The following is a 53,046-nucleotide window of genomic DNA, read 5'->3' as shown; positions in this document are numbered from 1 at the left end:
GGTGTACCAGTTCGCCGTTCCACGGGCCGGCGACACCGCGATCTACCAGGCGGGCGACCTGGAGCCCGCGCCCGCCCCCGCCAACCGCAAGCTGTTCGTCCAGCTGGGTGCGGCCGTGGGGATCATCGCGGTCGTGACCGTCGTCATGGTGGTGTGGGCGTCGGGGTCGGGGGAGCGCTCGGTGGCCGAGCCCACGCCTTCCCCTCAGCCCAGCACCGCGATCGAGGCGCCCACCGAGACGCCGTTCGACCTGCCGTCCAGCAACCCCACTCCCGGCGTCGTGACCACGCTCGACACCGAACCCACCTCGCTGCTCGAGACGTCGCAGCCCAAGGCCACGCTGGGGGAGTCCGTCCCTCCGGGCGGATGGCGAGGGTGGCTGGGGGCGTTCGACGACGCGCTGAACTCCCAGCAGGCCATGGGCGGGATCGATCCCGAGGTCGCGGCCAAGGCCCGCGAGAAGATCAGGAAGGCGGGCAGGAAGTTCGACGAGGGCCACATCGAGCCCGCGATCAACCACGTCGCCGGCGTCTACCGCGACCTGCTTCGCGCGCAGGAGAAGGGCCGCATGGCTCCAGGAGGACCGCTGGCCGCGTTCATGGGTGACTGGCGCCTCCCGGGCCGCTGACCGCCGCGACAGGGCGGGTGATCGTGATATGAGGGGCGAAACGCCGTACATTGGCCCAATGACCTTCGACCACGCCGCCCGCCGGGAGCGGCTCGCCGGGCTGCTGCCCGCCCACGAGGTCCAGGCCCTGCTCGTCACCGCGCCCGAGAACGTCCGCTACCTGACCGGGCTGGCCAGCTCCAACGCGGCCGTGCTCGTCAGGGCCGACGGGTCGGCGCTGCTGGCCACCGACAACCGCTACATCGACGTGGCGCGCGGACTCGACGTGCCGGCGGTCGAGGCGTCCGACGTGGCGGGAGCGCTGGCGGCGCCGGGGACCGGCATCGAGGCGGCGAGCATGAGCGTGGCCACCTACCGCCGGCTGGGCGAGGGGCTGGTCCCGCTCGGGCCGGTGGTGGAGGTGTTGCGCACGGTCAAGGACGACGCCGAGCTGGCGTTGCTGCGTACCGCATGCGAGCTCACCGACCAGGCCTTCGCCGACGTGGCGGAGCGGATCGCCCCCGGGATGACCGAGCGTGACCTGGCGCGCCTGCTCGACCACCGCATGACCGAGCTGGGCGCCGACAAGCCCGCGTTCGACACGATCGTGGCCGCCGGCGAGAACGGCGCGATCCCGCACCACGCCCCCACCAGCCGGGAGCTGCGCGCCGGTGACCTGGTCACCATGGATTTCGGCGCCCGCTACCGCGGCTACCACGCCGACATGACGCGCACGGTCAGCCTGGGCCCGCCCGCCGGCTGGCAGCGCGAGCTGTACGACCTGGTCGCCGAGGCGCAGCGGGCGGGCCGGCACGCCGTCGCCCCCGGAACGCCGGCGGGCGACGTGGACGCCGCCGCCCGGTCCGTGATCGCCGGCGCGGGGCACGCGGAGCACTTCAGACACGGTCTTGGCCACGGAGTCGGGCTCCGGATCCACGAGGAGCCGTTCCTGGGTCCCTCTCGGACCGGTAGACTAGAGGATCGAGTTCCGATCACCGTCGAGCCGGGGGTCTACCTTCCGGGCCGGGGCGGCGTTCGCATTGAGGACACGCTTGTGACACGCGAGGGCGGGCCGGAACTTTTCACCAGGACCACCAAGGAGCTGCTCGTCCTTTAGAGCGGCCACACGCGGGAGAAAACGAGTGGCGACGACCAACGACCTGAAGAACGGCATGGTGCTGAGGCTCGACGGCGGGGAGCTCTGGGCCGTTGTGGAATTCCAGCACGTCAAGCCGGGCAAGGGCGGCGCGTTCGTGCGCACCAAGCTCAAGAACGTCCTGTCGGGCAAGGTCCTCGACAAGACCTTCAACGCCGGCGTCAAGGTCGAGGTGGCCAACGTCGACAAGCGCGAGATGCAGTTCTCCTACAAGGACGGCGACGAGTTCGTGTTCATGGACACCGAGACCTACGACATGGTCAATGTGCCCAACGCGACGGTCGGCACCGCGGCCAACTACATGCTGGAGAACACCCTGGCCACGGTGGCCTTCAACGAGGGCTCCGCGCTCTACGTCGATCTGCCCGCCGCCGTCGAGCTGACCATCTCGGAGACCGAGCCCGGCCTGCAGGGCGACCGCTCCACCGGCGGCACCAAGCCCGCCACGCTGGAGACCGGCGCCGAGATCAAGGTTCCGCTGTTCATCACCACCGGGGAGAAGGTCAAGGTCGACACCCGCAGCGGCGAATACCTCGGCCGGGCCTGAGGTGTCGGCACGCGGCAAAGCACGCAGGCGGGCACTCGACATCCTTTTCGAGGCCGAGCTGCGCGACGAGGATCCGCTGAGGATCCTCGCCGAGCGGGTGGATCGGCAGGAGCCTCCGGTCAACGAATACACCTCCGCCCTCGTCGAGGGCGTCGCCCGGCACAACGAGCGCATCGACGAGCTGATCACCACCTACGCCGAGGGGTGGACCCTCGACCGCATGCCGGTCGTCGACCGCAATCTGCTGCGCGGCGGCACGTACGAACTGCTGTGGATGCCCGACGTGCCCGAGGGCGTGGTCATCAGCGAGTGGGTGCACCTGGCGGGGGAGCTCTCGACCGACGAATCGCCCCAGTTCGTCAACGGCCTGCTGGCCCGCTTCAAGCAACTCAAGCCAAGCCTCACCCTTTAGACACCCTTTTTCCCGCCGTCATGGCCGCGAGTTCGGGGTACGTTCCAACCACGGCGGCCTCCGTACACGAGGTGCGGGTCCGTCCGGCATGCGGGACAAGGGCGCGTCACCAGCCGCGACGCGCCCTTCTTCCTGCCGTCCGGCTAAGGTGCGCAGCATGGTGACGGAAGAGGACGTGCGCGGGCTCGCGCTGGCGCTGCCCGCGACGACGGAGAAGACCATGTACGGCACGCCCGCCTTCTACGTGCGCGGCAAATGGTTCGCCCGGATCAGGGAAGAGGGCGACGTGCTGGTGCTCCCGGTGTCGGCCGAGGAGGAGAAGGCCGGGCTCATCGCGGCCGAGCCGGCCACGTTCTTCACCACCCCGCACTACGACGGGCACGCGATCGTGCTCGTGCGGTTCGGGGCGGTGGACGCCGGGGAGATGCGCGAGCTGCTGACCGAGGCGTGGCGGTTGCGGGCGCCGAGGCGGCTGGCGGCCGACCTCGACGACCGCGCCTGACCCGCCCGGAGGAAGCCACGGACACCGGCCGTGACGGGCGCGCGGGCACCCGGGGGCGGCGGGGATTTTCACGGGTCGCATCGCGGGGGAGCGGGCGATCGCGCGCACCGCGTAGGCTGGGCCCATCCGCGGAGAAGCCGTTCGCGAAGTGCGCGTTCGCCAGGGCGCCGGTCGCGAGGGAAAGGGAGGCGAGCCGACGTTGCGTGCTGAAGGCGTCACGAGGACCCCGGCGGTGCGGACCGCCGTCGTCTGGGACGCGTTGTCTTCCGTGCTGGCGGAGCGGGCCGCCTCCACCGGGCGCGAGCGGCTCGCCATCGTCGACGCGGGCGGCGGCACCGGCGGGTTCGCCGTGCCCCTGGCGGCGCTCGGCCATGACGTCACCGTGGTCGACCCGAGCCCCGACTCGCTGGCCGCGCTCGAACGCCGGGCCAAGGAGCAGGGCGTGGGCGTGCGCGCCCTGCAGGGGGACGCCGCCGACCTGGCCGAGTTGCTCAGCCGCGACAGCGCCGACCTGGTGCTCTGCCACAGCGTGCTGGAATACGTCGAAGACCCGATCAGCGCGCTGACCGCCGTCGCCGGTCTGCTGCGCAGGGGCGGCGCCGTGAGCGTGCTGGCCGCCAACCCGGTCGCCAGCGCGATCCACCGGGCGCTCGCCGGCCAGTTCGAGGAGGCCAGGTCGGTGCTCGACGACCCGATGGGGAGCTGGGGCGAGCGCGATCCCACGCCCCGGCGCTTCGCCGCCGCCACGCTGGTCGAACTGCTGGGCGCCACCGGGTTCTCCATCGGCGCCGTCCACGGTGTGCGGGTCTTCGCCGACCTGGTGCCGAGCAGGCTCATCGACGGCGAGCCCGGCGCGGCGGACGCGCTCGTCGCGCTCGAACAGGCGGCCTCGACCCATCCGGTGCTGAGAGACATCGCCACCCAGCTGCACGTGCTCGGCCACAGGACCTAGACCCGCCGACCGGCACCGGCGCGGCGGAGATCGCGCTCACCAGCGTCAGGAAGGAAAAGATCGATGACAGCCCCCCTCGGTGTAGAACCCCTGTTCGGATAGACTTGGCGCGTGTCTCGCAAGCAGATCACCGGCATCGGCCCCGCTCCGCGGACCGGGGTCGATGACAGCGGCTGCCCGATCCTCCACGTCGACATGGACGCCTTCTATGCCAGCGTCGAGCTGCTCGAGCGGCCCGAGCTCCGCGGCCGGCCGGTGATCGTCGGCTCGCCCGCGGGGCGCGGCGTCGTGCTCAGCGCCACCTACGAGGCCAGGGCCTACGGGGTGCACTCCGCGATGCCGATGAGCAGGGCCCGCCGGCTGTGCCCCCGGGCCACGGTCATCCCGCCCAGCCACGGCAAATACTCCGAGGTCTCCAAGGGCGTCATGGAGATCTTCCACACGATCACCCCGCTGGTCGAGCCGATCGCCTCGGACGAGGCGTTCCTCGACGTCGGGGGAGCCAGGCGCAGGCTCGGCCCGCCCGCGGCCGTCGCCGCCCTGATCAGGGAGCAGGTCCTCGACCGCTACGGCATCACCTGCTCCGTCGGTGTGGCCGCGAGTAAATTTGTGGCAAAGCTCGCCTCCAAGCAGTGCAAGCCCGACGGGCTGCTGGTGGTTCCCGCCGGCGAGGTGGTCGAGTTCCTGCATCCGCTGCCCGTGTCGGCGCTCTGGGGGGTGGGTGAGCGCACCGAGCAGGGGCTGGTACGCCTCGGCATCCGCACGGTCGGAGACCTGGCCAGGGTGCCCTCCAGCACCCTGCAGCGGGAGCTGGGGCAGGCCGTGGGCGGCCATCTCGCGGCACTGGCCTGGGGGCGCGACGAACGCCCGGTGACCGCCCACGTGCCCGACAAGAGCATCGGCAATGAGGAGACGTTCGCGGCCGACGTGGACGACCCCGAGGTGATCAAGCGGGAGTTGCTGGGCCTGTCGGAGCGCGTGGCCGCCCGGATGCGTAAGGGCGGTCACGTGGGCAGAACGGTAAGTGTGAAGCTCCGCCGCGCCGATTTCACCACGATCAACCGCTCGCGCACTCTTCGTGAGCCCACCGATGTGGCGCAGGTCATCTACGCCACCGCGTGCGAGCTGTTCGACGCGGCCGGCCTCGAACGTGTGAGGTTGCGCCTGGTGGGCGTGCGGATGGAGAGCCTGCGTCCGGCCGGCGAAGCGGTGCGCCAGCTCACGCTGGGTGAGCGGGAGACCGGCTGGCGTGAGGCCGAACAGGCCATGGACAAGGCGATCCAGAGATTCGGTCCCGACGCGGTACTCCCAGCGTCGCTCGTACGTGGCAAGCTTGATGAAATAGAGACATGACGTTCAATGTCCAGATTTAGGGGGACGTCAGTGTCCCAGTTTTGGGGGAAGGAGGACGAGATGGGTCACAATGGAGCCATGACGTCACCTCCGGTTTGGTCTGCGTTGGACGTTTGCTTTCGCCTGCGTCTACAGCCTCGTATCCTGGGGATGACCGACCGCGAGGTTCGGACACCCCGTGTCGTCCGTTGCCGTCTTCCCCGTCCTGGGGCCGTCCTTGGGAGGCGCCGTGCCGCTCTCTGAGCACGAGCAGCGCTTGCTCGACCAGATCGAGCAGGCCCTCTACGCCGAGGACCCGAAGTGGGCCAACACCGTAAGGATCAGTGACCCGCGCAGCCATTACAAGCGTCGCCTGGTCAAAGCCTCCATCGGCTTTGCGCTCGGCGTCGTCATCATGATGGTCGGCGTGGTCGTCAGTGGCAGTGCCCTGATCCCGCTCGGCGTCGGCGGTTTCGTGGTCATGCTCGCCGCGTGTTTGTGGGGCTTGTCCAGCTGGAAACGTATGAATGGGTTCGGAGACTCGCCCCCGGCCGCCCCCGGTGGCGGCACGGCCGCACCTCGGGGCAAGCAGCCCCGCAAGGGCAACCGTGGCACCTTCATGGAGCGTATGGAAGAGCGCTGGCGCCGTCGCCACGACGATCGCTGACGCACCCCAAAGCGTGCGGCCGCTCCCCTGACCAGGGGAGCGGCCGCACGTTCGCTCATGTGGTCATGACCTCCTGGGCGCCGCCGTCCGCCGCAGCCTGATGTTCTCCAGCAGGTCGAACCCGTCGAGCAGGCCCTCACCCATGCGCCGCAGCCGGCGCAGCGTCGACGGGGGCAGCAGCACCGCCCTGATCCGCCTGCCGCGTGGCACCGTGGCCGCCAGGGCCTGCCGCACCTGGCGCAGGTCCTTGGTCATGGGCGCGATCCGGCCGGGGTCCCTGGCGTACATCACGCGCTCGATCGCCGAGGCGATGGCCGAGACGGCCGCCGCGGAGTCCGCGTCGAACTCGTACTGCTGGGTCAGCCGCCGGGCCAGTGCCCGTGGCGTCTCGCTGCCCTCGCGGGCCATCCCGTAGTCGTACAGCACGTCGTCCAGCTCCGCCCAGACGGCCGCCACCCAGGGGACGGCGTGCCCGCCGCCCTCGCGCGGCGCCTTCCCCGGCGTCCCCGGCGTCGCTGACGGCGGCGGCGCCTTCTCCCTCAGGGTGCGTACGCGCCTGTTACGCGCGAGCAGCCGCACGCCCGCGGGGACCAGCAGGAGCATCAGCAGCGCACCCGCGCCGATGCCGACCTGGCCGATCAGCGGCATCGAGTCGTCCGGGGGCAGACCGCCCGTCGCGGCCTGGGCCTCGCGGTCCAGTTGCCGCTCGTTGCGCCGGGCCTGCGGGTCCTGCGCCTCGTCGGCGGGGGAGGAGCTCTCGCCCGGCGACGGCGTCGACTCGTCGCCCGCGGTGGTGCTCGGCCTGGGCAGCGAGTACGGCGGCACACGCGCGCTGCCCTGCCCGACCGATCCCGACGGGGTCGGCTCGAACGGCAGCCAGCCCACGCCCTCGAAGTACAGCTCGGGCCAGGAGTGGGAGTCGTTGGTGCCGACCGTCCACCGGTCACCGATCTTCATGCCGCCCGTGTAGCCGATCGCCACCCGGGACGGGATGCCCACGATCCTGGCCAGCACCGCCATGGACGCGGCGAACTGCTCGCAGTAGCCCGCCCGGTCACGCAGCAGGAAGTCCCGCAGCGCCGAGTTGCTGTGCCCCTGCGTGCGCAGGTTGTAGGTGAAGCCGCCCTCCGTGGTGAAGAAGCGCTGCAGCTTCACCGCCGCGTCGTAGGTGGTCGAGGCGTCACGGGTGATCCGCTCGGCCAGCGCGGCGATCTCGGGGGGCAGGTTGTCCGGCAGCGCGAGATAGCGGTCGTCGACCCTCGGCTGCTCGCCGTCCAGCGAGTCGAGCAGGTCCGGCGTCGGCTGCGGCTCGCTCGTCGCCACCTCGTACTCCAGGCCGGCGGCCTCTTCGCGGGTGGAGAAGACCATGAGCGTGTCGACGTCGGCCCGCCAGTCGCCGTCCACCCTGATCTGCCGGGCGGGGTACGGCAGCGGCAGGAACGACAGCCGGGCGATCTCATCGCTGATCTGGACGTTCGTGATCACGTTGGTGATCTTCGGCTTCCGGCTGAGCCCGGGCGGCTCGGGCAGCGGGCCGTTGTCCGTCCTGTTCTGCGGCGCGCCCTTCGGCTCGGTCATGCCGAACTGCTGGCCGTCGAACCTGTCGAGCGAGTAGATCCGCAGGTACCTGGCCTGGTCGTCGTTGTTGCTGTAGGTGAGGACCACCCGCCGCTCGGGCAGCTCCAGCTGGCCCTTCAGGTTGGCGATCGGGTTGGGGATGCTGATCGAGTTGCCCCGCCCCGACCCGTTGCCGCCCACGCCGAAGGTGAAGAACGACACCGGCTCCATCGCCGGCAGCGCGGCCGGCACCAGTACGGCCAGCGCGATCGCGGCGAACCCGATGCGCTTGCCGGACAGGCGCAGGCCACTCGTGTCGGCCGTGGAGGCGGCGCCGTCGTGCGGCTGCGTGGCGCGGGTGGTGCGTCGTACGAGCACGGCCCGGCCCCAGTGCCCCACCCGCTCGCGCCCGTCGGCGATGAGCAGGCTGATGAACCCCAGCGCGGCGACGATGAAGGCGGGCCAGCTGATCGGGTCGGCGAGGATCGTGGCCGGCACCGTGGCCAGCGCCAGCAGCGGCAGCCCGGCCAGGGCCGCCCGCCGCAGCCGCGCGGCCAGCAGATCCACGGTGATCGCGATGAGCGCCACGCCGCCCGTGGTCAGCAGCGTGATGCCGGCGGTCTCCGGCACGGGTGCGGCGAAGCGCTGGATGTCGGCCCAGCCGACGCCCAGCAGCCGGGCCAGCTCCGCGACCGAGCCCTTCGTCGGCACCACCAGCGCCCACGCCTCGTCCGACGCGAAGGTGAGGGTGAGGTAGATCCACGTCGCGGCCAGCGCCACGAGCGGGGCCGCCCACGCGGGCAGCGACAGGCGGCTGGTGAGCAGGCCCGCGGCCATCACCGCGAGCACGGCGCCGAGCGACGCCCAGAACCAGCCGCCGCCCTGGAAGAGCGGGTAGAGCAGGATCGCCGCGGTGAACGCGGCCACGCCCGAGGCGGCGGTGAGCCTCATGCCGCACCTCCCGCCAGGCCGGCCGGGTATCTGCCGCGGCCGGCGGCGCCCTGCCAGACGTTGGCGATCGAGGTGCCGGCGGGCAGCCGTACGATGCGCCAGCCGTATCCGGCGAGCACGGTCTGCACCGCCTCGAGGTCCTCGGCGGCCTGCCTGTCGCCGTCGTTCCAGGTCGCCACGTCGAGCAGCACCGCCACACCGGTGATGCCGCTGTGCCTCAGCCTGGCCAGTTCCCTCGCCTCCTCCGCGTCCATCGAGCCGAGCACGGCCACGATCAGCCCGTCGCCGCCGCCCTGGCGCAGGGCGGAGACGCCCATCTCCAGCGAGCGGGCGGGGCTGTGCCGTACCACGGCGAGGGTGTCGAGCAGTGACCAGCTCAGGCCCGTGTCGGTCAGGTGCTCGGCGCCCTGGTCGGTCACCAGCCGCAGGCCGAGCCCCTCACGGGCGAGGTGCACGCCGATCGAGGCCGCGGCCGAGACCGCCACCTCGAACGAGGAGCGCGGGCCCTCGCCGCGGTGCGCGTGCCTGCGGGTGTCGAGCAGGAGCGCGCCGCGGCTCTGCCACTGCTGCTCCTCGCGGCGCACCATCAGCTCGCCGCGGCGGGCGGTCGAGCGCCAGTGCACCCGCCGCAGGTCGTCGCCCTGCCGGTACTCGCGCGGAGCCACGTCGTCGTCGCCCGCCGCCGCCACGCTTCTCGTACGGCTGTCGCCGCCGCCCGTCCACTCGCCCGACAGCCGTACGTGCGGCAGCGCCGCGACGTGCGGCGTCACGACGAGCGTGTCGCTGATGGTGAACGAGCGGGCCAGCTCGACCAGCCCGAACGGGTCGGTGATGCGGATCGACAGCGGGCCGATCGTGAAGCGGCCGCGCAGGTCGGAGCGCACCCGGTAGTCGATCTCCCGTACGCCCCGCGACTCCACCCGGTCCAGCACGAACCGGGGCCGCACCCCGAGGGCGTAGGGAACGGTGTCCTCGATGAGCAGCAGGCCGGTCGGCAGCCTGGTGACGTTCTCCAGCCGCAGGGTGACGGTGGCCTCGCCGCCCACCTCGGCCCTCGCCGGGTCCAGCCGCCTGGCGCAGCTCAGCCGGTAGCGGGTGCGCGCGGCCACGAGCGCGGCCAGCAGCGGCAGCGCGGTCACCAGCACCCCGATCCTGAACAGGTCGTTCTCGCCCAGGAGCAGGGCCATCAGCAACGCCGCGATCCCCGAGGCGAGGAACGATCGTCCCCTGGAGGTCAGCGCCTGCAGTCCGGCTCTCACGATGCTCGGGACTCGGGCACCGGCACGCGCCTGAGCAGATCGGTCACCACCTGCTCGGGCAGGCGGCGCTGCCCTTGCGCCTCGATGCTGGGCAGCAGCCGGTGCGCGAGCACGGGAACGGCAAGGTCCTGCACGTCGTCGGGGATGACGTAGTCGCGGCCCGCCAGCGCCGCGTGTGCCCGCGCGGCCCGTACGAGCTGCAGCGTGGACCGGGGTGAGGCGCCCAGCCGCAGGTCGGGGGAGTGGCGGGTGGCCACGACGAGGTCGATGGCGTACTTCTTGACCGCCTGCGAGACATAGACACCGCGTACGGCCTCGATGAGCGCCCGAACCTCGGCCGTCGTCGCCACCGGCTCGAGCTTGTCGAGCGGCGAGGCGCTGCCGTGCACGTCGAGCATCTCCAGTTCGGCGGTCGGCTCCGGGTAGCCCATCGCGATCCGTACGGAGAAGCGGTCGCGCTGGGCCTCGGGCAGGGGATAGGTGCCCTCCATCTCGATGGGGTTCTGGGTCGCCATCACCATGAAGGGCGAGTCCAGCTTGTACGTCACCCCGTCCACCGTCACCTGGTGCTCCTCCATGCATTCCAACAGGGCGGACTGCGTCTTGGGGGAGGCACGGTTGATCTCGTCGCCCACCACGATGTTGGCGAACACCGGTCCGGGTTTGAACTCGAACTCTCGGGTCTGCTGGTTGTACGCGCTCACCCCGGTGATGTCGCTCGGCAGCAGGTCGGGGGTGAACTGCACACGCCGCACAGGGCAATCGATCGAGCGGGCGAGAGCCTTGGCCAGCATGGTCTTGCCGACCCCGGGCACGTCCTCGATGAGAAGGTGCCCCTCGGCGAGCAGGACGGTCAGCGTGAGGCGGACGGCGTCGCTCTTGCCCTCGATCACCGATTCGATGGCCTGCCGAATCCGGTGGGCGGTGGAGACCAGCTCGTCGAGCTGGGGAGGGACGTCATGGGTAACTGCCACCAGGCCTCCATGAGAGAAGTGCGACGGCTGTCCCGTTGGTGCCATTGCGGGAGCCATGCCATTCCTTTTCCATTGTGTGTACGACCCTACGACGCTGTGGGTTCGCGAGCGACATTTGTGGATATTCCAGCGAACCTCGGCGATGTTCCTGTTCTTGTGGCATAGCGATGCGATTCCAGTGACACGAGGGCCATGATCCGCACCACATTCCCCCACCCCGGCCTTCGTGTAGCGCCCGTCGCCTAATTCCACGGTCTTTACAACCCTCGACACGCCCATGAGGGTTGACCGGCCGCTCACCCCCCTCCACCGCGCCCCACCGCTCTGACCTGCGGTAACGCAACGGAAACTGATGATGAAGACGGTTCGAATCAGTTGACGGTGGGGAGAAGTGGAGTATGGTGGTGCGCAGTGGAGGGCCCGGTGCGCCAGCGCTGAGCGCTTCACGAGGCACGGGAGGTGGGGCCGATGTTCCTCGGCACCCATCAACCGCGTCTGGACGACAAGGGACGGCTGTTCCTGCCGGCTAAGTACCGTGAGGAGCTGGCGGAGGGTCTTGTGATCACCAAAGGCCAGGAGCGATGCCTCTACGTCTTTCCCGTGGAGGAGTTCCAGCGCATAACCGAGGCTCTCAGCACCGCCCCGGTCACCGCCAAGGCGGTGCGTGACTACAGCCGCGTCTTCTTCGCCAGCGCGTCCGACGAGAAACCGGACAAACAAGGGCGCATCACGATCCCGCAGAGCCTCCGCCAGTACGCGGGGCTGGAGCGTGACTGCGTTGTCATCGGGGCCAACACCCGGCTGGAGATCTGGGACGCGCAGGCCTGGGAAACCTATCTCAGCGCACAGGAGCAGGCGTTCGCCGATCTGTCGGAGGAGGTGCTGCCAGGGATCTTGTAGCGACCACGGTCGATCCGTCGGTGATGTCGTTCGGCGAGGTCTCCACCCGCAACCACTGTCTGCCAGCTGATGCACCTTCCCCGGTGTCAGATGACAGGCGTCCACGAAGAGGGTGCGGATGGGGACCTGGCCGGGCGGCGCCGGGTGGGGACCCAGGAAGACCGGCGAGACGATCGATACGCGTCATCCGCGAGCAGGACGCGAAAGGGGGGTTGGAGATGCAGAACGACGTCGGCACGGGCGGTCACGTTCCGGTGATGCTCGAGCGCGTTCTGGAACTGCTCGGTCCCGCGCTGTCCGGCCCCGCGCCGGTGGTCGTCGATGCCAACCTCGGCCTCGGCGGACACTCGGAGGCCCTGCTCGCGGCTTTTCCAGGGCTCCATCTGATCGGGATCGACCGCGACCCTTTCGCGATCGAGCACTCGGCCCGCAGGCTGAGCCCTTACACCGACAGGACGACCCTGGTCCACGCGTCCTCCGCCGACCTGGCCGACGTGCTCGCCCGTGAGGGGCGCACCACGGTCGACGGGGCGCTGTTCGACCTGGGGGTCTCCTCGCCGCAGCTCGACGAGGCCGGGCGCGGGTTCGCCTACGCCTACGACGCCCCGCTCGACATGCGGATGGACACCCAGCAGGAGCTGACGGCGGAGCAGGTGGTCAACACCTACACCGCGCACGAGCTGATCCGCATCCTGCGTGACTACGGCGAAGAACGATTCGCCCCGCGTGTCGCGGGCCTGATCATCAGAGAACGGGCCAAAGAGGCAATAACCTCGACCAAGCGGCTGGCGGACATCGTCCGGGACGCGATCCCGGCCGCGACGCGGCGTACCGGCGGCAACCCCGCCAAGAGGACTTTCCAGGCGCTGCGCATCGAGGTGAACGCGGAGCTGTCCGCCCTGGAGGCGGCGCTTCCCGCGGCGCTCGACGCGCTGGCGCTCGGTGGGCGAGTCGTCGTGCTCTCCTACCACTCACTCGAGGACCGGCTGACCAAGCAGGCCCTCACGGCGCGAACCAAGGACACCAGCCCGCCGGGGCTGCCGGTCCCGCTGCCGGCGCACCAGCCGAGGTTCCGCCTGCTCACTAGGGGAGCCGAGCTCCCAAGCGAAGAAGAGCTCGCCCGCAACCCGCGGGCGGCCTCGGCCCGGCTACGGGCGGCAGAGAGGATCCGTGTTGACGACTGAGCAGGAGTTCGGCCGGGGTGCGCCCGTCCGCCGCGCCGTGCCCAAGACGGGCACGCGCCGGTCCGGAGCGCAGCACCAGTCCAAGCCGCGGCCCCGTCCTGACGCACGCCCCCACGCCGGAGGCGCGCGGCCGGCCACCGGCCGGGCGCGTCCCGAGGCCGGCCCCGTCCCGCGGCGGCGGCCCGCGCGCCGGCAGCGCGCGCCGTTCGTGCTGCTCGTCGTCGGGCTGCTCTGCGGCGGCCTGGTGAGCCTGCTGCTGCTCAACACCATGCTGGCCAAGGACGCGATCACCGACGCCAACCTGCGCGAGGAGATCGCCGTGGCCCGCCAGGAGAACGAGAAGATCAACCAGGAATACCAGCGCAAGACCCAGCCCGACGTCATCGCCGAGATGGCCGAGAAGCAGGGCCACCACCCCGACTGGGACGACGTCAACGCCTGGACCAGCGCGGGAGATCGAGCAAGCCGGGTGGACAGGGAACGGTGAGGGACTCCAGCGGCAGGGGGCAGGGACCCGGCCGCGGCGCTGGCGGCGCCGGCTCTCAAGGAGGGCCAGGCGCCGCTCGTCGTACGCCGGGAGGTCCGGGACGGAGCGGACGCCAAGGCGGCTCGGCCCGCTCCGAGGGCACGGGTCGCCCGGCATCCCCGGACGAACCGCCCCGCCGACCACGCAAGCCCGACCCGTTCGACCTGCCGTTCGGGCGTGACGACGCGACGAGGGACCGGCCGCCGCAGGAGCCGGGCTCCCCGCGCGGACGCCGCCCCAGCGACCCCGGCCGAGACCAGGACCGTGGTGGTTCCGGCCGTGGTTCCGGCCGTGACCCGGGCGGTGACCCAGGCCGGGACTCCGGGCGTGGCTCCGGGCGCGCGTCCGGCCGTGACGCGGGCCGTGACTCCGGGCGTGGCTCCGGCCGGGACCCTGGGCGGGGTTCCGGCCAGGATGCTGGGCGAGGTCGCGCGGGCGATGCGGGAGCGCGCCGGCGGCCTCGTGATGACAGCGAACCGCCGAGGGGCCGCGTTCCCCGTGGCCGCGGCGGCGATGCTCCGAGAGGACGCACGCCGCAGCGGCGCGATGACGATGCTCCGAGAGGACGCACGCCGCAAGGGCGCGATGACAGCGACCGGTCCCGCGGCCGGGCGCCGCAGGGCCGCGACCAGGGCCCGCGTCCCCGTGGGCGTCCTCCCCAGGGCCGTGACGCCGCCGACCGGCTGAGGGGCCGCGACGAACGCGCGCGCGGCCGGGGCGACCGCCGGGAGGAGCCCGACGCGCCGCAGGGCCCGCGTTCACGCCGTGACGGAGCCAGGCCGGACGCCGGCGATCCCCGGCGCCCCGGCAGGCACGAGGACGGGCCGCTGCGCCGTACCCAGGCGGGAGGAGCCAGGCCGCAGGCCGCGGGCTCCAGGCCGGACCCGGCGCGGGGCGGCCGTGAGCGGGTGGCGGCACGTCGCGGCGGAGACGCGCCGCCGCCCAGGGGCCCGCGCCGGCCCCCCACACCGCCGCGCCCGCCCAGGCCGCCGCTCATGCTGCGGCTGGGCAGTCCGCGCAGGCGCATCAACATCGGCCTGATCGGCATGACGTTCGTGCTGTCGATCTTCGCCGGGCGGCTGATCCAGATGCAGGGGCTCGACTCCAAGGTGTACGCCGCCGCGGCGGCGGACCAGCGCCAGCACACCGAGAACATCCCCGCCAAGCGCGGCTCGATCACCGACGTCAACGGCCACGAGCTGGCCGTGACGGTCGAGGCGCGCGACGTGTCGATCGACCCGTCGAAAGTGCCGGAGGCCGGGCGGGCCAACGTGGCGGCCGTGCTGGCCAAGCACCTGGGCAAGGACCAGGAGGAAATCGCCGCCAAGCTGGCCACCCCGAACACCCGCTACCAGCTCCTGGCCAGGGGCGTCGATCCCGTGGTCGCCAGCCGTCTGCTCCAGGCCCGCGTGCCCGCGCTGTCGGCGAAGAAGACCTACCGCCGGCTCTACCCCGCCGGCGATCTGGCGGGGAGCCTCATCGGGTTCGTGGGCGACGAGGGCGACGGCCTCGGCGGCATGGAACAGGCCAAGAACTCGCTGCTGGCCGGCCGCGACGGGGAGATGCGCGTCGAGACCGGGCGTGACGGCCTGCGCATCCCGATGACGAGCAGCCGGCGTACGGCCCCCGTGAACGGCCGCGACGTACGGCTCACCCTCGACCGCGACATCCAGTGGGCCGCCCAGAAGTCGATCGGCGAGCAGGTACGCGAGTCAGGAGCCGAGAGCGGCACCGTGATCGTGATGGACGTACGCACCGCGCAGATCATCGCCATGGCCAACTCTCCCGAGCTCGACCTGAGCGACTGGCGCAAGGCCCCGGCCAGCAGCTACGTCAACAAGGCCGCCGCCGACGTCTTCGAGCCCGGCAGCACCAACAAGGTGATCACCGCGGCCGCCGCGCTGGAGGCGGGGGTGGTGGAGCCCGACACGGTGTTCGAGGTGCCCGACCGGATCCGGTGCGCCGACCAGGTCCTGCGCGACGCGCACACGCACAAGACGGAGTCGATGACGTTCCGCCAGGCCGTGGCGCAGTCCAGCAACGTGGCCACGATCATGGCCGCGCGCAAGGTCGGCAGCGAGGGCCTGTACAAGATGCTCAAGGAGTTCGGGTTCGGCACGCGGCCGGGCGGGGGCGTGCCCAGCGCGGAGGGCGGCCTGCTGCCCGACTACAAGAAGTGGTCAGGCAGCCAGAGCTGCACGGTCGCCTACGGGCAGGGCGTGTCGGTGACCGCGCTGCAGATGGCCAGCGTCTACCAGACCATCGCCAACGGCGGCGTCAAGATCGACCCGCAGATCGTCGCGGGCACGACCGACCCGTCGGGCAGGTTCGTCCCCGCTCCGCCCGGTAAGCAGACCAGGGTGGTGAGCCAGACGACGGCGAAGGAGATCACGGCCATGCTGGAGAGCGCGGTGGGCGAGGAGGGCACGGGCCAGCTCGCGGCCATACCCGGCTATCGGGTGGCGGGCAAGACGGGCACGGCGAACCGCTATGATGCCGAGCTCGGCCGTTATGACGGTTACACGGCCTCGTTCGTGGGGTTCAGCCCCGCGGACAATCCTCGGCTCGTGGTGCTTTCCGTCCTGCAGAACCCGAAGAACGGCCATTTCGGCGGGCAGCTGGCCGCCCCCGTGTTCAAGGATGTGATGACGTTCGCCATCAAGAGCAAGAAGATTCCTCCCACAGGCTCCGCCGCGCCGCCGGTGCGGACGCGCGCGGGACAGTGAGCAGGAAAGGTACGCTCTCGCCGTGCGTCCCCCGTCGTCTATGCGTCCCACGACCAGCCCGCCACGCCCGCTGACCGGGCTCGCGACCATGATCGACGCCGATTCCGGCACGTCACGGTCGCCACACGCGGCAATGACCGGTGTCACCATCGACTCCCGTGCCGTCCGGCGCGGCGATCTCTACGTCGCGCTGTCCGGCAGCCGGGTGCACGGCGCCGACTTCGCCGCCCAGGCGATGGCGAGCGGCGCTGTCGCGGTGCTCACCGACCGGGCCGGCCGCGACGCGGCCGTCGCGACGGGGCTGCCCGTGCTGATCGTGCCCGACCCGCGCGCCCTGCTGGGGCAGATCTCCTCCTGGGTGTACGGCCAGCCGGCCCACGACGTCCAGATCCTCGGCGTCACCGGCACCAGCGGCAAGTCCACCACCACGTTCATGCTGGAGGCGGGCCTGAAGGCGGCCGGCCACACGGCCGGCCTGGTGGGCGGCGTGGAGATCCACGTGGGCGAGGATCGGTTCGAGTCCACGCTCACCACGCCGGAGGCCTGCGACCTGCACGGCCTGTTCGCGCTGATGCGCGAGGAGGGCGTCGGCGCGGCCGTGATGGAGGTCTCCAGCCACGCGCTCGCGCTCGGCCGGGTCGACGGCGTCTTCTACGACGTGGCCCTGTTCACCAACCTGTCGCAGGACCACCTCGACTTCCACAAGGACTTCGACGACTACTTCGCGACCAAGGCGCGGTTGTTCCAGCCCGAGCTGAGCCGCGCAGGGGTGACCAACTACGACGATCCCTACGGGCGTGAGCTGCTCGGCCTGGCCAAGGTGCCGATGACCACGTTCTCGGCCGAGGGCGACCCGCGTGCCGGGTGGCGGGCGATCGACGCCAGGCTCGGCGCCGACGGCAGCGCGTTCCGGGTGGTGGGTCCGGGCGGGGTCGAGGCGGACGCGCAGATCGCGCTGCCCGGCCCGTTCAACGTGGCCAACGCGCTCGGCGCCATCGTGACCCTGGTCGAGGCCGGGGTGCCGCTGCAGACCGCCGTGCACGGCGTCGGATCCCTCACGGGGGTCCCCGGGCGCATGCAGCGCATCACGGGCGCCGAGCACGACTTCCAGGCGCTCGTGGACTACTCCCACAAACCGGGCGCGGTGGAGTCGGTGCTGCGCTCGCTGCGGTCGGTCACGGCGGGGGAGCTGACGATCGTGCTCGGCTGCGGCGGCGACCGCGACAAGGGTAAACGGCCCATCATGGGCGAGATCGCCGCTCAGCTGGCAGATATGGCGATTTTTACCAACGACAATCCTCGCTCTGAGGATCCGCTCTCCATCCTCGCGACGATGATGGAGGGGGCGCTCCGCGTTCCGCAGCACGACCGCGCACATGTGATCATTGAGCCCGACCGCGCGGCCGCCATCGGCCTGGCGATCGCCCGGGCCGGGCGCGGCGACGTGATCGTCGTGGCCGGCAAGGGCCACGAGCAGGGCCAGTACGTTTCAGGCGAGGTGATCCCCTTCGACGACCGCGAAGTGGTCGCCGAAGCGATCGACGCACGCAAGGAAAGCAGGAAGCACTAATGATCCCGTTGCCTCTGGCCAGGATCGCCGAGATAACCTCGGGAGCCCTGTCGGGCATGGCCGATCCCCGCTCCGTGGTGCGCGGGCCCGTCGTGATCGACTCGCGGGCCGTAGAACCGGGATCCCTGTTCGTCGCCGTCAAAGGCGCGCGGGTCGACGGTCACGACTACGCCGAGCAGGCGATCAGGGCAGGAGCGGTCGCCGTCCTGGCCACCAGGCCCGTCGAGGCGCCCGCGGTGATCGTCCCCGACGCCGCCGCCGCGCTGGCCGCGCTGGCCGCCGACCAGGTCCGCGCGCTGCCCGAGGTCACCGTCATCGGCGTGACCGGCTCGGCGGGCAAGACCGGCACCAAAGATCTGCTGGCCAGGCTCACCGCCCGCATCGGGCCCGCCATCGCTCCCGTCGGCAGCTTCAACAACGAGCTCGGCCACCCGCTGACCGTGCTGCGGGCCGACGCCGACACCCGGTTCATGGTCCTCGAACTCGCCGCCCGCACCATCGGCCACATCAAAGCCCTGACCCGCATCGCGCCGCCGCAGATCGGCGTGGTGCTCAACGTCGGCACCGCGCACCTGGGCGTGTTCGGCGGCAAGGAGGCCATCGCCAAGGCCAAGGGCGAGCTCGTCGAGGCGCTACCGCGCACCGGCGTGGCCGTGCTCAACGCCGACGACCCGCTGGTCCGCGCGATGGCCACGCGCACCGACGCCCGGGTCACGTACTTCGGGAGGGGCGAGTCCGCCGCCATCAGGGCCGAGGAGGTCGTGCTCGACGTCCGCGGGCGCGCCTCCTTCACGCTGCGCACCCCCTCCGGCAGCGCGCACGTCTCCCTCAAGCTGTACGGCGCGCACGCCGTCGAGAACGCCCTCGCCGCGGCCGCCGCCGGATACGAGCTCGGGCTGCCCGTCGCCACCATCGCCGCCGAGCTGTCCGAGGCGACGCCGCGCAGCCGGTGGCGGATGGAGGTCACCGACCGGGCCGACGGGGTCACGGTCGTCAACGACGCCTACAACGCCAACCCCGACTCGATGCGGGCGGCGTTCGAGGCGTTCGAGGTGCTGGGCCGGGGACGGCGGCGCTTCGCCGTCATCGCGGCGCTGCGGGAGCTGGGCGACGACGGGCCCGAGCTCAACGCCGAACTCGGCCGGCTGGCCGGCGGCGCGGGGCTGGCCGGGCTGATCGTGGCCGGGCCCGAGGCGGGGCCGGTGCTCCAGGGCGCCCACGCGGCCGCCCAGACCCTCACGGCCACCTCCGCCCAGCCCTCCGGCCCTCAGGCCACCACCCCGCAAGGCGCCATCGCCCCGGCCGCCGGCCCACAGTCCGCCGGCCCGCATGCTTCCGGTCCGCAGCCCGCAGGCCCTCACGTTCCCGGTGCGCAGGGTCACGGACGTCCCGTCACCGGTCCGCAGGCCATGGGCTCCCGGAGCGTCGGTCCTGTCACCTTTCCTCAGGTCACCGCCGGACCGCACGGTCCTGGCCCCCACTTCGCCGGGCCGCAGCCGGCCGGACCGCACACCCCAGGGCCGCAGCCGCCCGCAGCCCCCTACCCGACGGCCGCGCCGGGTCCCTTCCCTCCGACGCCCGCGAGCCCTCCGCCCGGCGGCGCCCACCAGGGACGGCACCCCGCCGACGGCACCCCCGCGGCGGGCCCGCCCTCAGCCGGTCCACCGGCGGCCACCACGGGCGCTCCTGCGGCCGCGGCACCGGGCGGCAACGCGGCGTGCCCGCAGCACGTGACGCGGATCGTGCACGTGCCCGACGCCGAGGCGGCGGCCACCGAACTGGCGGGGTGGCTGCGGCCGGGTGACGTGGTGCTGGTCAAGGGGCCCAGGGCGATGGGTCTGGAGCGTACGGCCGAGCTCGTGCTCGGAGGTGCCCCCCAGTGACCAACATCATCGTCGCCGGTGCGGTTGGCCTGATCCTCTCGATGCTGGGCACCCCGCTGGCGATCCGGCTGTTCTCGCGGCGCGGCTACGGCCAGGAGGTCCGCGAGGAGCTGCAGCAGGGCGGCCACCACAGCAAGCGTGGCACCCCCACCATGGGCGGCACCGTGATCGTGCTGGCCGCCCTGCTGGCCTACGGCGCGTCGCACCTCGCCATGTTGTCGACGCCCACCGTGTCGGGCCTGCTGGTGCTGTTCCTGATGACGGGGCTCGGCGCGGTCGGGTTCCTCGACGACTTCATCAAGATCTACAAGCAGCGCAGCCTGGGCCTGCGCAGCGGCGCGAAGGCACTCGGCCAGCTCGTCGTCGGCGCCGTCTTCGCCTTCCTGGTCGTACGCCACCCGAACGTCTACGGCATCACCCCCGCCGAGACCAGGGTGTCGTTCCTGCGGGACATCGGCCCGTCGATCGGCATCGTCGGGTTCACCATCTGGGTCCTCATCATGATCGTCGGGTTCTCCAACGCGGTGAACCTCACCGACGGCCTCGACGGCCTGGCCAGCGGCGCCACAGGGGTGGTGCTGGGCGCGTACGTGCTGATCGGCAACTGGCAGCTGCGCAACAACTGCATCGACCAGCTCGGCCCCAACTGCTACTGGGTACGAGATCCGCTCGACCTGGCCGTGGTGGCCGCCGCCGTGCTCGGGGCGCTCATCGGCTTCCTGTGGTGGAACGCCCCTCCCGCCCGCATCTTCATGGGCGACACCGGCTCCCTGGCCCTGGGAGGCGTGCTGGCCGGGCTGGCCATCGCCACCCGTACCCAGCTCCTGCTCATCATCCTCGCCGGCCTGTGCGTGATCATCACGCTGTCGGTGATCATCCAGGTCGGCTCCTACAAGATGACCGGCAAGCGGGTGTTCAGGATGGCCCCGCTGCAGCACCACTTCGAGCTGAAGGGCTGGGCGGAGACCACGATCGTGGTCAGGTTCTGGCTGATCGCGATGCTGTGCGCGGCGCTCGGCCTCGGGCTCTTCTACGTCGAATGGATGCCCAGGCCATGAGTCTCACCTGTGTCGCCGGGCTCGGCGTCTCGGGCACGGCCGTCGCGAAGGTGCTGGCCGCGCACGGAGAGCGGGTCGTGGTCGTGGAGGCGGTGGAAGGGGAGCGGCAGCTGGCCGCGGCGGCCGAGCTGGCCAGGCTGGGCGTCGAGACCCGGTTCGGTGAGATGGTGCTGCCCGAGGGCGTCACCCGGCTCGTCACCACCGGCTGGGCTCCGCACCACCCGCTGGTCGCCGCCGCGCTCGCGGCCGGGGTCGACGTCGTGGGAGAGGTGGAGCTGGCCTGGCGGCTGCGCCCGGCGCAGGCGGCTCCGTGGCTCGCCCTGACCGGCACCAACGGCAAGACCACGGCCGTGCGCATGCTCACCTCGATCCTGCTCGCCGCCGGGCGCAAGGCCGTGGCGGTGGGGAACGTGGGCGTCCCCGTCGTACGCGCGGTCGCCGAGCCGTACGACGTGCTGGCCGTCGAGCTGTCCAGCTTCCAGCTGCACTGGTCGGGCACGCTGGCCCCGCACGCCGCAGCCGTGCTCAACGTGGCCCCCGACCACATCGACTGGCACGGCTCCATGGAGGAGTACGCCGCCGCCAAGGGCCGCGTCTACGAACGCGCCGGCACCGTGATCTTCAACGCCGACGATCCCGAGGCGACCAGGCTGGCCGCGCCCTACCCGGGGGCGGTCGGGTTCACGCTGCGCGTGCCCAGACGGGGCGAGATCGGCGTGGTGGAGGACCTGCTGGTGGACCGCGCGTTCGTCACCGACCCGGTGGAGGGCGCGGAGGAACTGGCCACGCTGGACGACGTACGGCCCTTCGCGCCGCACAACGTCGCCAACGCGCTGGCCGCCGCCGCTCTGGCCCGTTCGCTCGGCGTGCCGTCCGAGGCCGTGGCGACGGGGCTGCGCGACTTCGTGCCCGATCCGCACCGGTTGTCACACGTGGACCGGATCGGCGAGGTCGACTACATCGACGACTCCAAGGCGACCAACCCGCACGCGGCCGCGGCGGCGCTGGCGTCGTACTCGTCGATCGTGTGGGTGGCCGGCGGGCAGCTCAAGGGCGCCGACGTCGACGACCTGGTGCGTCAGGCGGCCCCGCGGCTGCGCGGGGCGGTGGTGCTGGGCGCCGACCGGGTCACGATCGCCGAAGCCATCGCGCGACACGCCCCGGATGTCCCCGTGGTGGACATCGCCGATCGCGACACTGGGGTGATGGAAAGAGTCGTCACCGAAGCCGCGCGGCTGGCCTCGCCAGGGGACACCGTGCTGCTCTCCCCGGCGGGGGCCTCCCTTGACATGTTCGCCGGTTATCCAGCGCGGGGGGAGGCCTTCGCGCGTGCCGTACGCGAGCTGAGGCTGCGACGTGAGCGCGACCGCTGAGGAAGGGCCGGGCCGCTGGGCCCGCGAGCAGCTCGGCTCGCTGAAGGAGCTGCTCGACAAGCCGCTCACCACCTATTACCTGATCATCATGTGCAGCGCGCTGCTGCTGGCGCTCGGGTTGATGATGGTGCTGTCGGCCTCCAGCATCGAGGCGCTGCAGGAGACCGGCAGCCCGTTCTACTGGTTCATCAAGCAGTCGTTGTCGGCCGCGGTGGGCGTGCCGGTGATGTGGGCCTGCTCGCGGCTGCCGACGAAGTTCTTCCGCTGGGCGGGCTACCCGTTCATGGCGCTGTCCATCCTGGCCCTGGTCATGGTGCTGTTCATCGGCTCGTCGGAGCTGGGCGCGCAGCGGTGGATCTATATCGGCCCGTTCACCCTCCAGCCGTCCGAGCCCGCCAAGCTGGGGCTCGCGCTGTGGGGGGCCGACCTGCTGGCCAGGCGGGCGCGGCAGGGCAAGATCGAGTGGCGGCAGATGCTGATCCCGCTCATGCCCGGCACCGCGATCCTGGCCGTCATGGTCATGCTGGGCAGCGACCTGGGCACGACGCTCGTGCTCTTCATGATCTTCCTGGCGCTGCTGTGGGTGGTGGGGGCGCCGATCAAGTTGTTCGGGGGCATCCTGTCACTGGCGGTGCTGGCCGCCCTCATAATGATCAAGGTAGAACCTTACCGGATGGCGCGCATCAGCTCCTTCCTCGATCCGTGGGCCGACGCGCAGGGCGCCGGATACCAGGCCGTCCAGGGGCAGATCGCGATGGGCTCCGGCGGCTGGTTCGGGCTCGGCCTGGGCAGCAGCCGGCAGAAGTGGAGCTGGCTGCCGCACGGTGAGAGCGACTTCATCTTCGCCATCCTGGGCGAGGAGCTGGGGCTGATGGGCACGCTCATGGTGGTGGCGCTGTTCGGGCTGCTCGGCTACGCCGGGCTGCGGGTGGCCGTGCGGGTCAACGACCCCTTCATCAGGCTGGCCGCCGCCGCCATGGTGGCTTGGATCGTCGGGCAGGCCACCGTCAACATGGGCGCCGTGCTCGGCGTGCTGCCGATCACGGGCATCCCCCTCCCCCTGGTCTCGTACGGCGGATCTTCGCTGCTGCCCACGCTCGCCGCGCTCGGCATGCTGCTGGCCTTCGCCAGACGCGAGCCCGGCGCGCGTGAGGCCTTGGCGGCTCGTGGCCCCGGGCCCGCCGCCCGGGCCCTAAGCTGGCTGGGCCTGGGGGCTATGACCAAAGGCCGAGTGACACGTTAGGGAGTGACCGAGATGAGGGTGGTCCTCGCCGGAGGGGGGACGGCCGGGCACATCGAGCCCGCGCTAGCCCTTGCTGACGCGCTACGCCATCTTGACCGCAGCGTCGGCATCACCTGCGTGGGCACGGAGCGCGGCTTGGAGACGCGGCTCGTGCCCGCCAGAGGCTACGAGCTGGAGCTGGTGCCGGCCGTGCCCCTGCCCAGGTCGATCACTCCGAGCCTGCTGACGGTGCCCGGCAGGCTGGCCGGCGCGATCAACGCCACGGCCGCCATACTCGACCGGGTCCAGGCCGACATCCTCGTCGGCTTCGGCGGCTACGTCGCGACCCCGGCCTACCTGGCGGCCAAGCGGCGCGGGCTGCCGATCGTCGTGCACGAGGCCAATCCGCGTCCCGGCCTGGCCAACCGGCTGGGCGCCCGGCTGACCGACCACGTCTTCACCGGCTATCCCGAAGCGCAGCTGCTGCCGAGGGCCGAGTTCATCGGCACGCCGCTGCGGCGCGACATCGTCGATCTCGACCGGCTGTCCATGGGCGACAAGGCCCGTTCCTGGTTCGGGCTGGAGAACGATCGGCCGACGCTGCTGGTGTTCGGCGGCTCGCAGGGGGCCAGGTCGGTCAACGACGCGGCGCTGGCCGCGGCGCCCGTCCTGCGCCGGGCGGGTGTGCAGGTGCTCCACGTGCTCGGCCCGAAGCACACCGTCGAGCACGAGCCGCCGCCGGGCGACCCGCAGTACGTGCTGCTGCCCTACCTCGATCGCATGGACCTGGCCTACGCCGCCGCCGACGTCGCGCTGTGCCGCAGCGGCGCGCTGACGTGCGCGGAGCTGACCGCGGTCGGGCTGCCCGCCGCCTACGTGCCGCTGCCGCTCGGCAACGGCGAGCAGCGCATGAACGCCGAGCGCATCGTGCGGGGCGGCGGCGGTCTCATGGTCGACGACGCGGGGCTGACCCCTGACTGGATCATCCAGAACGTGCTGCCGATGCTCCACGACCCCGAGCGGGTCGCCGTCATGTCGGAGGCCGCCTCCCGACTGGGACGCAAGGACGCCGATATCATGCTTGCCAGGAAAGTGTTGGAGATAGCCCGATGAGTCTCGTGAAGCTGGTCGATCCCGTCGCCGTCGACGAACTGGGGCGGGTGCACTTCATCGGCATCGGCGGCGCGGGCATGTCGGGCATCGCCCGCATCCTGCTCAAGCGCGGGGTTCCCGTGTCGGGCAGCGACGCGCGCAGCTCCGAGCTGATCACCGAGCTGCGCGAGCTGGGTGCGACGGTGCACATCGGGCACGCCGCCTCCCACATCAGAGACGTCGGCACCGTGGTCGTCTCGACCGCCATCCGCGACTCCAACCCAGAGCTGGGCGAGGCGCTCAAGCAGGGGCTGCGCATCATCCCGCGGGCCGCCGCGCTGGCCAGCGTCATGGCGGGGCGCACCGCCGTGGCCATCGCCGGCACCCACGGCAAGACCACCACCACCTCGATGCTGACCGTGGCGCTGCAGAAGTGCGGGGCCGATCCGTCCTACTGCGTGGGCGGCCAGCTCGTCACCACCGGGCTCGGCGCCGACGACGGCCAGGGCACGGTGTTCGTGGCGGAGGCCGACGAGAGTGACGGCTCGTTCCTCATGCTCGCGCCCGACATCGCGGTGGTCACCAACGTCGAGGCCGACCACCTCGACAACTACGGCGACCCCCGGGCGGTGCACGACAGCTTCGCCAGGTTCGCCGACCGGGTCGGCTCGCTGCTCATCGTGTGCGCCGACGACCCCGGGTCGGCCGAGCTGGCCGGCCGGGCGCGCGAGCGGGGGGTGCGGGTCAAGACGTACGGCCTGCGGGGCGAGGACTACCGCGTCACCGGGGTCGCGCCCGACGGTTTCGGCACCGTGTTCGCCATCGAGGGCAAAGGCGACGTGCGGCTGGCGGTCCCCGGGGCGCACAACGCGCTCAACGCCGCCGCGGCGATCGCCGTGGCCGACGAGCTGGGGCTGCCGTTCGAGGAGATCAGGCAGGGCCTGGGGGCCTTCACCGGGGCCAAACGGCGCTTCGAGGCCAAGGGCGAGGCCGGCGGCATCGCCGTGTTCGACAGCTACGCCCACCACCCGACCGAGCTGACCGCCGACCTGCGCGCCGCGCGCGACGTCGTCGCCTCCTACTCCGGCACCGGCCGGGTCATCGCGGTCTTCCAGCCGCACCTCTACTCCCGCACCCGGTTCTTCGCCGACGAGTTCGGCGCGGCGCTCGGCCTGGCCGACGAGGCCATCGTGCTCGACGTCTACGGCGCCCGCGAGGACCCCGAGCCCGGGGTGTCCGGCGCGATGGTGGCGGGCCGGGTGCCGCTGCCGGCCGGACGGGTCGCGTACGCGCCCGACCGGGCCGCGGTGCCCGCGATGATCGCCGAGCGGGCCAAGCCCGGCGACATCGTGCTCACCATGGGCGCGGGCGACGTCACCGAACTCGGCCCGCAGATCGTCGCCCGCCTGTCTTGAGCAGCCGCCGTTGGGCGTGGCGTGCGGTGTTCACCCACCTCGGCGGCGTAGGTTGTCCCGACATGCAGGGGAGGGCGATGAAGGCGCGGACGGCGTTCCTGGTGCTGCTCACGGTGGGTGTGGTGGGCACGGCGGCGTGGCTCGTGTTCTTCTCTCCCGTGCTGGGCGTGCGCTCGATCGAGATCGTGGGAAATGTCACAGTGTCCGGCGAGGAGATCGAGCAGCGGGCCGAGGTGGCCGACCTGCACCCTCTGGCCACCGTCGACCTGGCGGGCGTCGAGAGCCGCGTCATGGGCATCAGGCGGCTCGCCGGCGCGAAGGCCGAACGTGTCTGGCCGGGCACGCTCAAGATCCAGGTCGTCGAGCGCAGGCCCGTGGCGGCCGTCCCCGTGGGGGAGCAGGTGGCGATCGTCGACAAGCAGGGTGTGGTGATCGAGGTCAAGACGTCGGTGCCGCCTCTGCTGCCGCAGATCAAGGTCGACCGCTCTGCCGAGGGCGATCCGGCGTTGATGGCGGCGCTCGAAGTCATCCAGGTGGTGCCGGGGGCGGTGGCGGTCAGGGTCAAGGAAGTACGCGCGGGCACGGCCGAGGGGGTCACCCTCGTGCTGTCCGACGGGCGTACCGTCATCTGGGGCGGCGCCGACCGGCCCAAGGAGAAGGGCCGCATCCTGACCTCGCTGCTCCGGCGTGAGCGCGACGCCACCCGTTACGACGTGAGTTCCCCGGACGTGGTGACGCTGAAGTGACGGTGATCGTCAGGGTCTGGCAACCGCGCGGCAAGAGCATCGCCGAGCCTGTCAGGGGTGGAGGGCGCGACGTGAGAGCCTGTAGAGCGGACGTTCGGCAGAGGAGGGCCCCGACCAGGAGCGACTTCGGAGCGAAACGGACAGCCCGCGACACGCCGGACGTGCTTGCGGCGCGGTTAGTTGACCCGCCTGGAGCGTAACTCCTACTGTCCGTATCAATCCTCAGGTTGACATAAATCTAAATCTCAACCTGAGGTTGAGAGTTACCCGAACTGACAAAAAGCGGAGACGATCCGCACCGAAATGGCAAGTCAACGAGCGGAAAGGCCCCTCGTCGTGGCAGCACCGCAGAACTACCTCGCGGTCATCAAGGTCGTCGGCATCGGCGGCGGCGGAGTGAACGCCGTCAACCGGATGATCGAAGAGGGACTCAAGGGCGTCGAGTTCATCGCGATAAACACCGACGCCCAGGCGCTGCTGATGAGTGACGCCGATGTGAAACTCGACGTGGGCCGCGAGCTCACGCGCGGACTGGGCGCGGGCGCGAACCCCGACGTGGGGCGCAAGGCGGCCGAGGACCACCGTGAGGAGATCGAGGAGGTCCTCAAGGGGGCCGACATGGTCTTCGTCACGGCGGGCGAGGGCGGTGGCACGGGCACCGGTGGCGCGCCCGTCGTGGCCAACATCGCCAGGTCGCTCGGCGCGCTGACGATCGGCGTCGTGACCAGGCCCTTCAGCTTCGAGGGGCGGCGCAGGGCCTCGCAGGCCGAGGCCGGCATCGAGACGCTGCGCGACGAGGTCGACACCCTCATCGTGATCCCCAACGACCGGCTGCTGTCCATCTCGGACCGGCAGGTGAGCGTGCTCGACGCCTTCAAGGCGGCCGACCAGGTGCTGCTGTCCGGTGTGCAGGGCATCACCGACCTCATCACCACGCCCGGCCTGATCAACCTCGACTTCGCCGACGTCAAGTCGGTCATGTCGGGTGCCGGGTCGGCGCTCATGGGCATCGGCCACGCCCGCGGCGACGACCGCTCGGTGGCGGCGGCCGAGATGGCGGTCTCCAGCCCGCTGCTGGAGGCCAGCATCGACGGCGCCCACGGCGTGCTGCTGTCCATCGCCGGCGGCTCCGATCTCGGCCTGTTCGAGATCAACGAGGCCGCCCAGCTCGTGTCCATGGCGGCCGCACCCGACGCCAACATCATCTTCGGCACGGTCATCGACGACGCCCTCGGCGACGAGGTACGCGTGACGGTGATCGCTGCGGGCTTCGACGACGTGCCGACGGCGGCCGACAAACCGGCGGCCCGTCCGGCGGGGCGTCCCGCCGCGCCGCCGGTGTCGTCCCCCACCCGGCCGAGCGTCTCGGCGCCCAGCGTGAAGTCCGAGCCGCTTCCTGCGCGCCCTGAGCCGCGTGCTGAGCAGCGTTCGGAGCCGCGCGGGGACTTCAGGGCCGAGCCGCGTACCGAGGTCCGTCCTGAGGCCCGTCCAGAGCCTCGTACCGACTTCCGCCCCGAGCCGCGGCAGGAGCCGCGCGCGGAGTTCAGGCCGGAGCCGCGCACCGAGTTCAGGCCCGAGCCCCGGCCGGAGCCCCGCTCCGACTTCAGGGCCGAGCCCGCGCCCGAGCCGCGACCCGAGCCGGTGCGGCCCGTGGAGCCCGCGCAGGCCGCCGAGCAGGACGCGGGGGAGGCCGTCGCCGACGAACCGTCCGGCCCCGTCTCCATCCCCCGGCCCACCCCGGAGCCCGCCAACCCGCCCACGCCCATCACCTCCCGCATGTCGGAGCCCGCCAAACGTCCGCGCGTGGTCTTCGAGGAGCAGGAGGAGGAGCTCGACGTACCCGACTTCCTCAAATAGCCGGTCGCCTGACGCCGCTCCCCGAAGGGAAACGGGAGCGGCGCCGTCGTGTTCACGGCGGAAACGTCACAGGATCGGCAACGAGAGGAAGAGGCAGTGAGAAGGGACGAGATCGCGGCCGGGCTCGCCGAGGTCGAGGCGCGCATCGCGGCGGCCTGCCACGCCGTCGGGCGCGACCGTGGCGAGGTCACGCTGATCGCCGTCACCAAGACCAGGCCGGCGGAGGACGTACGCATCCTGTGCGACCTCGGCGTGCGCGACGTCGGGGAGAACCGCGACCAGGAGGCCGCGCCCAAGGCGCGCGAACTGGCCGGCCTGCCGCTGACGTGGCACTTCGTCGGCCAGCTCCAGACCAACAAGGTCCGCTCCGTCGTCGGGTACGCCGACGTGATCCACTCCGTCGACCGGCCCAGGCTGGTGGAGGCGATCAGCAAGGAGGCGGTGCGCCAGGGCCGCACGGTCGGCTGCCTGCTCCAGGTCGCGCTCGACGACGACCCGGCCAGAGGCGGCGCGCGCCCCGCCGACGTGCTCGCGCTCGCCGACGAGGTGGCGCTCGCCGAGGGCGTGTGGCTGGGAGGCGTCATGGCGGTGGCCCCGCTGGGCGAGGAGCCGGCCAAGGCGTTCGCCACGTTGCGGGAGGTGGCGACCCGTGTTCAGGAGCAACATCCCCGGGCAACGATGGTTTCGGCCGGTATGAGCGAGGATCTCACCGAGGCCGTCGCCTACGGCGCGACACACGTGCGGATCGGTACGGCGTTGCTCGGTCGTCGCAAGCCCTTCGTCAGGTAATGTCCCCTCAAGTGGGTCTTCAGGCCCGTGACCGAGTAGAGGTCGATCAGCGGTGAGCTCCAGGGGGGTACGCCTACCGCCTCGGCACCCGGAGACGGGCCCGAGCGAGTGCGACCATGAGCAGGAGGACGACGTAGCGATGGCCGGCGCGATGCGCAAGATGGCGGTCTACCTCGGTCTCGTGGAGGACGACCGCTACGAGAGGTACGAGACCTACCCCGACGAGTACGCCTACGAGGACGACGTGCAGCGAACCGGCGAAGAGCGGCCTGTGGCGGTCCAGGACCGCGACGAGGACGCTGAGGCCGGGGTGCCCGCGCCACGGCCCGCGACGGCGGTCGTGGAGCGTCGCACGACCGATCTCGCTCGCATCACGACCCTTCACCCCCGCACGTACAACGAAGCGCGTACCATAGGGGAGCACTTCCGGGACGGCACCCCGGTCATCATGAATCTGACCGAGATGGTCGACAGTGATGCAAAGCGCCTTGTGGATTTCGCGGCAGGTCTGGTCTTTGGCCTACATGGCAGCATTGAACGTGTTACGAACAAGGTGTTCCTGTTGTCCCCTGCCAATGTCGAGGTGACCGCCGAGGACAAGGCCCGAATCGCGGAACGCGGGTTCTTCAATCAGAGTTAGAGTCTCTGTATGTCTATCGCACCCAACCAGGTCTCGCCGAGACCGGGAGGGCACATCAGAAGTGGAGGCGCGGCCGGGCCGTGGGGATCGTCAGTCAGATCTTGGTCGTTGTCCTGTCTCTCTATTTGGTGCTGCTCATCGGCAGGATGATCTTCGAGACGGTGCAGGCTTTCGCTCGTCAGTGGCGCCCCACGGGTGTCGTCCTGGTGCTGGCGGAGGCCACATACACCGCAACAGACCCACCACTCAAGTTCCTCCGCCGTTTCATTCCCCCGCTCCGGTTGGGTACGGTGGCCTTTGACCTAAGCTTCACTGTCCTGTTCATCGTCGTGCTGATCCTGATCCAGATCGCGGGAGCGCTTCGCTGAACGGGCCGATGTCGTGCCGGTCGTGATCCAACTCGTGTCCGCGCTGAAGTGATTCGGGTTACCGTCCCTCCGGACAGACTCCAAGCGCGCCAAGGAGACCAAAAATGCCGCTGACGCCCGCTGATGTGCGGAACAAGCAGTTCAGTACCACCCGGTTGCGGCCGGGCTACGACGAGGAAGAGGTCGATGCCTTCCTCGACGAGGTGGAGGCTGAGCTCGACCGCCTGATCCAAGAGAACGAGGAGCTCCGCGCCAAGCTGGCCGAGTGCCTGCGGGGGAAGGTGCCGGGCGGCATGAACATGCCCATGGCCTCCGCCCCGGTCCAGGAGCAGCAGCCCAAGCCCGAGATGATGACGCCGCCGCAGCCGGAGCCCATGCGGGCCCCCGAGCCGCCGCCGGTGCAGCAGCCGCAGTCCGTCCCCGTGGCCATGAACATGCCTCCGACCGAGGACAACATGGACACCGCGGCCCGCGTGCTCGCGCTCGCCCAGCAGACCGCCGACCAGGCGATCTCCGACGCCCGCCGGGAGGCGGACGAGACGGTGACCCGCGCCCGCCGCGAGGCCGACGAGATCCTCACCAAAGCGCGCCGCCAGGCCGAGCAGGTCATCGGCGACGCCCGGGCCCGCGCCGAGACGCTCGAGCGCGACGCCCAGGAGCGCCACCGCCAGGCGATGGGCTCGCTGGTGCAGACCCGCGACGAGCTCGAGCGCAAGGTCGAGGAGCTGCGCAGCTTCGAACGGGAATACCGCAGCAGGCTCAAGCTCTACCTGGAGAACCAGCTTGCCGAGCTCAACGTCGCGGCCGAGGGCAGCGGCGGGTTCCCGGTGATGTCGGGTGGTCCGCAGGGCCAGGCGGCGGCGCCTGCCATGTCGCACGCCGTTCCTCAGGGGGGAAGTGGCCAGCAGCCCCTGCCCGGTGGCCCCAACCCGTTCGGCGGCGAGGCGGCTCCCCAGGGCGCCTTCCCCGGCGGTGACGGTCCCCACAACGACCGCCGGTAAAGTACAGGGTCACTAGGACCTGTCACTCGAAAGAGCCCTCTGTGATCCTCATCAGTGCTGGTTTGGTGCTCGCGGCAGTGGTCTTGCTGATCGCGGGCTTCGTACTGGCGAAGCCGTTCCTGATCATGTGGTCCATCGTGGTCAGCGTGCTGTCCGCGCTGTTCCTGGTGATCGGGGCCTTCCTGCGGCGAAACGAGCTTTTTCCCGGTGGCGGGCAGGCCGCTGCGCCGGCCACCCCCCCGAAAGGGCTCACCCCGCCCGGCATGCCGTACACCCAGACCGGTGCCATGGCTCACCAGCCACCGCCACATCCCCAACCGCATCCGCGCACCCCGCAGCGGGCGGCGACCGTTCCCGCCGCTGCCGCTCCGCGCCGCCCCGTGGCCGCGGGCATCTCGCCGGACGCGATCGTGCTGGTGATCCCGGGACGCAAGAGGTATCACGTGCCCGGCTGCCGACAGCTCAGCGGCCGGCCCACCGAGGAGCTCACCTACGAGGAGGCACGCGAGGAGGGCTTCACGCCCTGCACGGCGTGCCTGCCTGACGCAGCGCTCGGCGGACGGCAGCTGCCGCCTGCCGCCGACCCCGAGCCCGCTGTCGCACCCGGCTCCGCCGTCCGTGCGGAGAGCCGGGCCGAAACCTCCGCGGAGACCCGCGACCTACGTCCGCCGGTCGCACCGCCGAAGCCTGACACGAAGGCTTCCACCCCCAGCCCGGAGCCCGCCGCCGCCCACGAGGACGGCGCCGGATGGTTCGGCCGTTCCCCCTCCGCCGCCACCGCCGAATCGGGCGAGGAGCAGGCGGAGACCCAGACTTCTGTTTTCCGGCCGCAGCCGCTCAGGGCCGAGACGCCGCCTTCCAGCGCGCCGCCCGAGCCGCCCTCCGGCAAGCCTTCCCCCGGCAAGCCCGCTTCCGGCGATGCCGCTTCTGGTAAGCCTGCTTCCGGTAAGCCCGGGACCTCGCCAGGAACCCCCGCGAAGACGCCCGGCCCCTCCGGCCAGTCCACGTCCCCGCAGACCGCCGGCCCGTCGGGCCGGCCCCCGTCCGGGCAGGCCACTGGTCCGTCGGGTCGCCCTGATTCCGGTCAGCCTGCCTCCGGCCGGCCCGCGTCCGGGCAGGCCACTGGTTCACCTGCTCGGCCCGCGCCCGGGCAGGCCGCCGGCCCCTCCGGTCGGTCCGCGCCCGGCACGTCGTCCGCCCAGTCCGGTCGCGCACCCGAGCAGTCCGGTGCCGGTGCGGGGCAGCCGGGTGGCGGTCAGGAGCGACCCGCGGGCACGTCCTCGCAGGCCGCAGGCAAGCCGGCACAGGTCGCCGGTCGGCCGGGTTCGCCCGGCGATGAGCAGAAAGCGCCCGCGGAGACGTCCGCGCGGACCCCCGACAAGCCGGGGCAGTCCGCCGCGAGCCCGCAGCAGCCTGCTGGCGCTTGGAAGCAGGCCGCCGGAAGTCCGCAACGGTCGGGCGGTGAGCCGGGGCAGTCCGCGCAGGGTGCGCAGCAGTCCGGTGAGAAGCCGGGGCAGGGTCCCGCACGCCAGGGTCAGGCCAGGGGCAAGCCCGGTCAGTCCGGTGGTGGGCCGGGTTCTGGCCGGACGGGAAGCGGGGCCACCGGTGGCTCCGGGCAGTCCGCCGCCAAGCGTCCCCAGGGCGCCGCAGGCGAGACCGACCAGGACGATCCAGCGGGTCCCGCGACCGCGCCGCAGCCACGTGTGCCTTCCTCCGCCACGCCAGGTCGTCCGGGAGCATCCGGGCCGTCGAAGCCACCGGCCTCCCCGGGTGACAACGACACCTCGGACACGTTCGGGCAGACCCTCATCCTTCCTGAGCGGCCCGCGTCCTCGGCCGAGTCGGAGGCCAAGCCCAAGGGGCCGCTGCCCACGGGTGCCTCCTCCCGGCCCGGCCCGCAGGGGGCGACCCCGAGCACGGAGCGTGCGTCCAACGGTGCCGGCGATACCGGTACGCCCAAGAGTGCCTCTCCGGCCGCTCGCCCACAGCCGTCCGGCACGCCGCAGAAGAACGCCGGCAGGCCCCAGCAAGGACAGGGTTCCCAGGATCCGGGCAAGACGCAGCGAGGGCAGGGCGATCAAGGGCCGGGCAAGGCTCAGCAAGGGCAGGGTGGCCAGGCGCCGGGCAAGGCCCGGCCGGGTGTCCAGCCTTCCGGCGGTGCGTCCGAGAAGCCCCCGGCCGGCGCATCCGCTGCAGAGCGCGAGAAGGGCAAGGCCCGGGACGAGTCCGAGGGCGGCGACGGGGGCACGGTGAAGGTCATCGTCGGCACCCGGCGCTACCACAGCACCAACTGCCCGCTGATCAGAGGCGCGGGCGACTCCGGAGTGGAGACGATGGCGGTCACCGCGGCCGAGGCTGCCGGGCTGACGAGCTGCTCGGTCTGCCAGCACGACCGCGAATCGGTCAGCTGACCGGGTGTCAACGCCCACGGCTGCGGGGTTACGGGCACCTATGGTCGGCTGGTGGCGATGGCTGTCGGCCGTGACGTCCACTCGGCGCGCGCGGCTCTCGGCCGCATGTTGGTGATCGGCTGATCCTGTACCTGGGTATCGCGATGGCTGGCGGTTGCGGGCTGGTTCATGGCCGGTCGGCGGTGACGGCAGCCGGCCGTGATCCCATCCGGCGCGCGCGGCTCTCGGCCGCTCGTCGGTGATTCAACACCTGGGTACCGCGATCCGGTGACCGATGCCGGTGGTTGCACAGCCGTTCTTCGGTGACGGCGCGACGGCCTCAGAGGCGGTGCACGAGGTGGTGCACGAGGTGGTGCACGGCCTGGTCGTCGCGGAGGAGTGCCTGTCCCGGGCGGCGGGCGGCCGTGGGGCTCGGGCGTAGGCGTACGAAGTGACGTGGTGGAGGAGAGGGCGTGGCCGGGCTCCATGAGGCGGCCACGCCGTGGATCAGTTGCGGCGGAGCTGGAAGGTCAGGCCGAGGTCCTCGTCCGTGTGGGACGGCACGTCGGCCGTGGTGCCCTCCGCGACCGACGTCGCCAGCACCTCCTCCGCCACCGTCTGCCAGCCCGACCGCAGCGCCGTGGCCACGTCGGGGGAGGACGCGGTCCACCACAGATCGATGCGGTCGGTGATGGACAGGCCACTCGACTTGCGGGCGTCCTGGACCAGGCGGATGACCTCGCGGAGCAGGCCCGCCCGGCGCAGGTCGTCGGTGAGTTCGAGGTCGAGGGCGATGGTCTCGCCGGTGCCCGTGCCGATCGCCCCCGTCTCCACCGCCCAGCCCGAGCGGGGCTGCTCGTTGACGATCACCTCGTCGGGGCCGAGCGTGACCTCGCCCAGGTCGCCGGCCTCCACCGTGACCGTGGAGCCCGAGCGCAGGGTCCTGGCCACGTGGGCGGGGTCGGCGGCGGACACCGCGGCGGCCACGAGCTTTGTCTGGGAGCCGAAGCGCTTGCCCAGGGCCCGGAAGCTGGGCTTGACGGTGTAGGACACCAGATCGGCGCTGAAGCCGGACATGTCCTCCAGGACCTGGACGTTGAGCTCGTCGGCCACCAGGCCGCGCAGTTCGGCGGGCAGCGACGGCCAGCCGTGCGCGCCCACGAGGGCCCGGCGGAGCGGCTGGCGGGTCTTGACGCCCGACGAGGCGCGAGCCGAACGGCCCAGCTCCACCAGCCGGCGGACCAGGGCCATCTGCTCCGACAACGCGGGGTCGAGCAGGTCGTCACGGACCTCGGGCCACGAGGCCAGGTGAACGGAGGAGGGCGCGTCGGACGGGCGCAGGATGTCCCACAGGTAGTCGGTGACGAACGGCGTGACCGGCGCCATCAGCCGCAGGACCGTTTCGAGGCACTCGTACAGGGTCGCGAAGGCGTCCTGCTCGCCCTGCCAGAAGCGGCGGCGCGAGCGGCGGACGTACCAGTTGGACAGGTCGTCGAGGAAGTCGGCCAGCCGTCGCCCGGCCCGCTGGGTGTCGTAGTCGTCGAGTGACGTGGTCACCTCGGCGACCGTGCGGTGGAGTTCGGCCAGCGCCCAGCGGTCGAGCAGGGGGCGTTCGGCCGCAGGTGCGGCCTCGCGCAGCCGGGACGGCGACCAGGACTCGGCGTTGGCGTACAGGGTGAAGAACGACGCCGTGTTCCAGAGCGTCAGCAGGACCTTGCGGACGATCTCCTCGAGGGTGTTGTGCCCCACCCGGCGCGAGGCCCACGGCGAGCCCGAGCAGGCCATGAACCAGCGCAGGGCGTCGGCACCGTGCTGGTCCATCAGCGGGATCGGTTCGAGGATGTTGCCGAGGTGCTTGCTCATCTTGCGGCCGTCCTCGGCCAGGATGAGGCCGAGGCAGAGCACGTTCTCGTAGGAGGACCGGCCGAAGACGAGGGTGCCGACGGCCATCAGCGAGTAGAACCAGCCGCGCGTCTGGTCGGTGGCCTCGCAGATGAACTGGGCCGGGTAGACGCCCTCGGGTTTGCCGCGCTCGCCCCACTGGGCGAACGGCATGGAGCCCGAGTCGTACCAGGCGTCGATCACGTCGGGGACCCGCCGGGCCTGCGCGCCGCAGTCGGGGCAGGCGAAGGTCACGTCGTCGACGTACGGGCGGTGCGGGTCGAGGGCGGAGACGTCCTGGCCGGCCAACTCGCCCAGCTCCTGCAGCGACCCGACGCACGTCACGTGGGACTCGTCGGCCGAGCACACCCACAACGGCAGCGGCGTGCCCCAGTAGCGCGAGCGCGACAGCGACCAGTCGACGTTGTTGCGCAGCCACTCGCCGAAGCGGCCCCATTTGATGGTGTCGGGATACCAGTTGGTCCTGGCGTTCTCGGCCAGCATCTGGTCCTTGACCGCGGTGGTGCGGATGTACCAGGACGGGAGCGCGTAGTAGAGCAGCGGCGTGTGGCAGCGCCAGCAGTGGGGGTAGCTGTGGTCGAAGTGGCCGCCCTGGAACAGCAGCCCGCGGGCGCGCAGGTCGTCGGTCAGCTCCTCGTCGGCGTCCTTGAAGAAACGCCCGCCGACCATGGGCACGTCGTCGAGGAAACGGCCGTCGGGGCCGATCGGGTTGACGATCGGCATGTCGTACCGCTTGATGACGGCGAGGTCGTCGGCGCCGAACGCGGGCGCCTGGTGGACCAGGCCGGTGCCGTCGTCGACGGTGACGTAGTCGCCCAGCACGACGTAGTGGGCGCCCGGGATGTCGACCAGGTCGAACGGGCGGGAGTAGGCGGTGTGCTCCAGCTCGCGGCCGGTGTAGCGGGCCACCTCGGTCGCGTCCTCGCCGAGCACCGCCAGCAGCGGCTCGGCCACCACCAGGACCTCGCCGTCCGCGGTGCGGGCGGCGACGTAGGTGACGTCGGGGTGCACGGCGACCGCCGTGTTGGACACGAGCGTCCACGGCGTGGTGGTCCAGATGAGCAGCGCCGCGCCCAGCTCGGCCAGCGGGCCGGACGTGACGGGCATGCGGACGTAGACCGACGGGCTGGAGACGGTCTCGTAGCCGCCGGGCTGGCCCAGCTCGTGGTCGGACAGGCCGGTGCCGCAGCGCGGGCAGTAGGGGGTGATGCGGAAGTCGCGGAACAGCAGCCCCTTGTCGTGGACGACCTTCAGCGACCACCACACCGACTCGATGTAGGACGGGTCCATCGTGCGGTAGGCCTGGGACAGGTCGATCCAGTAGCCCATGCGCTCGGTCAGCTGCTCGAACGCGTCGACGTGGCGCAGCACCGACTCGCGGCACTTGGCGTTGAACTCGGCGATGCCGTACGTCTCGATGTCCTTCTTGCCCGACAGGCCCAGCTCGCGCTCGACTCCGACCTCGACGGGCAGGCCGTGGCAGTCCCAGCCGGCCTTGCGCGGGACGCTGAAGCCGCGCATGGACTTGTAGCGCGGGAACAGGTCCTTGAAGACGCGCGCCTCGACGTGGTGGACGCCGGGCAGGCCGTTGGCGGTGGGCGGGCCCTCGTAGAAGACCCACGTGGGGTTGCCGGTGTTCTGCTCGACGGACCGCTCGAAGATCTTTCCGTCCCGCCAGCGGTCGAGGACCTCGCGCTCGAGCGCGGGCAGGTCGACCTGCGCGGGAAGAGAGCGGAATGTTGGGGACATCTCGGGCGTGACCTCCACGCTTGATCGGCCGGCTGGCTGGCGTGAAGGGACGAAGCCGTGCGGCTCCGCGGTACCACCCTTCTTGGCTCCGCGTGTGAGCGGGGCCCTCTTCATTTGCTGCTCTGCTGCCGGTTCTAATGAGCTCATGCGAGCCGTTCTTCCGGCGGCTCCGGGGTGATATCCCTCACACTCGGGCCCCATCAACGCCTTGCAGGTTCAAACCATAACGCAGAGTGGGGGCGAAGGCTTCCCGGTTTCCCTGGTGGGGCCCGCTACGGCCGCTGATGTACCGACATGTCGGTCCGGAAGTCGTAAACGGCGACAAAGTTGTGGGAATGGACGCCGCTGAGGAGGAGTTGAATGCGCGAGGCGGGATAGTACGGGGGAGGTAAACCGTCCGGCGGGTCGTTTGCCGTTCCGTTATACGGATCCTAAGCTGCCCGCACCATTAACGGCCTTGATCAGCAGTGGAGGCATTCATGGCGGCAGTCACGCAGACCGCTACACCGTCGATGTGGGCGGACGAGGAGCTGGCCGAGGTACGCGGCAGGCTCCAGAGCGAGATCGACGAACTCAACGCGGACATCCTCCGGCACGAGTCCGAGATAGCCTCTGGAGACGTCACCCAAGGAGCCGGCGACGACCAGGCGGACGCCGGAGCGAAGACGTATGAGCGCGAACGCGAGATCGCCCTTACCCTGAATGCGCGCGATCTGGTCGCGCAGAACGAACGTGCGATCGCCAGGATCGACGCAGGGACCTACGGAGTGTGCGAATCGTGCCACAAGCCGATCGGCAAGGAACGCCTGCAGGCGTTCCCGAGGGCGACGCTGTGCGTCAAGTGCAAGCAGAAGGAGGAACGCCGGTAGGCACCCCACGCCGGAGACTCTTCGCCGTCCTCATCGTGCTGGCGACCGTGATCTACGCGGCCGACCTCATCACCAAGACGGTGGTGCTGCGCACGCTCGAGGGCGAGCCGCCGCTGGTCGTCATCCAGGACGTCCTGCAGTTCCGGGTGATCTTCAACCCCGGGGCCGCCTTCAGCATCGGCACCGGGATGACGTTCATCTTCACCATCATCGCGGCCGGCGTGGTGGTCGCCATCGTGCGCACGGCACGCAAGCTGGGCAGCAGGGCCTGGGCGGTCACGCTCGGCCTGCTGCTCGGCGGGGCGTTCGGCAACCTCACCGACCGTCTCCTGCGCTACCCCTCGGGCATCGGCCGGCCCACGCAGTTCCAGGGACACGTCGTCGACTTCATCGAGGTGCTCCCCGGGCATTTCCCCGTGATCGACTATTTCCCTGTCTTCAACATCGCCGACTCCGCGATCGTCTGCGGCGGCATCCTGGCGGTGATCCTGGCCTGGCGCAACGTGCAGATCGACGGCTCCAGGGAGGTGGCAGGGGATGACTGAGCAGCGCAGCCTGCCCGTCCCCGACGGGCTGGAGGGCGAGCGGCTCGACGCCGCGCTCTCACGGCTGTTCGGCTTCTCCCGCACGCGCGCGGCTGAGCTGATCGGGGCCGGTGAGGTGCTGGTCGACGGCAGGCAGCCGGCCAAGTCCGACCGGGTGCACGCGGGCGCCTGGCTCGATGTGACACTGCCGCCGCCGGTCTCCACGCCCATGCCCGTCGCCGAGCCGGTGCCGGGCATGACGATCGTTCACGAGGACGACGACATCGTGGTGGTCAACAAGCCGATCGGGGTGGCCGCCCACCCCACCGTCGGCTGGACGGGCCCCACCGTGATCGGCGGCCTGATGGGCGCCGGGCACACGATCGCCACCAGCGGCGCGGCCGAGCGGCAGGGCATCGTGCACCGGCTCGACGCCAACACCACCGGCGCGATGGTGGTGGCCAAGAGCGAGCACGCCTACTCCCACCTCAAACGGGCCTTCAAGGAACGTACGGTCGACAAGCGTTACCACGCGCTCGTGCAGGGGCATCCCGACCCGTTCAGGGGCACCGTCGACGCGCCCATCGACCGGCACCCGTCGGGCGACGGCAGGTTCGCCGTGGTGGCGGGCGGCAAGCCGTCGGTGACCCACTACGACACGGTCGAGGCGTTCCGCGCGGCGTCACTGCTGGACATCAAGCTGGAGACCGGGCGCACGCACCAGATCAGGGTGCACATGTCGGCGCTGCGCCACCCGTGCGTCGGAGACCTGTTCTACGGCGCCGACCCCACGCTCGCCGCCCGGCTGGGCCTCACCCGGCAGTGGCTGCACGCGGTCGCGCTGGGGTTCGAGCACCCGGCGACGGGCGAGTGGGTGTCGTTCAGCACCGACTACCCGCCGGATCTGCAGAAGGCCCTCGACATCGTCCACGACGAGTCCTGACGCGTCCGGCAACAGGGTCCGGTATCAGGGCCCGGTATCAGGATCAGGGCCTAGGGACCGGCCTGGCCCTCCTGGTCCTCGCCGGCCGGGGCCTCGCCGTCGCCGGAGCCCTCGACCTGGCCGGGCGTGCGGGTGGGGCGCTCCGTCCTGTCCTGCTCGCGCGGCTCGTCCTCGGACGTGGTGGGTGTCTTCTTGACGCGGCTCCGCTCCTCGTCGCGGGAACTTCTCGGGCGCTCGCGGGCCTCTGGCGGCGCGGGCGTCCGCCCGTCCGGCTCGGCGAACGGTCCCGGCCTGGAGACAGGGCCGTCCTGCACTGATCGGCCCGGCTCCGATGGCGCCTGCGTCCGCGCTTCGGACGGTGCTTCGGACGGTGCTTCGGACGGGGCCTCCGTTCGCGCCTCCGTCGGCGTCGCGCCGGCCGTCGTCGTGACCACGGCCGGTACGCGCTGCTGTACCGGCACGTTGCCCGGCCGGTGCGAGAGCCACGCCGCGCCGCCCGTGACGAGCCCCACGACCAGCGCGCCCCCCGCGATCGCGGCCAGCTGCAGCCCTCGCCTGCGCCGCGCCGTCACCGGGACCGCGGCAGGCGGCCACGTGCCGGGCGTCTCCAGGACGGGCAGGGCGGCGAAGGGCCCCGTGGGCTCGGGGGCCCCGCCCGCGATGATCGCGGCCAGCCGCTGCTCGGCCTCCTCCAGCGACATGCGCTCGGCCGGGTTCTTGCGCAGCAGGCCCAGCAGGACGGGCGCCAGCGCCCCCGCGCGCGACAGCGGTTCCGGTTCCGCGTGCAACACCGCGCCCAGCGTGGCCAGGGCGTTCTCCCGCTGGAAGGGAGATTCGCCCTCGACGGCCAGGTAGAGCGTCACGCCCAGCGCCCACAGGTCCGAGGCCGGTCCCGCCCGGCCGCCCGCGGCGCGCTCCGGCGCCATGTAGGCGGGCGTGCCGATGAGGATGCCCGTCCGCGTCACCGGAGCCTCGTCCTCCGTGGTCGCGATGCCGAAGTCGGTCAGCACCGCCCGGCCGTCCTTGGCGAGCAGCACGTTGTCCGGTTTGACGTCCCGGTGCAGCACGCCCGCCGCGTGGGCCGCGCGCAGCGCCTCCAGGAGCTGCAGCCCGATGCGGGCGGCCTGGAGCGGGGACATGGGGCCGTCCTCGCGGATGGCCTCGCCGAGCGTGCGGGAGCGTACGAGCTGCATGACGATCCACGGGTGCCCGCGCTCCTCCAGGACGTCGTACACGGTGGCGACGCCCGGGTGGGCCACCCGGCCGGCGGCTCTCGCCTCGCGGAACGTGCGTACGGTGAACACCTCGCGCTCCGAGCCCGTCAGGTCGGGAGGCGGCAGCACCTCCTTGACGGCCACGTCCCTGCCGAGCACCTCGTCATGGGCCTGCCACACCGTGCCCATGCCGCCCTGGCCGATCGTCCTGACCAGCCGGTACCGTCCACCGACCATCCCCGCTGCACCGGTCATGCACGAGCGACTACCCAGTTAAAATCCGGACAAGCGCGGTAATGACCGCCGCGGAGGCCAGAACCACCAGGAACGGCGCACGCAGCAGCAGGGCGATCACCGCCGCGCCGAGACCCGCCGTACGGGCCGGGTCGACGTGCAGCCCGCCCTCCTCGGTGAACGTCTGCACCGCGATCAGCGCCGCCAGCAACGCCACCGGCACCAGCTCGGCGAACCTGCGTACCGCCGGATGTTCCAGCACCCGTTGCGGCGCTGCCAGCCCGGCCAGCTTGAGCGCGTAGCAGCCCGCGCAGAGGGCGGCGATGGCCCACCACAACGTCATCGGGCCATCACCACCAGCACCGCCGCGGCCGCCAGCAGCACGGGGACGCCCGGCGGCAGGAACGGTGTGACGCACAGGGCGATCGCCGCGCCGGCCGCGGCCAGCACCCGCAGCTCGGTGCTCCTGGCCAGCCGGGGCCACAGGATGGCGAGGAACGCGGCCGGGCCCACCACGTCCAGCCCCAGCAGGCCGGGGTCGCCGAGGAACGACGTGCCGTACGCGCCCGCCAGGGTGGTGAGGTTCCAGGTGACGTAGAGGCTGGCGAACGTGACCGCGAAGCCGGTGCGCGCCGCCTCGGGCGTCGGCTGCGCCAGGGAGACGGCGGTGGTCTCGTCGATCACGCCGTGCGCGGTGAGCAGCCGGCGAGGGCCGCGTACCTTCAGCAGGTCGGCCAGGCGCAGGCCGTACAGGGTGTTGCGGCCGCCGAGCAGCAGCGCGCCGAGAGTGGCGGCCACCAGGTCGCCGCCCGCGCCCACCGCGCCCGTCAGCGCGAACTGGGAGGCGCCGGTGAACGTCAGCAGGCTCAGCACGCACGCCTGCGGCACGCTCAGGCCCGCGGTGACCGCCGCGGCGCCGAAGGCGAGCCCGGACAGCCCCACGGCCAGGCCCACGCCGAAGCCGTCCCGCACGGCGGCGGAACGGTGTGTTGTCTGTTCCATGCCGCCGAGGCTAGGCGCCTGGTCAAGCGCCGGTCTTGTACGTTCCTGCGGCGCGCTGGTAGGCGGCGGGTGGTACGCCCACCACACGCTTGAAATGCCGGCTGAGGTGGGCCTGGTCGGTGAAGCCCACCTCGGCCGCGACCTGCGCCGGGCGTACCCCCGCCAGCAGCAGCCGGCGCGCCTGGCGTACCCGCAGATCGTTGAGGTAGGTGTGCGGCGGCATGCCCGTCGCCGCCTTGAACGCCCGCAGCAGCGCGAACGGCCGCGCCCCCACGGCTTCGGCGAGGTCGTCCAGCGTCGGCGGGTCGACGAGGCCGGCGTGGAGCAGGTCGAGCGCCTCCCGCACGGGGCGCCTGCCCTCGGCGGGCAGGGCCGCGGCCGGTCTGGGCGTGGCGTGGCGTGTCAGGAGCCGGGCGAACAGTGTACGGCTCAGCGTCGAGGCGGCCAGCGCGTCGCCGCGCTCGGCCGCCTGGTGCGCCCTGCCGAGCAGGGCCGCCACCTCGTCGTCGCGCACCACCTGCTCGGGGAAGTGCGGCGTCGCGTAGGGGACGCCCAGCTCGGCGGCGATCCCGGCCAGCGCGTCGATCGACGGATAGAGCATGCGGTACGCCCACCCGCCGGGCACGCCGGCCTGCCCGGTGTGCACCGAGTCGGGGTTGACCAGCACCAGTTCGCCCGTGCCCGCCCGGTGCAGGGTGCCGCGGTAGTGGAACTCCTCGACCCCGCCGACGATGACGCCGATGGCGTAGCCGTCGTGCACGTGCCGGGAGAAGCGGTGGGTGACGTAGCGGGCCTTGAGCAGGTCGGTCTCCGGCACCGCCGGGTGCCGCCAGAAGTGTGCCTGTTCCTTGGTGGTCATCGGGTGCTGAAGGTGTTCGTCAGCGCCGTGAAGTGGTCGCGGTCCCGCTGCCAGCGCGCCTGGGTGGTCTCCCAGTAGAGAGCATACGGGCGGCCGTCGGCGGTGTGGAACCCGCGGTTGATCACGTGGATGGTGGAGCCGTCGCGCTCCCGGGTGAACTCCCAGTCGGCGGCCTTCCTGCCGAGGAAGGTCGTGGGGGTGATGCGGATGCGCTTGTAGTTCTTGAACAGGCCCTTCGCCAGGATCTCCTTCTCCAGGCCGATCCAGTGCGCGCGCGGGTCGTCCCACGGGATGTCGGGGACGGTCCACTCGACGATCATCGTGCCGGGGGCGCCGGGGCGGGAGAAGGAGACGCTGTCCCTGCTGGCGTGCTTCTGGGCCCGCCACTGCCGGGGCAGGCCGATGGAGAAACGGCCGGCGGCGCTCGTGTACACGCGCCAGCCCTCCGGGACCTGGGCTCGCGTGGGCCGCGGCTCAGCGGTGGGTGTGGCGGTGGGCACGCCGTCCGTGGGAGCCGAGCCGGTGGTGGGCCCAGTAGTCGGCTCAGTGGTCGGCTCAGTGGTCGGCTCAGTGGTGGGTGCGCTGGTGGGCGGGGTGGTCGAACCGATCGTGGGGAGCGTCGTCCAGCCCAGCAGGACGCTCGCCGTGCCCAGCGCCGTCACAGTGATCACCGCGGCGGCCACCGTGATCCACCGGGTGCCGGCGCGTGTGCGCGGGCCGGGGAGCGTGGGCCGCCGGTCGCCGCCGGTCTCCGTGCGGGTGCCGCCGGGCGGGCCGGTCGTGGCGCCTGCCCGGTCCCGCGCGCTGACGGGTGCGGGCGGCAGTCCGACGGCGCCGGCGGCGTCGTACAGGAGCCTGGCCGCCTCTTCGGCGGGCATCCTGGCGGCGGGGTTCCTGCGCAGCAGCCCCATGATGACCGGCTCCAGGGCTCCGGCCCGCGCCGGCGGCTCGGGCTCGTCGCGCAGCACCGCCGCCACGGTCGCCGCCCAGGAGTCGCGCTTGAACGGCGGTTCGCCCTCGACGGCCGCGTAGAGCGTCGCTCCGAGCGACCACAGGTCGGACTCCGGCCCGGCGGGGTCGCCGTTCAGCCGCTCGGGAGGCATGTACGCGGGCGTGCCCACCACGTTGCCGGTCGCCGTCAGCCCCGCCTCCGCCTCCATCGAGGCGATGCCGAAGTCGGTGAGCACGACCCTGCCGTCGTCGGCGAGCAGCACGTTCTCGGGTTTGACGTCACGGTGCAGCACCCCCGTCGCGTGCGCCGCCCGCAGGGCGCCGAGCAGCCGGCCGCCGATCACCGCGGCCTGCTCCACGCGCAGTGGCCCGTCCTCGCGGACCACCTGCGCCAGCGAGCGGGACGGCACCAGCTGCATCACGATCCACGGGCGGCCGTCCTCCTCGACGACGTCGTGGATGACGACCACCGACGGGTGGTCGAGGCGGCCCGCCGCCCTGGCCTCCCTGATGGTCCTGCGGGTGAGCTCGGCCAGCCGCGCGTCGCCGACCCCGGAGTAGCGGACCTCCTTGATCGCCACCGTGCGGTCGAGCAACTGGTCATAGGCGCGCCAGACCACGCCCATCCCGCCCTCGCCGAGCGGCTCAAGAAGGCGATAGCGGTTGCTGACCTGCTTCTCCACTCAGGGCAGCCTACTTCGCCGGTTTGAACGTCGCGCAGAACCCTTCGAAGAAGTCGTAGTCGTCCTTCCAGTGGCTCTTCAGGGTGTGCCAGTAGATCGCGTACGCCCGCCCGTTGTCGGTGACGAAGCCCCGGTTGCGCACACGGGTCTTGCCCGTGTTGGTGTTCCAGGTGAAGTCCCAGTCGGCCGCGGCCTTCATGTAGTCGTACTTCCCGGTGTCGACCTTCTTGATGTCGATCTTCTTGTAGCCCCCGAAGTTGTGCTTGAGGCTCGGCTCCTGCTTCTTCCAGTCTTTGTACGGGTCGCTGCCGGGCTTGGCCGCCTCCTCGATCATGAGGTAGGCGTTGGACGCCGCGCCCGGTCCCTTGAACTTGACCTGCCTGCCGCCGCGGTCCCACACGTCCCAGCCCTTGGGTAACCCGATGGAGAAGCCCAGCTTCTTGTCCTTGTAGATCTCCCACCCGGCGGGCAGGGCGTCCGCCGGCTCGGTGGGCTTCGGCTCGGAGCTCGGGCTGCTGCTGGGAGCGGGCTCCTCGGACGCGCTCTCCGACGGGGAGGCGCTCGGCGAGGCGCTCGGCGAGGCCTGCGCGGGCGTCTCGGGCGCGGAGGCGACCGGCCCTCGCGAGGCCTCGTCGTCGGGGGCCGAGCGCAGGCCGAGGTAGCCGCCCACGCCGGCGACGAGCACCACCGCCGCGGCGGCCGCGACGACCATCCCGGCCCGCACCTGACCGGTCCTGGCCGTGTCCACCGTCGGCGCCGCCGCCGGCCTGCGCTCCTCCGTCATCGGGGAGAGCCGCGCGCCGGTCTCCGGGACGGCCGGGGCCGCCGCCGCGAGCTTCGGGTCGGTCGGCGTCTCGTCCACGGCGGGGGCGGGGGCGGGCCGCGGCCTGCTCGCCGACACGGGAGGGAACGGCACCTTGCGCGCCTTGGCCTGCGTCGGCGCCTCGATCGGCTGGGCGGCGGGGAACTGCGCCGTCGGCGGCGGGCTCGCCTGCGCGATGGCGGCCCGCAGCAGCCGCTGCGTCTCCTCGTACGTCAGCCGCTGCACGGGCTCCTTCACCAGCAGGCCGCTGATCACCTCGGTCAGCGTTCCGGCGTGCGGCATGGGATCGGGCTCGTCGGTGAGCACGGCGTGCATCGTGGCCAGCGCCATCCCCCGCTCGTGCGGGGAGCGGCCCTCCACCGCCGTGTACAGCGTGGCGCCCAGGGACCACAGGTCCGACTCGCGCCGCGCGGGCAGCCCCTTGAGCCGCTCGGGCGCGATGAAGGCCGGGGTGCCCGCCAGGCCCGTCACCGTCAGCTGGGTCTCCGTCTCCAGCGTGGCGATGCCGAAGTCGGTGAGCACGACCCTGCCGTCGTCGGCGAGCAGCACGTTCTCCGGCTTGACGTCACGGTGCAGCACGCCCGCCTCGTGGGCGCGGTGCAGCGCGTCGAGCACGGCCAGGCCGATCTCGGCCACCCGTTTGGGCGGCAGCGGCCCGTCCTGCTTGATCACCGTGCCCAGCGAACGTGACTGGACGAGCTGCATGACGATCCAGGGTCTGTCATCCTCCTCGATCACGTCGTGTACGACGATCACGTTGGGATGCTCGAATCTCGCCGCCGCTCTCGCCTCGCGCATGGTGCGCCGGTTCAGCAGCTGTACCTCATCGCCCAGGGCGGCGGCGTACCTGACCTCCTTGACCGCGACGGTGCGGTCAAGGAGCTCGTCGTAGGCGCGCCACACGATGCCCATCCCGCCCTTGCCGATGGGTTCCTGCAGCTGGTAGCGGCCGGCGATGCGGCGCCCGTCCTGCTTGCGATCCGACGTCAACGGCCTCAAACCCTCCTCTAGGCCAAGAAATACTCCCATAGGCAGGGATCAACGGCGACTCGCCGGAGAGCTAGTCCGCCATGTGAGAAGCATTGCCCAGCAGGTGGAGGCGTGGGTGTAAGGTTTCAGACATGACTTGTCGCTACGCGTTTATCGAGCCGGCTCCAGGAGGGCCGGTCGGAGGCTAGCGACCACCTGGAGTCGGCAGAGGCAGAGACGCCCCGTCTCTGCCTTTTTGGTTTTCCTGCCGGTTCCAGGGAGCCGGCCCGAGCGAGGGATCGAGATGTCATCGACCTTGGAACGGCATGCGGTGGCGGTGGGCGGCCTGCTCGTGGGCGAGGGCCCCGCCGTGGTGATCGGCGGCCGGGTGAGCCTGCGTGAGCACAACGGGCGGGCGGACGCGTACGAGGTGCTGCGCGAGCGGGCGGGGCAGGCTGCGCCGCTGCTGGTGGAGCCGCGCTCGGCCGCCGACCTGCCGGCGATCGGCGCGCTCGCCGGCGCGGTGGTGGTGGGTTCGACGTGGACGCGCGACATCCCGCTGGTGCGGGCGGCGGCCGGGCTGGGCCTGCCGGTCGTGGTGGAGCGCCGGGCCTCGGGGACGCTGGAGGAGTGGCTCGGACTGGCCGCCTACTGCGCGGCCGAGGGGGACGGGCAGGTGATCCTCTGTGAAGGGGGGTCGCTGGACCTGGGGATGCTGCGGGCCGCGCGGGCGGCCTCCGGGCGGCCGGTGCTCGCCGACGTCTCCCGGAATGTCGGGCTGTCCGCCGCCGCGGTCGCCGCCGGCGCCGACGGCCTCCTCCTCCCGGCTCCTGCTCCCGTCCCTGCCGCCTCCGTCAGCGCCGCGCGAACGCCCTCCGGCTCCGCCGCGCCCGGTCCGGCGGACGGCGGGACGCGGCACGCGGGGCTCGGGGCCGCCGGTTCCGGGAACGGCGGATCGGGGTCTGCCGGGAACGGTGGCGCCGCCGGTCACGGGCGCGTCGGAGGCAAGGGCGATCCGCAGCAGGCCAGGAGGGCCGGTTACGCGGGCGTCGTGGCCCGGGAGTTCGCGGCGGCAGGCGGAATCGGCCTGCCGGGAGCGATGGCGGACCCAGGGGCGATCGTCGAGGCCGACCCCGAGGCGGCCCTGCAGGTGGCGGAAGAGGCCGTGACCGTCGTGGGCGCCCTCCTGCGTCCTGAGTCGCCCGTGACGCTGCCGGAGTGCAGGGAGGCGATCGACCGGGTGGACGCCGCGCTGGCGACGCTGCTGGAGCGCAGGGCCGCGCTGGCGGGCATCGTCCAGCGGATCAAGCCCGTCGGCGGTTTCGCCGGGCGCGACCTCGACCGGGAGCGTGCTCTGGTCCGGCGGATGGCGTCGCGTGCGCCGTCACTGGGGGAGGGGCGGCTCGCCCCCATCATGAACGCCGTCATCGAGGCGGGCCTCCACCTGGCCGAGGAACGCGCCCACCGCTGAGGCCACGCCTCCCGAGCGTTCTCGCGGGCCCACGTCGTCGCCCGGCGGGCGTCGCGCTCAGGGGGTGGTGACGCGGACGTTGTGCATGGTCCTGCCGGGGCCCTTGGCGATCTGGCGGGTGACGAGGTCGGCGAAGCGGCGGTAGCCGGCGCCCGTCGGGTGGTAGCTGCGGGCGTTGACCTGGAGCTCGTCCATGTCCACGTGCAACCCGTTCAGGTAGGGCTCGGGCCGCCCCACCTCGTGTCCGGTGAAGGCGTCGTACGCGTCCACGTACTCCACGCTGCCGGGCGCCCCGAAGGAGTCGAGCATGCGGTCGAAGCCGGCGGCCACCGCGCCGACCGTGTCGTTGAGGCGGCGCGTCATGCTGTTGAGCCACCGCTGGTCCTGCGGGCTGAGGTTGTCGACGCTCTTCACCGGGTTCTCGGGGAAGGGCCGCGGGTAGCCGAGGACGATGACGCGGGCGCCCGGCGCGCGTACGCGAAGCTCTTTGAGGACCGTGAGGACGCTGGAGCGCAGCTCCTCGATGCGGCGCGCGACGGCGGCCTCCTGCTCGACGCAGGCCGACGAGCCGGGCAGCTTGACGATGCAGCCCGTGAGCACCTTGGTGAAGCCGGCGTCGTTGCCGCCGATGCTGAGCGTCACCAGGCTGGTCCTGGGGCCGACGCGGCCGACCTGGGGCGGCCGGCCGTGCTGGCCCGACAGAAGGTCGGTCGTGGTGGCGCCGCTGCAGGCGAAGAACTCGGTGCCGCCGCCGAAGCGGTAGGCCTTGGCCACCAGCGGCACGTACGAGCCCGTCGCGCGGTGGCAGCGGTCGGCGCCGTCGTTGACCGGCTGCTCGTCCAGGTCGTAGACGCCCTCGCCGGAGGAGTAGGAGTCGCCGAGTGCGACGTACGCGCCGCTCTGCGCCACCTCCACGGGCGTCAGCCGGGTCACCTGGGGGAGCCGGCCGCCCGGCTCGCCGGTGGTGGGGCAGCCCGCGTCCGAGACCGAGCAGGCGAGCCTGTCCAGGACGCCCAGCTGCAGGCAGGCCAAGGCCAGCGCGACGCCGAGTGCGGCCGCGATGACGATCCGGGCGATCCGCCGTTTCGCCTCGTCCAGCGTGTCCTCCCCGAACGACCACTCGTGCATGCGCCACCGAGCCTACCCAGCCGGTGATCCATCCGGGTGCCCCGCGCCGGCCGATATCCTGGGGGCGACGCGGCGGCGCGCAATGGCCCCGGAGTGTCGGCCGGGACCACTAGAGTCGGATCGCACAACCCATCGAGGCCGGGAGGCGCCGCTCCATGTCGTCCAGCGACTCGTTCGTCCATCTGCACGTACACACCGAATATTCGATGCTGGACGGGGCCGCCCGCCTCAAGCAGATGTTCAAACAGGTCGGCGACCTGGGCATGCCGGCGATTGCGATCACCGACCACGGCAACATGCACGGCGCCTACGACTTCTACAAGCAGGCCACCGCCGCCGGCATCAAGCCGGTCATCGGCATCGAGGCCTACGTCGCGCCGGAGCTGCGCCACAACAAGAAGCCCGTGCTGTGGGGCGAGCCGCACCAGAAGCGCGACGACGTCTCGGCGAGCGGCTACTACACCCACATGACGATCTGGGCGCGCAACAAGACGGGCCTGCACAACCTGATGCGGCTGTCGTCACGCGCCTACACGGAGGGGTTCGTCCGCAAGTGGGCGCGGATGGACGCCGAGATCCTCGCCGAGCACGCCGACGGCCTGATGGCCACCACGGGCTGCCCGTCGGGCGAGGTGCAGACGAGGCTGCGGCTCGGCCAGTACGACGAGGCGCTCAAGGCCGCCGCGAAATACCAGGAGATCTTCGGCAAGGACAACTTCTACGTCGAGCTCATGGACCACGGCCTCGACATCGAGCGCCGGGTCCGCGACGGGCTGACCAGGATCAGCAAAGAGCTCGACATCCCGCCTCTGGTCACCAACGACTCCCACTACACCTACGAGTCCGACTCCGCCTCCCACGACGCCCTCCTGTGCATCCAGACGGGCAAGCAGCTGTCCGACCCCGACCGGTTCCGCTTCAACGGCAGCGGCTACTACATCAAGACCGCCGACGAGATGCGCGCGGTCGACTCCTCCGACCTGTGGGCCGAGGGCTGCCGCAACACGCTGCTGGTCGCCGAGAAGGTCGACCCGACCGGGTTCTTCGAGTTCAAGAACCTCATGCCGACCTACCCGATCCCCGAGGGGATGACCGAGGAGCAGTTCTTCCGCCAGGAGGTGTGGAAGGGCCTCGAGCGGCGCTTCCCCCAGGGCATCGACGAGGAGCACCGCGCCTGGGCCGAGAAAGAGCTCGGCGTCATCATCCAGATGGGCTTCCCGAGCTACTTCCTCGTGGTCGCCGACTTCATCGTGTGGGCGAAGAACAACGGCATCCGCGTCGGTCCCGGGCGCGGGTCCGCGGCCGGCTCGCTGGTGGCCTACGCGCTGGGCATAACCGACCTCGACCCCATCCCGCACGGCTTGATCTTCGAGCGGTTCCTCAACCCCGAGCGCGTGTCCATGCCCGACGTCGACATCGACTTCGACGAGCGCAGGCGCGGTGACGTGATCCGCTACGTGACCGAGAAGTGGGGCGCCGACAAGGTCGCCATGATCGCCACGTTCGGCACCATCAAGGCGAAGGCCGCCATCAAGGACGCCGGCCGCGTCCTCGGCTACCCCTACGCGCTCGGTGACCGCGTCTCCAAGGCGTTCCCGCCGGCCGTCATGGGCAAGGACATCCCGCTGTCGGGCATCTTCGACAAGGACCACCCGCGTTACGCCGAGGCCGGCGAGCTGCGCAAGCTCTACGAGGAAGACGTCGACGTCAAGGCGACGATGGACCTCGGCAAGGGCCTGGAGGGCCTGATCCGGCAGACCGGCGTGCACGCCGCCGGCGTGATCATGTCGGCCGAGGTGCTGACCGACTACATCCCGATCATGCGCCGCGACTCCGACGGCGCGATCATCACGCAGTTCGACTATCCGACGTGCGAGACGCTCGGCCTGCTGAAGATGGACTTCCTGGGCCTGCGCAACCTCACGATCATCGACGACTGCCTGAAGATGATCGAGTCGACCAGCGGCGAGACGATCGACCTGCTGGAGCTGCCGCTCGACAACCGCAAGGCCTACGAACTCCTCGCGCGGGGCGACACGCTCGGCATCTTCCAGCTCGACGGCGGCGGCATGCGCTCGCTGATGCGGCTCATGCGCCCCGACAACTTCGAGGACATTTCCGCCGCCCTCGCGCTCTACCGGCCAGGCCCGATGGGCGCCAACTCCCACACCAACTACGCGCTGCGCAAGAACGGCCAGCAGGAGATCACCCCGATCCACCCCGAGCTCGAGGAACCGCTGAAGGAGATCCTCGACACGACCTACGGCCTGATCGTCTATCAGGAGCAGGTCATGGCCATCGCCCAGAAGGTCGCCGGCTACTCCCTGGGCGGCGCCGACCTGCTGCGGCGGGCGATGGGCAAGAAGAAGAAGGCCGAGCTGGACAAACAGTTCGTGACCTTCGAGAAGGGCATGCAGGACAACGGCTACTCCGCCGGGGCCATCAAGGCACTCTGGGACATCCTGCTCCCGTTCTCCGACTACGCCTTCAACAAGGCCCACACCGCCGGCTACGGCCTCGTCGCCTACTGGACCGCCTACCTCAAGGCCAACTACCCGGCCGCCTACATGGCCGCGCTGCTGTCCTCGGTGAAGGACGACAAGGACAAGTCGGCCCTCTACCTCAACGAATGCCGGCGCATGGGCATCAAGGTGTTCCCGCCGGACGTCAACGACTCCGACTTCGACTTCACCCCGCGCGGCACCGACATCCGGTTCGGCCTGTCGGCCATCCGCAACGTCGGCGCCAACGTCGTCGACGGCATCATCGCCGCCCGCAAGGAGAAGGGCCGCTTCGCCGACTTCAAGGACTTCCTGCGCAAGGTCCCTGCCATCGTCTGCAACAAGCGGGTCATCGAGTCGCTGATCAAGGCGGGCGCGTTCGACTCGCTCGGCCACGTGCGCAAGGGCCTGGTCATGGTGCACGAACAAGCCGTCGACGCGATCATCGACATCAAGAAGAACGAGGCGATCGGCCAGGACTCCCTGTTCGGGGCGGTCGAGGGCGGCGAGGACCAGACCTTCGACGTGCAGATCCCGCTGGGGGAGTGGGACAAGACCACGCTCCTGCAGTTCGAACGCGAGATGCTCGGCCTCTACGTGTCCGACCACCCGCTGTTCGGCGTCGAGCACATCCTCGCGGCGGGGGCCGACTGCTCGATCGCCGCCGTCCAGGACGAGAGCCGCTCCGACGGCCAGGTGGTCACCGTGGGCGGCATCCTGAGCGGCGTGCAGCGCAAGGTCACCAAGAAGGGCGACACCTGGGTGTTGACCCAGCTGGAGGACCTCGCGGGCTCGATCGAGGTGATGATCTTCCCGTCGGCCTACCAGCTCTGCTCGACGATCCTGGCCGAGGACGCCATCGTGTTCGTCAAGGGACGCATCGACAAACGCGAGGACGTCGCGAAGATCATCGCGATGGAGGTGACGGCTCCCGACCTGACCCAGGAGGCGGGCGGGCCGCTGCTGGTGAGCCTGCCCCTGACCCGCTGCACGCCTCCTGTGGTGGGACGGCTCAAGGAGATCCTCACGACGCACCCGGGCACGTCCGAGGTGCACCTGCAGGTGCACAACGGGCCGAAGACGACGGTGATGCGCGTCGACGACCGCCTCCGGGTGACCCCGTCCCCCGCGCTGATGGGTGACCTGAAGGAGCTGCTCGGCCCGGCCTGCCTCGGCGCGTGATCGGGTTCCTCTTTCTTATTCTTCCGGTCCCGTGCGGGAGAGCCCGTTCGATCTTTGCGGCCCCCGCAGTGGGAGCCTGTTCTATCTTTTACGGTTCTGCGCGGGGAGCCCGTTTGATCTTTTGCGCCCCCCGCACGGAGGCCTGTTCTATCTTCTACGGGTCCGCGCGGGAAAGTCCGTTTGATCTTTTACGGCTCCGCGGAGGAGGGCCCGCCCACCGCACGTGGCGGGGCCCCGTCCAGGGAGACGCTCACCGGGTGCGCGTGGCGGGCCGCCGCGACGCGCACCCTGTGGGCCGTCCGCGTGCGAGACAGGTCGGCCCGGTCCGCATGGCCGATCGGGCGGCGACAGGCGTCCTTACGGCGGTCAGGTGGGGCGTTGGTGGG

The 53,046-nt window shown here is 71.4% G+C and carries 44 protein-coding genes and 1 pseudogene; 33 read left to right on the top strand and 12 right to left on the bottom strand.

Translation table 11 applies throughout. The features are described from left to right. The 8 genes and pseudogenes from E1295_RS48820 to E1295_RS20555 form a co-directional block, all read left to right on the top strand. Positions 1 to 628 (top strand): annotated as a pseudogene (locus tag E1295_RS48820) (hypothetical protein); the annotation flags it as partial. A gap of 58 nt (positions 629 to 686) precedes the next feature. Beyond that, positions 687 to 1,724, top strand: a complete 1,038-nt coding sequence (locus E1295_RS20585) for a M24 family metallopeptidase (protein WP_132631957.1) — start codon at positions 687 to 689, stop codon at positions 1,722 to 1,724. A 25-nt stretch (positions 1,725 to 1,749) separates the two neighbouring features. Further along, positions 1,750 to 2,310 (top strand): elongation factor P, encoded by a 561-nt coding sequence (gene efp / locus E1295_RS20580; protein ID WP_132631956.1) that lies wholly within the window; start codon positions 1,750 to 1,752, stop codon positions 2,308 to 2,310. Between the two features lies 1 nt (position 2,311). Further along, complete coding sequence (gene nusB / locus E1295_RS20575; protein ID WP_132631955.1) at positions 2,312 to 2,722, top strand: transcription antitermination factor NusB; 411 nt, start codon at positions 2,312 to 2,314, stop codon at positions 2,720 to 2,722. A gap of 157 nt (positions 2,723 to 2,879) precedes the next feature. Beyond that, positions 2,880 to 3,224: an MmcQ/YjbR family DNA-binding protein gene (locus E1295_RS20570; protein WP_132631954.1), complete on the top strand. Its 345-nt coding sequence runs from the start codon at positions 2,880 to 2,882 to the stop codon at positions 3,222 to 3,224. Between the two features lie 232 nt (positions 3,225 to 3,456). Further along, complete coding sequence (locus tag E1295_RS20565; RefSeq protein ID WP_132631953.1) at positions 3,457 to 4,176, top strand: methyltransferase domain-containing protein; 720 nt, start codon at positions 3,457 to 3,459, stop codon at positions 4,174 to 4,176. 111 nt (positions 4,177 to 4,287) lie between these two features. Continuing rightward, entirely contained in the window at positions 4,288 to 5,529 is a 1,242-nt protein-coding gene (dinB, locus tag E1295_RS20560; protein ID WP_132631952.1) for a DNA polymerase IV, read from the top strand. A gap of 229 nt (positions 5,530 to 5,758) precedes the next feature. Next, on the top strand, positions 5,759 to 6,175 hold the full coding sequence (locus tag E1295_RS20555; RefSeq protein WP_132631951.1) for a DUF3040 domain-containing protein: 417 nt from the start codon (positions 5,759 to 5,761) through the stop codon (positions 6,173 to 6,175). A 63-nt stretch (positions 6,176 to 6,238) separates the two neighbouring features. Here the strand turns inward: E1295_RS20555 and E1295_RS20550 are convergent, their stop codons facing one another. The 3 genes from E1295_RS20550 to E1295_RS20540 are packed head-to-tail and all read right to left on the bottom strand — an operon-like array spanning position 6,239 to position 10,961. Beyond that, positions 6,239 to 8,683 carry a transglutaminase TgpA family protein gene (locus E1295_RS20550; RefSeq protein ID WP_132631950.1) on the bottom strand — a complete coding sequence of 815 codons (2,445 nt, stop codon included), beginning with the start codon at positions 8,681 to 8,683 and terminating at the stop codon, positions 6,239 to 6,241. After that, complete coding sequence (locus tag E1295_RS20545; RefSeq protein WP_132631949.1) at positions 8,680 to 9,942, bottom strand: DUF58 domain-containing protein; 1,263 nt, start codon at positions 9,940 to 9,942, stop codon at positions 8,680 to 8,682. The genes E1295_RS20550 and E1295_RS20545 overlap by 4 nt, the downstream gene beginning before the upstream one ends. Beyond that, complete coding sequence (locus tag E1295_RS20540) at positions 9,939 to 10,961, bottom strand: AAA family ATPase (RefSeq protein WP_425465354.1); 1,023 nt, start codon at positions 10,959 to 10,961, stop codon at positions 9,939 to 9,941. Before E1295_RS20540 ends, E1295_RS20545 begins: the two co-directional genes overlap by 4 nt. A 423-nt stretch (positions 10,962 to 11,384) precedes the next feature. On the opposite strand from E1295_RS20540, the gene mraZ reads away from it, so the two are divergent. The 20 genes from mraZ to E1295_RS48810 all read left to right on the top strand — a co-directional run bounded on the left by mraZ (position 11,385) and on the right by E1295_RS48810 (position 34,098). Then, positions 11,385 to 11,816 carry a division/cell wall cluster transcriptional repressor MraZ gene (mraZ, locus tag E1295_RS20535; protein ID WP_132511788.1) on the top strand — a complete coding sequence of 144 codons (432 nt, stop codon included), beginning with the start codon at positions 11,385 to 11,387 and terminating at the stop codon, positions 11,814 to 11,816. A 218-nt stretch (positions 11,817 to 12,034) separates the two neighbouring features. Further along, on the top strand, positions 12,035 to 13,000 hold the full coding sequence (rsmH, locus tag E1295_RS20530) for a 16S rRNA (cytosine(1402)-N(4))-methyltransferase RsmH (RefSeq protein ID WP_132631947.1): 966 nt from the start codon (positions 12,035 to 12,037) through the stop codon (positions 12,998 to 13,000). Beyond that, positions 12,990 to 13,487 carry a hypothetical protein gene (locus tag E1295_RS20525; protein WP_132631946.1) on the top strand — a complete coding sequence of 166 codons (498 nt, stop codon included), beginning with the start codon at positions 12,990 to 12,992 and terminating at the stop codon, positions 13,485 to 13,487. The genes rsmH and E1295_RS20525 overlap by 11 nt, the downstream gene beginning before the upstream one ends. A gap of 216 nt (positions 13,488 to 13,703) precedes the next feature. Next, the gene (locus E1295_RS20520; protein WP_132631945.1) at positions 13,704 to 14,213 is read left to right on the top strand and encodes a hypothetical protein; all 510 of its coding nucleotides are present in this window, start codon (positions 13,704 to 13,706) and stop codon (positions 14,211 to 14,213) included. A 308-nt stretch (positions 14,214 to 14,521) separates the two neighbouring features. Beyond that, on the top strand, positions 14,522 to 16,252 hold the full coding sequence (locus E1295_RS20515) for a peptidoglycan D,D-transpeptidase FtsI family protein (protein WP_132631944.1): 1,731 nt from the start codon (positions 14,522 to 14,524) through the stop codon (positions 16,250 to 16,252). 40 nt (positions 16,253 to 16,292) lie between these two features. Beyond that, the gene (locus tag E1295_RS20510) at positions 16,293 to 17,822 is read left to right on the top strand and encodes a UDP-N-acetylmuramoyl-L-alanyl-D-glutamate--2,6-diaminopimelate ligase (RefSeq protein WP_132631943.1); all 1,530 of its coding nucleotides are present in this window, start codon (positions 16,293 to 16,295) and stop codon (positions 17,820 to 17,822) included. After that, positions 17,822 to 19,705 carry a UDP-N-acetylmuramoyl-tripeptide--D-alanyl-D-alanine ligase gene (locus E1295_RS20505; protein WP_484214000.1) on the top strand — a complete coding sequence of 628 codons (1,884 nt, stop codon included), beginning with the start codon at positions 17,822 to 17,824 and terminating at the stop codon, positions 19,703 to 19,705. The genes E1295_RS20510 and E1295_RS20505 overlap by 1 nt, the downstream gene beginning before the upstream one ends. Next, positions 19,702 to 20,763 (top strand): phospho-N-acetylmuramoyl-pentapeptide-transferase, encoded by a 1,062-nt coding sequence (gene mraY, locus E1295_RS20495; RefSeq protein WP_132631942.1) that lies wholly within the window; start codon positions 19,702 to 19,704, stop codon positions 20,761 to 20,763. The genes E1295_RS20505 and mraY overlap by 4 nt, the downstream gene beginning before the upstream one ends. Next, on the top strand, positions 20,760 to 22,136 hold the full coding sequence (gene murD / locus E1295_RS20490) for a UDP-N-acetylmuramoyl-L-alanine--D-glutamate ligase (protein WP_181958021.1): 1,377 nt from the start codon (positions 20,760 to 20,762) through the stop codon (positions 22,134 to 22,136). The genes mraY and murD overlap by 4 nt, the downstream gene beginning before the upstream one ends. Then, positions 22,120 to 23,379 (top strand): putative lipid II flippase FtsW, encoded by a 1,260-nt coding sequence (gene ftsW, locus E1295_RS20485; protein WP_181958020.1) that lies wholly within the window; start codon positions 22,120 to 22,122, stop codon positions 23,377 to 23,379. The genes murD and ftsW overlap by 17 nt, the downstream gene beginning before the upstream one ends. Before the next feature lie 12 nt (positions 23,380 to 23,391). Continuing rightward, on the top strand, positions 23,392 to 24,471 hold the full coding sequence (gene murG / locus E1295_RS20480) for an undecaprenyldiphospho-muramoylpentapeptide beta-N-acetylglucosaminyltransferase (RefSeq protein WP_132631940.1): 1,080 nt from the start codon (positions 23,392 to 23,394) through the stop codon (positions 24,469 to 24,471). Continuing rightward, positions 24,468 to 25,865, top strand: coding sequence for a UDP-N-acetylmuramate--L-alanine ligase (murC, locus tag E1295_RS20475; protein WP_132631939.1), 1,398 nt, complete (start codon positions 24,468 to 24,470; stop codon positions 25,863 to 25,865). Before murG ends, murC begins: the two co-directional genes overlap by 4 nt. 77 nt (positions 25,866 to 25,942) lie before the next feature. Next, on the top strand, positions 25,943 to 26,611 hold the full coding sequence (locus E1295_RS20470) for a cell division protein FtsQ/DivIB (RefSeq protein WP_132631938.1): 669 nt from the start codon (positions 25,943 to 25,945) through the stop codon (positions 26,609 to 26,611). A 336-nt stretch (positions 26,612 to 26,947) separates the two neighbouring features. Further along, positions 26,948 to 28,468 carry a cell division protein FtsZ gene (ftsZ, locus tag E1295_RS20465; protein ID WP_132631937.1) on the top strand — a complete coding sequence of 507 codons (1,521 nt, stop codon included), beginning with the start codon at positions 26,948 to 26,950 and terminating at the stop codon, positions 28,466 to 28,468. A gap of 96 nt (positions 28,469 to 28,564) precedes the next feature. Beyond that, positions 28,565 to 29,257 carry a YggS family pyridoxal phosphate-dependent enzyme gene (locus tag E1295_RS20460; protein WP_132631936.1) on the top strand — a complete coding sequence of 231 codons (693 nt, stop codon included), beginning with the start codon at positions 28,565 to 28,567 and terminating at the stop codon, positions 29,255 to 29,257. 139 nt (positions 29,258 to 29,396) lie between these two features. Continuing rightward, on the top strand, positions 29,397 to 29,897 hold the full coding sequence (locus E1295_RS20455; RefSeq protein WP_132631935.1) for a cell division protein SepF: 501 nt from the start codon (positions 29,397 to 29,399) through the stop codon (positions 29,895 to 29,897). 80 nt (positions 29,898 to 29,977) lie between these two features. After that, complete coding sequence (locus E1295_RS20450; RefSeq protein WP_132331012.1) at positions 29,978 to 30,265, top strand: YggT family protein; 288 nt, start codon at positions 29,978 to 29,980, stop codon at positions 30,263 to 30,265. A 104-nt stretch (positions 30,266 to 30,369) separates the two neighbouring features. Next, positions 30,370 to 31,266, top strand: a complete 897-nt coding sequence (locus E1295_RS20445) for a DivIVA domain-containing protein (RefSeq protein ID WP_132631934.1) — start codon at positions 30,370 to 30,372, stop codon at positions 31,264 to 31,266. Positions 31,267 to 31,307: 41 nt separating this feature from the next. Next, positions 31,308 to 33,677 (top strand): hypothetical protein, encoded by a 2,370-nt coding sequence (locus E1295_RS48815; RefSeq protein WP_166427323.1) that lies wholly within the window; start codon positions 31,308 to 31,310, stop codon positions 33,675 to 33,677. A gap of 274 nt (positions 33,678 to 33,951) precedes the next feature. Further along, a complete protein-coding gene (locus E1295_RS48810; RefSeq protein WP_166427322.1) occupies positions 33,952 to 34,098 on the top strand; it encodes a hypothetical protein in 147 nt (48 codons plus the stop codon). A gap of 65 nt (positions 34,099 to 34,163) precedes the next feature. Here the strand turns inward: E1295_RS48810 and ileS are convergent, their stop codons facing one another. Next, the gene (gene ileS, locus E1295_RS20430; protein WP_132631931.1) at positions 34,164 to 37,307 is read right to left on the bottom strand and encodes an isoleucine--tRNA ligase; all 3,144 of its coding nucleotides are present in this window, start codon (positions 37,305 to 37,307) and stop codon (positions 34,164 to 34,166) included. A gap of 479 nt (positions 37,308 to 37,786) precedes the next feature. Here ileS and E1295_RS20425 point away from each other — a divergent pair, with 479 nt between their 5' ends. The 3 genes from E1295_RS20425 to E1295_RS20415 are packed head-to-tail and all read left to right on the top strand — an operon-like array spanning position 37,787 to position 39,643. After that, positions 37,787 to 38,176 carry a TraR/DksA family transcriptional regulator gene (locus tag E1295_RS20425; RefSeq protein ID WP_132631930.1) on the top strand — a complete coding sequence of 130 codons (390 nt, stop codon included), beginning with the start codon at positions 37,787 to 37,789 and terminating at the stop codon, positions 38,174 to 38,176. Then, complete coding sequence (lspA, locus tag E1295_RS20420) at positions 38,140 to 38,721, top strand: signal peptidase II (protein ID WP_132631929.1); 582 nt, start codon at positions 38,140 to 38,142, stop codon at positions 38,719 to 38,721. Before E1295_RS20425 ends, lspA begins: the two co-directional genes overlap by 37 nt. Further along, positions 38,714 to 39,643 (top strand): RluA family pseudouridine synthase, encoded by a 930-nt coding sequence (locus tag E1295_RS20415; protein ID WP_132631928.1) that lies wholly within the window; start codon positions 38,714 to 38,716, stop codon positions 39,641 to 39,643. Before lspA ends, E1295_RS20415 begins: the two co-directional genes overlap by 8 nt. A 50-nt stretch (positions 39,644 to 39,693) precedes the next feature. Here the strand turns inward: E1295_RS20415 and E1295_RS20410 are convergent, their stop codons facing one another. From E1295_RS20410 to E1295_RS20385, 6 genes are read right to left on the bottom strand one after another with little or no spacing between them, the layout of a single operon-like run. Next, complete coding sequence (locus E1295_RS20410) at positions 39,694 to 41,112, bottom strand: protein kinase domain-containing protein (protein WP_132631927.1); 1,419 nt, start codon at positions 41,110 to 41,112, stop codon at positions 39,694 to 39,696. Positions 41,113 to 41,122: 10 nt separating this feature from the next. Continuing rightward, positions 41,123 to 41,434, bottom strand: a complete 312-nt coding sequence (locus tag E1295_RS20405; RefSeq protein WP_132631926.1) for an AzlD domain-containing protein — start codon at positions 41,432 to 41,434, stop codon at positions 41,123 to 41,125. Beyond that, the gene (locus tag E1295_RS20400; protein WP_132631925.1) at positions 41,431 to 42,093 is read right to left on the bottom strand and encodes an AzlC family ABC transporter permease; all 663 of its coding nucleotides are present in this window, start codon (positions 42,091 to 42,093) and stop codon (positions 41,431 to 41,433) included. Before E1295_RS20400 ends, E1295_RS20405 begins: the two co-directional genes overlap by 4 nt. Positions 42,094 to 42,115: 22 nt before the next feature. Continuing rightward, complete coding sequence (locus E1295_RS20395; protein WP_166427321.1) at positions 42,116 to 42,952, bottom strand: AraC family transcriptional regulator; 837 nt, start codon at positions 42,950 to 42,952, stop codon at positions 42,116 to 42,118. Further along, positions 42,949 to 44,586 (bottom strand): serine/threonine-protein kinase, encoded by a 1,638-nt coding sequence (locus tag E1295_RS20390; protein ID WP_132631924.1) that lies wholly within the window; start codon positions 44,584 to 44,586, stop codon positions 42,949 to 42,951. Before E1295_RS20390 ends, E1295_RS20395 begins: the two co-directional genes overlap by 4 nt. Before the next feature lie 10 nt (positions 44,587 to 44,596). Beyond that, a complete protein-coding gene (locus tag E1295_RS20385; protein ID WP_166427320.1) occupies positions 44,597 to 46,399 on the bottom strand; it encodes a serine/threonine-protein kinase in 1,803 nt (600 codons plus the stop codon). A gap of 1,129 nt (positions 46,400 to 47,528) precedes the next feature. Here E1295_RS20385 and E1295_RS51025 point away from each other — a divergent pair. After that, positions 47,529 to 47,849 carry a chorismate mutase gene (locus tag E1295_RS51025; RefSeq protein WP_425465355.1) on the top strand — a complete coding sequence of 107 codons (321 nt, stop codon included), beginning with the start codon at positions 47,529 to 47,531 and terminating at the stop codon, positions 47,847 to 47,849. 57 nt (positions 47,850 to 47,906) lie between these two features. On the opposite strand, the gene E1295_RS20375 is transcribed toward E1295_RS51025, so the two are convergent. Continuing rightward, complete coding sequence (locus E1295_RS20375; protein ID WP_132631922.1) at positions 47,907 to 48,977, bottom strand: SGNH/GDSL hydrolase family protein; 1,071 nt, start codon at positions 48,975 to 48,977, stop codon at positions 47,907 to 47,909. A 155-nt stretch (positions 48,978 to 49,132) separates the two neighbouring features. On the opposite strand from E1295_RS20375, the gene dnaE reads away from it, so the two are divergent. After that, on the top strand, positions 49,133 to 52,660 hold the full coding sequence (gene dnaE, locus E1295_RS20370) for a DNA polymerase III subunit alpha (RefSeq protein WP_132631921.1): 3,528 nt from the start codon (positions 49,133 to 49,135) through the stop codon (positions 52,658 to 52,660). A 188-nt stretch (positions 52,661 to 52,848) separates the two neighbouring features. Here the strand turns inward: dnaE and E1295_RS50200 are convergent. Continuing rightward, a partial coding sequence (locus E1295_RS50200; protein ID WP_220448809.1) for a hypothetical protein occupies positions 52,849 to 53,046 on the bottom strand: 198 nt, incomplete at its 5' end.

Origin of the sequence: Nonomuraea mesophila, assembly GCF_004352805.1 — a bacterium.
In the GTDB taxonomy this organism is placed as follows: Bacteria; Actinomycetota; Actinomycetes; order Streptosporangiales; family Streptosporangiaceae; genus Nonomuraea; species Nonomuraea longispora.
Note: the sequence above shows the minus strand (reverse complement) of the source record. Positions and strands in the feature narration are given on the sequence as shown.

Coding starts and splice junctions, on each gene's coding strand:
- E1295_RS20505 (WP_484214000.1), top strand. CDS start 17,822: ATGATCCCGTTGCCTCTGGCCAGGATCGCCGAGATAACCTCGGGAGCC.
- E1295_RS20510 (WP_132631943.1), top strand. CDS start 16,293: ATGCGTCCCACGACCAGCCCGCCACGCCCGCTGACCGGGCTCGCGACC.
- E1295_RS20445 (WP_132631934.1), top strand. CDS start 30,370: ATGCCGCTGACGCCCGCTGATGTGCGGAACAAGCAGTTCAGTACCACC.
- E1295_RS20425 (WP_132631930.1), top strand. CDS start 37,787: ATGGCGGCAGTCACGCAGACCGCTACACCGTCGATGTGGGCGGACGAG.
- E1295_RS20375 (WP_132631922.1), bottom strand. CDS start 48,977: ATGCACGAGTGGTCGTTCGGGGAGGACACGCTGGACGAGGCGAAACGG.
- mraZ (WP_132511788.1), top strand. CDS start 11,385: ATGTTCCTCGGCACCCATCAACCGCGTCTGGACGACAAGGGACGGCTG.
- E1295_RS20540 (WP_425465354.1), bottom strand. CDS start 10,961: ATGGCACCAACGGGACAGCCGTCGCACTTCTCTCATGGAGGCCTGGTG.
- E1295_RS20405 (WP_132631926.1), bottom strand. CDS start 41,434: ATGACGTTGTGGTGGGCCATCGCCGCCCTCTGCGCGGGCTGCTACGCG.
- E1295_RS20455 (WP_132631935.1), top strand. CDS start 29,397: ATGGCCGGCGCGATGCGCAAGATGGCGGTCTACCTCGGTCTCGTGGAG.
- murD (WP_181958021.1), top strand. CDS start 20,760: ATGAGTCTCACCTGTGTCGCCGGGCTCGGCGTCTCGGGCACGGCCGTC.
- E1295_RS20570 (WP_132631954.1), top strand. CDS start 2,880: ATGGTGACGGAAGAGGACGTGCGCGGGCTCGCGCTGGCGCTGCCCGCG.
- E1295_RS20470 (WP_132631938.1), top strand. CDS start 25,943: ATGAAGGCGCGGACGGCGTTCCTGGTGCTGCTCACGGTGGGTGTGGTG.
- E1295_RS20415 (WP_132631928.1), top strand. CDS start 38,714: ATGACTGAGCAGCGCAGCCTGCCCGTCCCCGACGGGCTGGAGGGCGAG.
- E1295_RS20515 (WP_132631944.1), top strand. CDS start 14,522: ATGCTGCGGCTGGGCAGTCCGCGCAGGCGCATCAACATCGGCCTGATC.
- E1295_RS20410 (WP_132631927.1), bottom strand. CDS start 41,112: ATGACCGGTGCAGCGGGGATGGTCGGTGGACGGTACCGGCTGGTCAGG.
- ileS (WP_132631931.1), bottom strand. CDS start 37,307: ATGTCCCCAACATTCCGCTCTCTTCCCGCGCAGGTCGACCTGCCCGCG.
- murC (WP_132631939.1), top strand. CDS start 24,468: ATGAGTCTCGTGAAGCTGGTCGATCCCGTCGCCGTCGACGAACTGGGG.
- rsmH (WP_132631947.1), top strand. CDS start 12,035: ATGCAGAACGACGTCGGCACGGGCGGTCACGTTCCGGTGATGCTCGAG.
- E1295_RS20585 (WP_132631957.1), top strand. CDS start 687: ATGACCTTCGACCACGCCGCCCGCCGGGAGCGGCTCGCCGGGCTGCTG.
- E1295_RS20395 (WP_166427321.1), bottom strand. CDS start 42,952: ATGACCACCAAGGAACAGGCACACTTCTGGCGGCACCCGGCGGTGCCG.
- dnaE (WP_132631921.1), top strand. CDS start 49,133: ATGTCGTCCAGCGACTCGTTCGTCCATCTGCACGTACACACCGAATAT.
- E1295_RS48810 (WP_166427322.1), top strand. CDS start 33,952: ATGCCGGTGGTTGCACAGCCGTTCTTCGGTGACGGCGCGACGGCCTCA.
- E1295_RS20400 (WP_132631925.1), bottom strand. CDS start 42,093: ATGGAACAGACAACACACCGTTCCGCCGCCGTGCGGGACGGCTTCGGC.
- murG (WP_132631940.1), top strand. CDS start 23,392: ATGAGGGTGGTCCTCGCCGGAGGGGGGACGGCCGGGCACATCGAGCCC.
- E1295_RS20550 (WP_132631950.1), bottom strand. CDS start 8,683: ATGAGGCTCACCGCCGCCTCGGGCGTGGCCGCGTTCACCGCGGCGATC.